Origin of the sequence: Streptomyces sp. VRA16 Mangrove soil (assembly GCF_017377775.1) — a bacterium.
Lineage (GTDB): Bacteria > Actinomycetota > Actinomycetes > Streptomycetales > Streptomycetaceae > Streptomyces.
In genome coordinates, this window is the sequence record NZ_JAFVLN010000003.1 from 226777 (window position 1) to 282771 (window position 55995).

The following is a 55995-nucleotide window of genomic DNA, read 5'->3' on the forward strand; positions in this document are numbered from 1 at the left end:
GGGCCCGCCCGCACCACCTCGTCGCGGTCCGGCAGCAGGCCCGCTCCGCGCAGTGGCGCCGGGCGCCCCGCTCCCCGTACGAACGGGACGGGGACCGGCAAGCGGCTGCGGCCCGCCAACCCCCGGCTGCTGGGGCAGCGGCTCTTCGTGTTCGTGGTGGTGACGCTGCTCGTGGCGCTCGCGATCGCGGCGATGCAGGGCTGCCAGGGGCCGTCGCGCGGGCTCGGCGACTTCGGCGTACCGCACTCGACCGCCGCGCGGCAGCAGCCCGCTCCCGACCGGGAGAGCTGAGTCAGAGCTCCGGACGGCCGGTGGCCACCGCGTAGAACGCGACCGCGGCCGCCGCTCCCACGTTCAGCGAGTCCACTCCGTGGGCCATCGGGATGCGGACCCATTCGTCCGCCGCCATCAGGGCCTTCGTGGTCAGACCGTCGCCCTCGGCGCCCAGCATCAGCGCGACGCGGTCCATGCGGTGCGGGGCCACCTCGTCGAGGGACTTGGCCTGTTCGGCGGGGGTGAGCGCCAGGAGGTTGAAGCCCGCGTCGCGGACCGTCTCCAGGCCCTTGGGCCAGGCTTCCAGGCGGGCGTACGGGACGGAGAAGACCGCGCCCATGGAGACCTTCACCGAGCGGCGGTAGAGCGGGTCCGCGCAGTCCGGGGAGAGCAGCACCGCGTCCATGCCGAGCGCGGCGGCCGACCGGAAGATCGCGCCGATGTTGGTGTGATCGTTCACGGATTCCATGATCACCACTCGGCGGGCCGTGGTGAGGAGCTCCTCGGCCGTGGGCAGCGGCTTGCGCTGCATGGAGGCGAGGGCGCCGCGGTGCACGTGGTAGCCCGTGACCTGTTCGGCCAGGTCGGGCGCGACCGCGTACACCGGGGCCGGGACCTCGTCGATGACGTCGCGCATGACGTCGACCCACTTCGCGGAGAGCAGCATCGAGCGCATCTCGTACCCGGCGAGCTTGGCCCGGCGGATCACCTTCTCGCCCTCGGCGATGAACAGGCCCTCGGCCGGTTCGCGCTTGCGGCGCAGCTCGACGTCGGTCAGGCCCGTGTAGTCACGCAGGCGCGGGTCGTCGGGGTCCTCGATGGTGATGAGACCTTTGGGTTCAGCCACGGGTCGATACTGCCTTGTTCTCGGTGTGGTGCCAACGGCTCGGGACGGGTTCCGTTACCGCTGGTTACTCGGGTGGTCCGGTTGCGTGTCGCCGGTTACTTGTCGGGGTTCTCGCGGACGACCGCGCCGACGACGATGACGGCCGGCGGCTTCACGCCCTCCGCGACGGCCTTCTCGCCGACCGTGTCGAGGGTCGCGTCGACGCGGCGCTGGGCGGCCGTGGTGCCCTCCTGGATCAGGGCGACGGGGGTGTCGCCCGGCTTCCCGTGGGCGATCAGGGCCGCGGCGATCTTCCCGATCTTGTCGACGCCCATGAGGATCACGAGGGTGCCGGTCAGCCGGGCCATCGCGGACCAGTCGACCAGGGAGCGCTCGTCGTCGGGCGCCACGTGGCCGCTGACCACGGTGAACTCGTGCGCCACACCGCGGTGCGTGACCGGGATGCCGGCCGCGCCGGGGACGCTGATCGAGCTGGAGATGCCGGGCACGACGGTGACCGGGATGCCCTCGGCGGCCAGCGCCTGGGCCTCCTCCATGCCGCGGCCGAAGACGTACGGGTCGCCGCCCTTGAGGCGGACCACGGCCTTGCCCTGCTTGGCGTGGTCGATGAGGGCCTGGTTGATCGCCTCCTGGCCCATCTGCCGACCGTACGGGATCTTCGCGGCGTCGATCACCTCGACGTGCGGCGGGAGTTCGTCGAGCAGGTCGCGGGGGCCGAGGCGGTCGGCGATGACCACGTCGGCCTCGGCGAGCAGCCGGCGGCCGCGGACCGTGATCAGGTCGGGGTCGCCGGGGCCGCCGCCGACCAGGGCGACGCCCGGGGTGCGGGTGCGCTCGGCGCTGACCGTGCCGTCGCGGAGGGCCTCGACGAGGGCGTCGCGGATGGTGGCCGTGCGGCGCGGGTCGCGGTCGGCGGCCTCGGAGGAGAGGACGGCGACGGTGACGCCCTCGGTGCGGCCGGTGGCCGGGGTCCAGGCGGTCGCGGCGTCGGCGTCGTCGGAGCGGACGCACCAGGTGCGGCCCCGCTCCGCTTCGGCGGACGCCTCGTCGTTGGCCTTGCGGTCGGCCGTCGCGATCAGCACGTACCAGGCGTCGGCGAGGTCGCCGTCCTCGTAGCGGCGCCGCACCCAGGTGATCTCGCCCGCGTCCGCCATGGCCTCGACCGAAGGGGTGGCCGACGGGGAGACGAGGGTGATGTCGGCGCCTGCCGCGATCAGCGCGGGCAGCCTGCGCTGGGCCACCTGGCCGCCGCCGATGACTATCGTCTTGCGGCCTGTGAGGCGGAGGCCTACGGGGTAGGCGGGGTGCTGTGCGGACGGCATCTCGTGTGGCTCCTGGTGCGGCTGGGCTCTTTGGGCTGCGACGCTGGAGCCCTGTGACGTGCAGGTTCTGGTGGGGGCAGCTTATGTCGAGGCCGCTGCGATGGTCACCCCGCGCCATGGCGCTGTGCCCACCCGTTCCGCCGTACGGAACGCCTGCCCACAGCGAGGGGGCGAGGTGGGTGTGAGGAGGCGTTCCGCCCTTTCTGTGCGGGCGGAACGCCTGCTGACAGCTTCGTACCGGCTACTTCTCGGTGACGCCCGCCGAGTCGAACGTCGCCACCTCGTGCATCGCCCGGGCCGCGCTCTGCACGATCGGGAGGGCGAGCAGGGCGCCCGTGCCCTCGCCGAGGCGGAGGTCGAGGTCGACCAGGGGGCGCAGGCCCAGCTTGTTCAGGGCCGCCACGTGGCCGGGCTCCGCGCTGCGGTGGCCGGCGATGCAGGCCGCCAGGACCTCGGGGGCGATGGCGCGGGCGACCAGGGCGGCCGCTCCGGCGCTGACGCCGTCCAGGATCACCGGGGTGCGCAGCGAGGCGCCGCCCAGGAGCAGGCCGACCATGGCCGCGTGCTCCAGGCCGCCGACCGCCGAGAGAACGCCGATCGGGTCCGCCGGGTCGGGCTTGTGGACGTCCAGGGCGCGGCGCACGACCTCGATCTTGCGGGCGTGCGTCTCGTCGTTGATGCCGGTGCCGCGGCCGGTGACCTCGGCCGGGTCGACCTCGGTGTAGACGGAGATGAGGGCCGCCGACGCCGTGGTGTTGGCGATGCCCATCTCGCCCGTCAGGAGCGCCTTGTTGCCTGCCGCGACCAGGTCGCGGGCCGTCTCGATGCCGACCTCGATGGCGGCCTTGACCTCTTCACGGGTCAGGGCCGGTCCGGTCGTCATGTCGGCGGTGCCCGCGCGGACCTTGCGCGGCAACAGGCCCGGCGTGGCCGGGAGTTCGGAGGCGACGCCCACGTCGATGACACAGACCTCGGCGCCGACCTGGTTCGCGAACGCGTTGCAGACCGCTCCCCCGCCGAGGAAGTTCGCGACCATCTGGCCGGTCACCTCCTGGGGCCAGGGGGTGACGCCCTGGGCGTGCACGCCGTGGTCGCCCGCGAAGATCGCGACGGCCGCGGGCTCCGGGATCGGGGGCGGGCACATCCGGGACAGGCCGGACAGCTGCGCGGAGATGATCTCCAGCATGCCGAGCGCGCCCGCGGGCTTCGTCATGCGCTTCTGGCGCTCCCACGCCTCGCCGAGCGCCTTGGCGTCCAGCGGGCGGATGTTGGAGACGGTCTCGGAGAGCAGGTCGTGCGGGTCCTCGCCGGGCAGCGCGCGGCGCCCGTACGTCTCCTCGTGGACGACCCAGGACAGCGGACGGCGCTTGGCCCACCCGGCCTGCATCAGCTCGGGCTCGTCCGGGAACTCGTCGACGTAACCGACGCAGAGGTAGGCGACGACTTCGAGGTGCTCGGGCAGGCCCAGCGTGCGGACCATCTCGCGCTCGTCGAAGAACGAGACCCAGCCGACGCCGAGGCCCTCGGCGCGGGCCGCGAGCCACAGGTTCTCGACCGCGAGCGCGGAGGAGTACGGGGCCATCTGCGGCTGCGTGTGACGGCCCAGGGTGTGGCGGCCGCCGCGGGTCGGGTCGGCGGTGACCACGATGTTCACCGGGGTGTCGAGGATGGCCTCGATCTTCAGTTCCTTGAACTGCTTCGCGCGGCCCTTGGGCAGGGACTTCGCGTACGCGTCCTTCTGCCGCATGGCCAGCTCGTGCATCGTGCGGCGGGTCTCCGCCGAGCGGATGACGACGAAGTCCCACGGCTGGGAGTGGCCGACGGACGGCGCCGTGTGGGCCGCCTCCAGGACGCGGAGCAGCACCTCGTGCGGGATCGGGTCGCTGCGGAAGCCGTTGCGGATGTCGCGGCGCTCGCGCATCACGCGCAGGACGGCCTCGCGCTCGGCGTCGTCGTAGCCGGGGGCCGCGGCCTGCTGCTCGGCCTCGGGGGCCTCCTGCACGGGCTCGGGAGCGACCTCGATGAGGTCCGGCTCGTCGTCCTCGGCGACGGGGCCCTGCGGCGCGACCGGCTCGGGGGCCGGGACCGCGGCGGGGCCGCCGTCGCGCGGGGCCGGAACGGCGGCCGCGGCCTCGACCTGCACGGCCTGCACCGACTGCACAGCAGGTACAGCCTGTTCAGCCTGTACGCCCTGCTCGGCAGCCTGTGCGGCCTGCTCGGCCTGCTCCGGCTGCGCGAACTGCTCCGCCACGGGCTGCGGCGCCACGGGGGCCTCGACCGGTTCGGCGATCTCGACGGGCTCGGTCTCCTGGACCGGGACCTCGGCGGGCGCCTGCTGCTCGGCCTCGGGCTGCTGCACCGACTCGGCCGCGACAGGCTCCGGCGCGATCGGCGCCTCGGCCTGCTGCTGCGGCTCCACCACGGGCTCGGCGACCGGCTCGACGACGGGCTGCTGCTCGGCCACCGGCTCCGCCGGGGCGGCGGGGGCCATCGGCTCGACGGGCTCCACCGGCTGCTGGATCGGCTCGGCCTCGACGACCGGCTGGACGAGCGGCTCGGCGGCCGGCTCGGGGGTCGGCTCCACCACCGGCTCGGCGGCGGGCTCCGGCAGCGGCGGTACGGACATGGCCTGCGGCGGGGTCGGCGCCAGGTGCGGGGTCGTGGGCACGGAGCCCTCGACGGGCACGAACTGGCCGAGCGGCTGCGGGGCGGCCTCCTGCTGCGCCGCGTACGGGTCGACCGGACCGGCCTGCTCGGCCTGGCCGACGTAGGCGGCGACCGGGGTGGGCTCGGCCACCGGCACGAACTGCGGAGCGGCGGCGAGGTCCTGCGGAGCGGCGTACGCGTCCGGAACGACCGTTTCTGCGGGGGCCTGCGGCATTTCGTAACCCGGCTGGGGCTGCGCCTCGGCGGGCTGCCACGGGGCGGCGCCCTGCGGCGGGATGTCGAGGTACTCGGGGCCCGTGGTGGGCGGGCCGGCCTGACGCGCGGGCATCGGGTTGTGCGGGGCCTGCTGCGCGGGGCCGCGGTCGGCGAGCGAGCGCACGGGGCTGCCGCCCGCCTCCGGCATCGGCGGGCCCATGTGCAGCGGGCGGCGGGCGGGGCCCTGGCCGGCGGCGACGGGCGCGGGCGCCTGGCCCGGCATGTGCATGCCGCCGAGGTCGTGGTGTCCGCTGTCGCGGCCGGCCATCTCGTGCGGGCCCGGCTCGTGCGCGACGGGCCCGGCGGGCGGCTGTGCGTACTGCTGCTGCGCGGGCATCCCCGCGGGAGCGGCCTGCGGCTGGCCCCAGGCCCCCTGGGAACCCGGCATGAGGAGGAGCTCGTCGTCCTCCGCGGTGGCGTCGGCGGGATCGAGGTAGGTGTACGCACCCGGGGCAGGAACGCCCGGCTGTTCCACCGTGCCTGCGTTCTCCGGCAGCCCCTCGCCCGGAACCTGACCGGTGTCGGTCATGCCTACCCCTCGCCCATCGATGAGAACTTCCTGGCCGCTCCCGGCCGTTGGCCTCGGGAGCAACCCCCTTGACCGGAGCAGCGCGTCAACCGCTCGTCATGGTGAACGAGCATGCGCGCCGCGCGGCACGAACCGCCCCGGACAACAGGCATTGTCCCGGTCGGACCGCGGCCACGGAACGTAGATCGCCCATGGCCTTCTGTGGACTGCGCCACGTTGCGCGTCCTCCGGTCGGCGTCGTACCACACGCGCCCCAATGCTGGCGCGTTTTCCGGACATTGGCCGACGAAATGCCGGACGTCTCGGTGCGGTACAACGATCGGCCAGCCTACCGCGCGTACTGGGCCGTCCGGGTCACGGGTGGCGGTCCGGCAGGCCCGCCCGTCGCCCGACCACCGCCCCTCAACGAGACGCTTCGCGCCGCCCCAGCTGCCCGGAGAGCAGGAATCCCACGGTCCGTTCCTTCTCCGTCCAGGCACGCGTGTCCAGTTCGACGGATTGCAGCAGGGCGCACTCGACGTCGTAACCGTGTTCGGTCAGAGTCCTGCCGACGAGTTCGGCCTCGTCGCGTGTCGCGGCGTGCGTGACGATCCGCGCGGGCCTGCGGTCGGCGACCGCGGAGACGACCTCCGCTCCCCCGCCCCCGACGCGTACGACATCGGGTTCCGGCAGATCCTCCAGGGCGAGCGGGGCCGTGCCGTGGACGATCTGCGCCTGGACGCCGAAGCGGCGGGCGGCGGCCAGGGTGCGGGCGCAGGCGTCCGCGTCCCGGTCGACGGCGATGACGGCGGCGCCGAACCGGGCGGCCTCGGCGGTGAACGCGCCGCTGCCGCAGCCGATGTCCCACACCAGGTCGCCGGTTCGCGGCCCGAGACGGGCGAGTTGGGTCGCGCGCAGCTGCTCGGTCTCGCCCTCGCCGAAGGGGCCGGCGTACTCGGCGGCGGGCAGCGCCCAGCCGCGGGGCGGGGAGTCGGGGTCGCCGCCCGCGAGCCAGTTGCCGTGCCCGGTCGGGCCGGAGACGGTGCCGCCGATGACGATGACGACGTTGGGGTCGCGCCAGGTGTGGTCGGCGGCCTTGTCGGAGGTGACGACGGTGACCTGTTCGCGCTCGGTGCCGAGTTCCTCGCAGATGACGAAGGTGCGGTGCACCCCTTCGAGCAGGAGGCCGAGCTCGGCGGGCCCGGCACCGGGCGAGGTGAGAACCGCGACCTTGGTGTGGGCGCGACACACATTCACCGCGCGTCGCAGGGTGCGGCGGTGTGCGACGACCACCTGTGCGTCGTCCCAGGGCATGCCCGCGCGGGCGAAGGCCTGGGCGACGGAGGAGACGGCCGGGACGACCTCGACCTCCAGGCCGTACTCGGGGGCGCGCAGGGTGCGGACGACGCCGAAGAAGCCGGGGTCGCCGTCGGCGAGGACCACGGCGGTGCCGCGGTGCCCGGTGATCCGGCGGGCGGCGAGGGACACGCTGCCGAGGCGGATCCGCTCGGCGCGCGGGGGGACTTCGGGCAGCGCCAGGTGGTGCGCCGCGCCGGCCACGAGGGTGGCCGCGCCCAGTGCGGAACGGGCTGCCGCGGTCAGGGGCGAGCCGTCCCAGCCGATCACCGTGACCCGGTCGGCCATCGTCGTCAGTCTCCAGGGAGGGGTGCGATTGGTACTCAGGGGGCCGCCGGTGGGCAGGGCCGGGCGGGGCACCGAGAGCGTACCTGCTGGGTCTGGCCGTCGCCTGTGGGCGGGTTCCGGTCCCGGCGTCCGCTGCCGGGGCCGCCTCCTCTACGGACCGCTTCCCGTCCGGGTCGGTTCCAGTCCGGGTCGGTTCCCGTCCGGGTCAGTTCCCGTCCGGGTCAGTTCCAGTCCGAGAAGGCGGTGAATCCGCCGGCCTCGGCCAGCTGCTCGGTGACGCCTTCGAGGTCCTCGGGGAGCAGGCTCCACACGATGAAGTCGGTGCGGACGTCGACCCAGCTGCCGTCCTCGGTACGCGTACGCGCTATGCAGGCGTTGCGCAGGACGCCCTCGCTGATGCAGCCGATCTTCTGGGCGACCTGCTGGGAGGCGGTGTTGTCCGCGGCGGTGCGCAGTTCGATCCGCTCGAACCGCTGGTCGCGGAAGAGCCACTGGGCCGTCGCGAGCGCGGCCTCCGAGGCGTAGCCCTCGCCGCGCGCCCAGGGGGCGACGATGTACGACAGCTCGGTGGCGCGCACGTGCCAGTTGGTCTTGGTGAGCCGGACGACGCCGACCAGGCGCTGGGTGAGGAACTCGGTGACGGCGAGGTCGAGTCCGGCACCGGCCGTGCGCTCCCGGGGCGCGTACTCGGTGATCCAGGTGCGGGCGCCGTCCTCCGTGAACGGCTGCGGCACCGAGGTCCAGGCGGCGACGAGCTCGTCGTTCATCATCTCGGCCAGGGCGGGGACGTCGTCCTCGTCGAGAGGGCGCAGCACCAAGCGCTCCGTGCTGATGGAGATCTCGGGGAAGGTGTTCGTCATGCGCCGCTCCGTAACCTTCGTGGCCGCCTGCGTCCCTCGTGTCGGCCGGGGTGAAGTGCCCAGCATGCAGCATGCAGGCACGTAACTGCACATGGGGGCCGCTCCCGTTGACGGGAGCGGCCCCGAATTCATGCGCGTACGGCGTCAGTTCTTTCTGATCCGCTCTTTGTGGTCCGCTCTTTGTGGTCCGCTCGTTCTGATCCGCGGAATCAGAAAGAGGGGAGCACCGAGCCCTTGTACTTGTCCTCGATGAACTTCTTCACCTCGGGCGAAGTGAGCAGCTTCGCGAGCTTCTTCACGCGCGGGTCGTTCTCGTTGCCCTCCTTGACGGCGAGCACGTTGTTGTACTTGTTGTTCTTCGTCGACTCCAGGACGAGGGCGTCCTTGGCGGGGCTGAGCTTGGCGCCGATCGCGTAGTTGCCGTTGATGACCGCGGCGTCGACGTCCTCGAGGGAGCGCGGGGTCTGGGCCGCCTCGACCTCCTTGAACGTCAGGTCCTTCGGGTTCTTCGCGATGTCCTGCGGGGTCGCGGTGGCCTCGGCGCCGCTCTTGAGGGTGATGATCCCGTTGGCGGCGAGGAAGCGCAGGGCGCGGCTCTCGTTGTCGGCGTCGTTCGGAAGGGCGATGGTGCCGCCCTTCTTGAGGTCGGCGACCTTCTTGACCTTCTGCGAGTAGAGGCCGAGCGGCTCCAGGTGAACGGTGGCGACCGACGTGAGGTGCGTGCCGTGCTTCTTGTTGAAGTCTTCCAGGTACGGGACGGTCTGGAAGTAGTTGGCGTCGACGGAGCCGTCCTCGGTGGCGGTGTTCGGCTGGACGTAGTCCGTGAACTCCTTGACCTCCAGGTTGAGGCCGGCCTTCTTCGCCAGGTTCTTCTGGATGTACTCGAGGACCTCGGCGTGCGGGACCGGGGTCGCCGCGACGACCAGCGGGTCGGACGCCTTGGCCTTGGTGCCGGCCTTGTCCGCGTCATCGGCGCCACACGCGGTCAGGCCCAGGGTGAGGGCGCCGGTGGCGAGGACAGCTGCGGTGATCTTGGTGGTGTTACGCACGAAAAGTGCCTTTCTCCATGGGTGGTGCAACCCGCCGGGTGGGACGGGGAGTCGGGGAATCCGCGGCAAGGCCTCAGGAGGTCTTGGCGGGTGCGGCGTCCGCGGCGGCCGGGCCGCCGGGCAGGAAGCCGCCGAGGAGGCGGAAGCGGAGCGGTTCGCCGCCCTTGCCCGCACGGCGGTGCAGGACCCGGGCGCCGCTGTCGCCGGCGAACTGGATGATCGCGATGACGACCGCGAGGATCGCGACGATGATCCACATCATGGCGGTCTCGAAGCGCTGGTAGCCGTAGCGGATGGCGAGGTCGCCGAGGCCGCCCGCGCCGACCGTGCCGGCCATCGCGGAGTAGCCGATGATGGCGACGATCGTGGTCGTGGTGGCCGAGATCAGCGACGGCAGCGACTCGGGCACGAGGACCTTGCGGACCACGGTCCAGGTGTTGCCGCCCATCGACTGCACGGCCTCGACGAGCCCGCCGTCGACCTCGCGCACCGCCGTCTCGACGAGCCGCGCGAAGAACGGGATGGCGCCGATGGCGAGCGGCACGATGGCGGCCTCGCGGCCGATGGTCGTGCCGACGACCCAGCGTGTGAAGGACAGCAGCGCGACCATCAGGACGATGAAGGGCATCGAGCGGACGATGTTCACGATCTGCCCGATCACCTTGTTCGCCACGGTGTTCTGGAGCAGTCCGCCGCGGTCGGTGAGGACCAGCAGGACGCCCAGCGGCAGGCCGACGACGACGGCGATCAGCGTGGACCAGCCGACCATGTAGAGGGTGTCCCAGCACGCCTGGGACAGCAGCGGCTGCATCTCCGACCAGGTCACTTGGACACACCTTCCTTCAGCAGTACGGACGCGCCCTGGTCGTGCCCCTGGATGTCGACCTGGAGGCCCTGCTCGCGCAGGAAGCCGATGGGGACGACGTTCTCCTCGTAGCGGCCGGGCAGTTCGATGCGCATCCGGCCGACCTGCTTGCCGCCGACGGTGTCCATCGCGGCGCCCAGGATCGAGATGTCGATGTTGTACGTGCGCGAGAGCTGCGAGATGACCGGCTGGGTCGTCGACTCCCCGTGGAAGGTGACGTCGATGACGGTGCGGTCGGCGCCGGAGGCCTCGCCGCTGACGGGGAAGAGCGCGGCGGCGAGTTCGGAGCCCGGGGTCGCGAGGAGTTCGCCGACGGTGCCGGACTCGACGATCCGCCCGCGCTCCATCAGGGCGGCGGAGTCGCAGACGGTTTTGACGACGTCCATCTCGTGCGTGATGAGCAGGACGGTCAGGCCGAGCTGCTGGTTGAGGTCGCGCAGCAGCTGGAGGATGGAGCGGGTGGTCTCCGGGTCGAGGGCGCTCGTCGCCTCGTCGGACAGGAGCACCTTGGGGTCGCCGGCGAGGGCGCGGGCGATGCCGACGCGCTGCTTCTGGCCGCCGGAGAGCTGGGCCGGGTAGGACTTGGCCTTGTCGGCGAGACCGACCAGGTCGAGGAGTTCGAGCGCCTTGGCGGAACGTTCCGCCCCCGACTTGCCGAGGATTTCCAGCGGCAGCTCGATGTTGTCCTGCACGGTGCGCGACGACAGCAGGTTGAAGTGCTGGAAGACCATGCCGATGCGGCTGCGCGCCTGGCGCAGTTCGCGGCCTGCGCGCGGGCCGCGGCCGGCGAGTGCGGTGAGGTTCTGGCCGTCCACCGTCACGGTGCCGGAGGTGGGGCGTTCCAGGAGGTTCACGCAGCGGATGAGCGAGGACTTGCCGGCGCCTGACTGGCCGATGACGCCGTACACCTCGCCTTCGCGCACGTGCAGATCGACGCCGTCGAGGGCGGTGACCTCTCGGCCGCGCGAGCGGTAGACCTTGGTGAGGCCCTGGGTGGTGATCACGTGGATGTCCGTCACAGTCGAGTGCGCGGCACGGGTGGCGCCGGGCACGGGGCATTCATGCGGGAGGATCCGGTGGCCGGGCGCGGCAGAATCTCGCTCCCCACGGGCAGGAAGCGGTGCTGAGTCGTGTCAGCGGGCTGTGCGCAGGCGAACCCGGGTCTCGCTTCGGGGCGCGAGAACTGGTGGTGCAGGGGCCCTCAGAAGGCGCACATTCGACACATACAACGAGCACCGGGCGTCATCGTCGCCTCGGTCGCAAGGGTGCGGCTGCTCGTCGTGGTCATGCGGGCAAGTAAAGCAGACGTGAGGACGCCGACCACCACCGCTGTCCGAATAGCGGACAGCCGTGAGCGGATTCGTGGGACGGCTCAGGGGGTGGCGGTGATCTCCACGCCGGCCTCCGTGACCAGCGCGGACACGGCCGAGAGGTCCTTCACCACGACATCGGCGACCAGCTCGTGCGCCTCGTGCGTTGTGGTCAAGGCCACGGTCCGCATGCCGCCGGCGTGCCCGGCGGTCAGCCCGGCGGGGGCGTCCTCGAAGACGACGCAACGGGCCGGGTCCACGCCCAGCTTGCGGGCCGCGAGCCGGAACGGCTCCGGGTCGGGCTTGCCGCGCGTGATGTCGTCGGCGGCGATCAGCAGCGGCGGCTCGATGCCGACGGCGGCGAGCCGGGCCTCGGCGAGGCGGCGGGTCGCGGAGGTGACGACGGCCCAGCGGCCCGCGGGCAGCGAGCGGAGCAGGTCGAGGGTGCCGGGCAGGACGTGGGTGCCGCCGTTGGGCACGTCCTCGACCTCCAGCTCCTCGATGCGGGCGACGGCCTCGGCGACCTTCCCGGCGGGCAGCAGGTCGGCGGCGATCTCGGCGGCGGGGCGGCCGTGCAGCTCGACCGCGGCGAAGTCCTCGGCGGTGATCCCGTACTCCTCGGCCCACCGCGTCCAGCAGCGGTACACCGACTCCATGGAGGAGAGCAGGGTTCCGTCGTTGTCGAACAGCAGGGCGTCAGCGGTGATCTTCATGGCTCCCGAGCGTACGCCCGCCCGTATCCCACCACCGCCCTGCCCGAGAGCGCTTCGCGCTCGCCTCACTTTGCCGCGACGGGGGCGCGCGCAGCAGGTCTTTTGGCCCGTAATAGGCTCTCGGCCATGCTTGATGTCCTGACCCTGGTGACGGGTCTCGCCGCGCTCGCGCTCGCCGCGTGGTGCGGCTTCGCCGCCTACCGCGACCAGCCGACCAAGGACTGGCACTTCATCGGTATGGCCGTGGTGTCGGTGCTCGCGCTGGTGCAGCTCGTGGTCGGGATCGTGCAGCTGGCGCGGGGCGAGAAGCCCGCGCAGGGCACGACGATCTTCGTCGCGTATCTGATCGGGGCCTTCGCGTGTGTGCCGGCCGCCGGGTTCATGTCGCTGGCGGAGCGGACGCGGTGGGGGTCGGTGACCGTCGCCGCGGGCGGTGTGGTCCTCGCCGTTCTCGAAGTGCGGCTCTACGACATCTGGGGAGGATGAGGTGGCTGTGACCTCTTCCGAGAACGGCACGGAGAACGGCACGGAAAACGGCGCGCAGACGGGCCCGGAGAACGGCTCCGAGCAGCGCCGGCGCCTGATCGGCGGCCCTGGGCTGCTGCTCGTCTGGCTCTACGGCGTGATGGTCGTCGGCGCCGTGTCGCGGTCCGTCTTCCAGATCTCGACCGAGTTCGACAAGGCGCCGCTGGCCTACTCGTTGTCGGCGGTGGCCGGGCTCGTCTACTGCTTCATCACGTACTCGCTGGTGCGCGGCGGGGACACGGCGCGGCGGGCCGCGTTCGTGTGCTGTGCGCTGGAGCTGGCGGGCGTGATCGTCGTCGGTACGTGGACGGTGGTGGACTCCGCCGCGTTCCCGGACCAGACCGTGTGGTCGGACTACGGGATGGAGTATCTGTTCATCCCCGTACTGCTGCCGGTCACGGCGATGTACTGGCTGCGCAAGGGCGTCGAGCGGCAGCAGGCGCCGGCCGTCTCGGGCTGAGCCCGCGGACGGCCGGGCGGGCCGCTGCCGTCAGACCGCCGAGAGGCTCGGGGTCTGCGAGTCCTTCGCCAGCGTGACGAGCGTCAGCCGCTCGTCGACCTTCTTGCTGGTCACCGGAGCGTAGCCGTGCTTGCGGTACAGGCGCAGGTTGTGCTCGCTGCGGTGGCCCGTGAAGAGCTCGAAGCGCTTGGCGGTGCCCGTCGTGCCGAGGTCCGCCTCGATGGCGGCCAGGAGGCGGCCGCCGAGGCCGTGGCGCTGCATGCGCGGGTGGACGATCAGCTTGTTGATGTGCGCCGTGCCGTCCGCGTCGGTCGTGCCGCGGACCGACGCCACCACTTCGTCACCGAGGCGGGCCACCAGGACGGTGCCGCCCGCCAGTTCCGCCCTGAGGGACTCCAGGGACTGCGTGAGCGGCTCGATCGAGTAGTCCCCGTAGAGCTGCGCCTCGCTCTGGTAACAGAGGTACTGCAGTTTGAGGATCTGCTCGGCATCCGCTTCGGTCGCCGCAGAGATGGTCACGCTCATGCCCATGTGTGCATGCCTCCCGCTCACCTGTCCGCCGGTTTTCCTTCACCCTTTTCCCCGGTGAGCCCGCGGCGCAACCTCGGAGGCCATGATTCTGCGCAGGCATCCCAGACATCTGGAACGTTCCGGCCCAAGACTGCCCTGTGAGATACCCAACTCGCCTGCGATTTCCCGGTACGTGGGGTCTTGCGGGGACAGCAGGGCACCGATGAGGCGGGGGCAGCGTCCCGGCAAACGGCGTACAGCGGCGTGCAGGTCCCTGGCCCGTTCGCGGGCGAGGGCGCGCAGTTCCGGGTCCGACTCCCCCGCGTCGGCGGCGGGCTCGGTGGCGTACGGCCGCTCGTGAACGCTCGTACGGCGCAGCCGGCGGGCCTCCGCCCGGACCGTCGCGGTGAGCCAGGCGGCCGGGTCGGGCGGTGGGTCCTGGGCGGCGAGCTGTTCGAGCAGACGCAGCCAGACGTCCTGTTCCAGGTCGTCCAGATCGGCGGCGGGGAGTTCGGCGTGCGCCTCGGCCGCGAGGAGGGGGCGCAGGGTCTCGATCACCGTGGTGTCGTAGCTGTGGGTCATGTACGACGGGACGGGCCGGCCCGGCACGTGGTTGCCGGACCGGCCCGCGCTCACTCCAACCGGCGCTCGCGGCTCAGCCGTTGACGAAGTCCTCGCGGGCGAGCAGGGCGGTGTCGCAGTTGTCGGAGAACACGCCGTCGATCCCGGTGGCGTAGTACGCCTTGAAGGCGCCGAACGCGTCGCCGTACGCGTTCGGGTCCGTGCCCTTCTTGAAGTCGGCCGGCAGGAAGGTGTTCTCGTTGCGCATCGTGTAGGGGTGCAGGATCAGGCCCGCCGCGTGCGCGTCCTCGACGAGCGTCGTGGGCTGGGTGAGCTTGCCCGAGGCGTCCTTCGGGATGATCAGGTCCAGGGTCGGGCCGATGCCCTGCGCGTACGTCGCGATCTCCGCGAGGCCCTTGGGCGTGATCAGGTCGGCGACGGTGCGCGGGTCGCCGATGTCGACGAAGTCGGCGGGGCGGGAGTTCGCCGTCGAGAGGAGCACGGCCTTCGGGTTGGCGACCAGCTTGGCGAGGCGCTGGATGCTGGTCGGCTCGAAGGACTGCAGGATCACCGGCGAGTTCTTCTTGTGCAGCCCGTGGGCGCGCAGGATCTTGGCGAGCCGCTCCTCCAGGCCGAGGCCCAGCTTGCGGAAGTAGGTGGGGTGCTTGGTCTCCGGGTAGATCCACACCTCACGGCCGCGCTTCCTGCTCTGCTCGGCGCGCCAGGCGAGCACCTCCTCGAAGGTGGGGATCTCCCAGCGGCCGTTGTAGAGGGTGTTGTGCTGGCGGGTGCCCGGGATGCGCTCCACGGCGCGCAGGGTCTTCAGTTCGGCGAGCGTGAAGTCCTCGGTGAACCAGCCGGTCGTCGAGACCCCGTCGATGACCTTGGTCGTCTTGCGGCCGGCGAACTCCGGGTGCGCCGAGACGTCCGTGGTGCCGCCGATTTCCGGCTCGTGACGGCATACGAGGTGGCCGTCCTTGGTCGGGCAGAGGTCACCGGCCTCGATGACATGGGCGCCCATGTCGAGCGCCAGCTGGTACGAGCCGAGCGTGTGCTCGGGGCGGTAGCCGCTGGCGCCGCGGTGCCCGACGACGGTCGGCACCGGCAGACCCTTGATCCCGCGGCCGTTCGCCGCGTGATGCGTGCCACTGTCGGCGTCGGCGGCTCTCGCCGTTCCGGGCACGGCCAGGGCGGCCGCGCCCGCACCGAGCACCGCCGCACCGAGCAGGGAGCGGCGGCCTACCCCCGTGGTCGTCCGGTCCCCCCGTGCCGCCTGTGACTTCTCGTTCCCCATGAAGCACTCCTCCCGAACAGTTGTGCCTTGCACCTGTCGAAGCGGTCCCGATCGTAGGTGGGTGGGAGTGACGAACGGGAGACCTCGTACGGAACGGGAGGGTGATGCCGGGTGACTCCTGGGGGTCACCGGTGTACCAACGGTGTGCGAACCCAGGTCAACTCTGCGTATCCACTCGGTGAACCCGATGTGCGGCCGGGCGGGGCGCGCGAGTATCGTCCTCACCTGCACAGACCTCACGGCCGATCCCAGGTCGTTCCCAACCGAATCCCTTGACATCGGAGGGCCCGTTGTCCCGCTTCGCGCTCATCAAGGCAGTGCTCGGACCGATCATGCGCCTGATGTTCCGCACCCGTGTGGAAGGCGCCGAGAACATCCCGGGCACTGGCCCCGTCATTCTGGCGGGCAACCACCTGACGTTCATCGACTCGATGATCCTGCCGCTCGTGTGCGACCGGCAGGTGTGCTTCATCGGCAAGGACGAGTACGTCACCGGCACGTCACTCAAGGGCCGTCTCATGGCCTGGTTCTTCACCGGCGTCGGCATGATCCCGGTCGACCGGGACGGCGCCAACGGCGGTGTGGCCGCGCTCATGACCGGCCGTCGCGTCCTCGAAGAGGGCAGGATCTTCGGCATCTATCCGGAGGGCACGCGCTCGCCCGACGGGCGGCTGTACCGCGGTCGTACGGGGATCGCGCGGCTGACGCTGATGACCGGGGCGCCCGTCGTGCCGTTCGCCATGATCGGTACGGACAAGCTGCAGCCGGGCGGGGCGGGGATGCCGCGGCCCGGGCGGGTGACCGTGCGGTTCGGCGAGGCCATGGAGTTCTCCCGGTACGACGGGATGGACCGTGACCGGTATGTGCTGCGGGCCGTGACCGACTCCGTGATGGCCGAGGTCATGCGGCTGTCGGGACAGGAGTATGTGGACATGTACGCCACCAAGGCCAAGGCCGCGTAGCGCTCCGCTGTTCATCCGGGTTCGGGCCCACCGGGATTTCTTCCGGTGGGCCCGAACCTTTTTGTGGCCGCGGGTGGGCTGTGGGCGGGCCGTGGGCGGGGGCCTGCTGGAGCGCCTGCCCGGCGCTGGGGTGCCGCCTTGCCCACCCTGCCGCCCTTGGCGGCAGATTGCCCAAGGCGGGTGGGGGCGGGCGGCGGATTGGCCGAGGCGGGTGGGGACACGGCCGGCGGCGGCCTGCCCGAGGCGGGTGGGGACACGGGCGGCGGCGGATTGGCCGAGGCGGGTGGGGGCCGGCGGCGGATTGCCTGGGGCGGTCAGTTCTCCAGGTGTTGGCCCTTGAGCATGAACCAGGCTGCCACCGCTGTTGCCAGGAGGACGATCGCGCCGACGCCGGCCGCCAGTTGGAGGCCGTCCACGAAGGCTCCCTGGGCCGAGGCGAGGAGTTCGTGGGCCTGGGCCGCGGGCAGGGACGACGACGCCTCGACCGCGCCGCCCAGGGACTCATGGGCCGCCGACGCCACGTCCGCCGGGGTGCCCGCCGGGGCCGTGAAGCCCGCGTAGACGCCCGTGACGATGGAGCCGAGCACGGCGATGCCGAGGGCCGCGCCGAGTTCGTACGCCGTCTCGGAGACCGCCGACGCCGCGCCCGCCTGTTCCTTGGGGACGCTGGAGAGGATCACGTCGGCCGTCACCGTGAAGGAGAATCCGGCGCCGATGCCGACGACCAGGAGCGCGGAGCCGAGCAGCGGGTAGCCCGTCGACTGGCTCAGGGTCGTCAGGGCGGCCAGGGCCAGGCCCACCGCCGCGAGCCCGCCCGCGACCACGGCGCGCACCGAGAAGCGGCGTGCCACCGTACCGGCGATCAGACCGGCGCCCACCGCGCCGACCGCGGCCGGGAGTTCGGCCAGGCCCGCCTCGAACGGCTCGCGCCCCTGCACCAGTTGGAGGAACTGCGAGAGGAAGAAGATCAGGCCCGCGAGCCCCAGGATCGTCAGGAGGTCGGCGAGGACCGCGCCCGAGAAGCCCCGGTTGCGGAACAGGCGCATGTCCAACAGGGGCGAGGACAGGGTGAGTTGGCGGCGCACGAAGGAGGCGAGGGCCGCCGCGCCGATCAGTGCCGTCGCCGCCACGTCCCAGTTGAAGCCGTGCGCCGCCGCCTCCTTCACCGCGTAGACGACACCGATCATGCCGACCAGGGAGAGGCCGACGCTGGGCAGGTCCCAGGGGCCCGGGACCGGGTTCTTCGACTCGGGGATGAGCTTGGCGCCGACGATCACCAGGACCGCCATCACCGGCAGGTTGATCAGGAAGACCGAGCCCCACCAGAAGTGTTCGAGCAGGAAGCCGCCGACGACCGGGCCGACCGCGGTGCCCGCCGAGGCCATGGCTCCCCAGATGCCGACGGCGAGGGAGCGCTCGCGCGGGTCGTGGAAGATGTTGCGGATCAGGGCGAGGGTCGAGGGCATCAGGGTCGCGCCCGCGACACCGAGCAGGGCGCGCGCCAGGATCATCGTCCCCGGCGACGACGCGTACGCGTTGAGCACCGAGACCGCGCCGAACGCGACCGCGCCCGTCAGCAGCAGCTTCTTGCGGCCGATGCGGTCGCCGAGGCTGCCCATGGAGACGAGCAGACCGGCGATGACGAACGAGTAGACGTCACCGATCCAGAGCAGCTGGGTGCCCGACGGCTTGAGGTCTTCACTGATGTAGGGAGTTGCGAGTCCGAGGACCGTCGCGTCCACGGCGACGAGCAGCACCGCCAGCACCAGGACGGAGAGGGCGAGCCACCGTCCGGGACGGGCCGCCACCTCCGTCTCGGGTGTGCGCTGTTGTGTGCCGGTCATGGTTCCACGCTCCGTCTGGCGCCGCCGAGCAGCAGCTCGGCGATCATGTATGAGAAGTCCTTGGCCGCGACGCGGCCGTCCTGTACGGCCCAGGCGCCGCTGCCGATGAGGCCGTAGAGCGCCTCGCAGAGCCAGGCCGGTGTCAGGTCGATGCGGAACTCGCCCGCTTCCTGACCGCGCCGGAAGAGCGCCACCATGCGGCCGTCGAGCCGCTCCCAGCCCGCGTTCTGCCCCTCGCCCTCGAAGAGCTGGTTCTCGGTGGTGAGGAAGGCGAGCAGCGGGGCCGCCGGTTCGATCTCCTGGATCAGGCGGCGCAGCGCGTCCTCGGCCCGGCCCTCGCCGAGCCGGGCCCGGTCGAGCGCCGTCTCGCACTCCTGGATGCCCAGGCTCTCCAGCGCCCGCACGAGCGCGTCACGGCCGGCGAAGTGGCGGTGCAGGGTGGCGCGGCTGATGCCGGCGGCCCGTGCGACCTCGTCCATGGTGGCCGTGGACTTGCGGGTGAGCAGGGCGGCGGCGCTGCGCAGCACCTGTTCGCGATCGACTGACATGAGACAAGAATAGAGCAGATGAGACACCAATGTCTCACCGAATTCTGCCGCTCGGGCTCCGGGTCACCCCGGTGGCCCGCCTCCTCACGCGGTGTTACGACTGTCGGGAGTGCCGGGACGTTCCGGCAGCGGGCCTTACGGGAGGTACCGGGATGGGGTGCTGCATCTTCGCGGCCATGGCGGCGATCGGGCCGCGCGTCGCGCTCGTGATCACGTGGCTGTTCACCAACCTCGTGGACCGCGCCTTCAACGGTGTGCTGCTGCCGCTGTTCGGCCTGATCCTGCTGCCGTGGACGACGCTGGGGTACGTCTTCGCGTACGCGCCGGTCGTCGGGGTGCGCGGCATCGGCTGGCTGGTCGTGCTGATCGGGCTGCTGATGGACTTGTCGAGCTACGGGGGCGGGGCGCGGGCCCGCCGCTGACGCCCGTAGGCACGCGTCGCGGGCGCCGTAGGCATGCGACGGGGCCCGGTTCGTCCACGTACGGACGAACCGGGCCCTGTTCTGTGCTTGCTCGCCGCGTCTTTCGACGCCGGCGGGCTACTTCTTCGCGTCCACCCAGGCCCGCTGGACCGCGAGGTCCTGCTTGACCTCGGTGAGCTGGACGGCGACCGCGCTGGGCGCCGTGCCCCCGCGGCCGTCGCGGGAGGCGAGCGCGCCCGGCACGTTCAGCACCGTGCGGACCTCGGGCGTGAGGTGCTCGGAGATCTTCGCGAACTGGTCGTCGGTGAGCTCGTCGAGCTCCTTGTTCTCCGACTCGGCGACCTTGACGCACTCGCCCGCGACCTCGTGCGCGACGCGGAACGGCACGCCCTGCTTGACCAGCCACTCGGCGATGTCGGTGGCCAGCGAGAAGCCGGCCGGGGCGAGCTCCTCCATGCGCTCCCGGTTGACGGTGAGCGTGGCCATCATGCCGGTGAACGCCGGGAGCAGCAGCCGCAGCTGGTCGCAGGAGTCGAAGACCGGCTCCTTGTCCTCCTGGAGGTCGCGGTTGTAGGCGAGGGGCAGCGCCTTGAGCGTCGCCATCAGGCCCGTCAGGTTGCCGATGAGGCGGCCGGACTTGCCGCGCGCCAGCTCGGCGATGTCCGGGTTCTTCTTCTGCGGCATGATCGACGAGCCGGTGGAGAAGGCGTCGTGGAGCGTGACGAAGGAGAACTCCTTCGTGTTCCAGAGGATGATCTCCTCGGCGATCCGCGAGATGTTCACGCCGATCATCGCCGTGATGAAGGTGAACTCGGCGACGAAGTCGCGCGAGGCCGTGCCGTCGATGGAGTTCCCGACGGAGCCGTGCTCGAAGCCGAGGTCCGCGGCGACCGCCTCCGGGTCGAGGCCGAGCGAGGAACCGGCGAGCGCGCCCGAGCCGTACGGCGAGACCGCCGTGCGCTCGTCCCACTGCCGCAGCCGCTCCGCGTCCCGGGACAGGGCCTGGACGTGGGCCAGGACGTGGTGGGCGAAGAGCACCGGCTGGGCGTGCTGGAGGTGGGTGCGGCCGGGCATCGCGGTGTCCGGGTGCGCCTCGGCGAGGCCGACGAGGGCCTCCTGGAGGTCGGCGATCAGACCGCCGATGACCCGGGCCTCGTCCCGCAGGTACATCCGGAAGAGCGTCGCCACCTGGTCGTTGCGCGACCGGCCCGCGCGCAGCTTGCCGCCGAGGTCGACGCCGAGCCGCTCCAGGAGACCGCGCTCCAGGGCGGTGTGCACGTCCTCGTCGGCGATGGTGCCGACGAAGGAGCCGTCCGCGACGTCCCGCTCCAGCTGGTCGAGCCCGGCGATCATGCGGGTGAGCTCGTCCTCGGTGAGCAGGCCCGCCCTGGTGAGCACGCGCGCGTGCGCGCGGGAGCCCGCGATGTCGTACGGGGCGAGGCGCCAGTCGAAGTGGACGGAGGCGGAGAGTTTCGCCAGGGCCTCGGCGGGACCGTCGGCGAACCGGCCGCCCCAGAGGCGGACATCGCCGGTGTTGCTGCTCACGTGCTCTGCTCCTCAAGCCGGTCTCAGTGTCGCGGTGTCGCGGGGTCACTGTATCGCTGTGCATGAGTATGCAGTGGACTGCATGATTCGTCAATCAGTAGGCCGCCGTGCCGGGCCACCCGCCCGTCGCCGCCGGGATGCCGCTCGGCGAGCGGCTGGTCCGCGATGCGAAACGCCGCCTCGCGCGCGGGGTGAACGGGGCATCATCCCCGCATGGGAAAGAGCCACGAACGCATAGACGGACGACTGCGCACCTTCATCGAGTCCCAGCCGGTCTTCTTCACCGCGACCGCGCCGCTCTCCGGGGACGGCACGGTGAACCTCTCCCCCAAGGGCCTCAAGGGCTCCTTCGCCGTCGTCGACGAACTCACCGTCGCCTATCTGGACTTCGCCGGGTCCAACGCCGAGACCATCGCCCATCTGCGCGAGAACGGCCGGATCACGCTCATGTGGTGCGCCTTCCAGGGCCCGCCGAACATCGTCCGGGTGCACGGCCGCGGCGAGCCCGTCTTCCGCGACGACCCGCGCTTCACCGAGCTGCTCGGCCATTTCGGCGACTTCGACCCGACGCGCAACGGGCTGCGCGCGATCATCCTCGTACGGGCCGAACACATCCGGGACACCTGCGGATACGCGGTCCCCTTCATGACGTACGACGAGGAGCGCTCCCTCCACGGGGACTTCTTCGTGCGCAAGGACGACGCCGAACTCGACGCCTACTTCCAGAAGAAGGAGTACATCGGAACCAGCCTGGACGGACTTCCGGGGCTGCCGTTGCCGCTGCCGCCCGCTACCTTCTGACCCATGCGTCCTTTACGAGCAGGTATCGCCGCAACTGTCGTCGCGTGCGCCGCGTTCGGTGCCGCCCCGCCCGCGTCCGCCGCCGTTCCGCTGCCCGCCCGGATGGCGGACACCGGCGGCGGCAGCCAGCTCATCACCGCCGAGGCGCCGCGCGCGTCGGCCACCTCCGGCACGGTCACCTGGTGGGACCGGCGCCCGGACGGCCGCTGGGTCGAGGCCGGTTCGGCGCCCGCGCGGTTCGGGGCGAAGGGGCTCGTCGCCGGGACCCACCGCAAGCAGGGCACGAACACCACCCCGGCCGGGCTCTACGGCCTGCCCTTCGCCTTCGGCAACAAGGCGGCGCCCGGCGGCACCTCGGTCGCCTACAAGCGGGTGCGCGGCACGTCCTGGTGGTGCCAGGACAACGACTCGCGCTCCTACAACCGCTGGACCCAGCCCCGCCCGGCCGACTGCCGGGCCGCCGAGTCCGAGCACCTGGCCGACTACGCCACGCAGTACGCGTACGCGCTCGTGATCGGCTTCAACTACGACAAGCCCGTGCGCGGGCGCGGCGCCGGGATCTTCCTGCACGTCAACGGGCGGGCGGCGACGGCCGGTTGCGTCTCCGTGCCGCAGGACGCCATGCGGCGGATCATGACGTGGGTGAAGCCGGGACGGGCGCCGCACATCGCGATCGGGACGACCGGCGGAGCGACGGCCCTCACCCGTTACTGAGGTCCCTGTCGGTCCCGGATGTCATCATGTCGCTCTGGGCGGGAGGGACATGAACGACGTACGCAAGGCACTCCTCTTAGGGGTGGGGCAGGTACCGGAGCAGGCCGACGGCCTCGAACAGCTGGACGCGGTGGTCCATGCCGATCTCCAGCTGATGGAGTCGGCCCTCCGGTCCGCCGGTTACACCGTCGAGACGTTGCTCGACCCTCACCTGAGCCAGCTGAAGCGGCGGGTGTACGAGTGCGCACGGGACATCCCGGCCGACGGCACGCTGCTGCTCTACTTCACCGGGCACGGCATCCGCATCGCCGGACAGGACTACCTGGTCCCGGCGGACGCCGTCTGGCCCGAGGACGGGGTCTGGCACGAGGTGTACTCGGACTCGCTGCTGCACGCCGGGATCAGCCCCCTCCTGAAGGGCTGCAAGGCCGGGACCGTGCTGTGGGTGATCGACGCGTGCCGGGCCGGTGAGACGGAGGACGGCGTCCCGTTCGGCAGCAACACCGACAGTGGGCCGCCGACCGGTGACTACGCCGTCCTCACCGGGTGTTCGCGCGGCGAGCGCAGTGGCTACGGCCCCGAGGGCAGCTTCTTCACCCAGGGCCTCGCCGAGGCACTGGGCCCGCTCAGTCCGGCCCGTACGGTCACGGAGGTCTTCACCGCCGCGCGCCGGGCCACCGAGCGGACGGCTCGCCGCGTCGGCGGCATCACCCAGACCCCCGCGATCAAGTACGTCACCCAGGACGAGGCCCGTGCCCGGGGCACGGAGATCTGCCCCGGGCGCTCCCTCAAGGAGGACTGGCTCGCGGCGGCGCTCGACACCCCGCTGTGGGACCGGGTCCCGCAGGGGCAGCACGGGGAGGCGGCACGTTTCCGGCAGTGCCTGGCGGACTTCGTCGAGCAGTGCGCCCGCACTCTGCACCACGCCCAGGAGCGGCTGCCGCACGACGACCCCTGGGCCGACGACACGTTCGTGGTCCGGCTGCTGCACCAGCGGCTGCCCGAACTGCTGCCCGCGACCGCGGAGTTGTCCGCGATCGAGGTCGCGTCCCTGGTGACCGTCGTCTTCCTGCGAGAAGTCGCGTGGGCGGAGCGGCTCAGCCAGGCCGCCGAGGTCGACCCGTACGTGTCGGCCCGCAAGCCGGGCGCGGACGCGTACCGCAGGCACTACGAGCAGATCGCCGAGCAGCACCAGTCGGTGGCCCGCCGGGCCGTCGAGTGCCGGGCCCGTGGCCGCGTCAGGGACACGGCGGCGGTGACGATGTGGCTCGTCCACCGCTGGATCGCCGACCGCTTCGAGACCGACGACGCCCCCGTCGCGCCCGCCCTCGCCCGGCGGCTGCTGGAGTCCATGGGGGTGAGCCCGGAGCGCGCGCAGGAGCCCGCCGAGGCGCTGTCCGCGATGGCGGCAGGCCTGGGGACGGAGGAGCCGCCGGCCGCGACGGCGGCGCCCGAGAAGGTCCTGCTGCCCGAGGGCCACCGGGCGCTGCGGATCCGCCCGTTGACCGGGCTGCTGCGGCTCGCGGCGGTCCTGGCGGTCGACGTGCGGACGTTCCCCGACGTGGTGGCGGAGCATCTCGGCGTCTCCGATCCGGTGATGCCGGGGCAGGTCATCGGGGCCCTCCGCGAGCTGGGCTGGGCCCGCGAGGGCGAGGTGCTGCACCTGGACGCCCTGTGCCCGCACCAGGCGGTGCACGCCGCGCTGACCGCCGTCGTGGAGCGGGCGGACGAGCTGGCCGAGGAGACCGCCGGGCTGGCCGGAGACCTGCCCGCGCCCGAGTCGGCCCTGTTGGCGTGTCTGCCCCAGCGGGTGACCGACCGCGACGTACGGCCGAGTCTCACGGCGGGCCGGCCCTCCTACGAGGTGCCGCTCCTGCGCTTCCATCTCGCGCAGACGGAGGTGCGCGAGCTGCTGATGGGCGAGCAGCTGTACGGCGGCGAGCCCAACCTGGCGCTGCGCGAGCTGTACCAGAACGCGATGGACGCCTGCCGGTACCGGGCGATGCGCTGGCGGTACCTGCGCTCGCGGGGCACGGACACGGGCCACTGGACGGGCGAGATCACGTTCAGCGAGGGCGAGGACGAGCGGGGGCGCTACGTCGAGTGCCGTGACAACGGGGTGGGGATGAGCGCCGAGCAGCTCAAGCACACCTTCACCCGGGCGGGCAGCCGCTTCGAGCGCTCCAAGACGTTCCGCCGGGAGCAGGCACGCTGGCTGCGCCACGATCCGGCCCTGCGCCTGTACCCCAACAGCCGTTTCGGCATCGGGGTGTTCAGCTACTTCATGCTCGCCGAGGAGATGACGATCGTCACCCGGCAGGTCAGCCCCGAGGGCATTCCGGCCGAGCACGCGCTGCGGGTCGACATTCCCAGCAGCGGGAGCCTGTTCCGTATCCAGCAGCACAGCGGGGCGGACGGGCTGGCCGACGGCGGCACGCGGGTCCGGCTGTATCTGCGCGAGGGTGCGCTGGCGGGCGGCGCCTCGTGCGTCTCCGTGCTGCGGGAGCTGGTCAGGATCGCCGAGTTCACGCTCACCGCGCGGGACGCGGAGGGTGGCTCCCACACCTGGCGGCCCGGCGTGCTGCAGCCGTCGCCCGCCGTCCCCGAGGAGCATCTGGAAGCCGTGCCCGGGGTGCTGTGGTGGGTGTCCGGCGAAGGGGCCGTGCTCTGCGACGGCATCGTGACCGACCGCAAGCCCTTCGGCTGCGTGCTCAATCTGACCGGCGAGCACGCGGGCGTGCTCAGCGTCAGCCGGAAGGAGTTGCAGGACTTCGACCGGGCGTGGGCGACGGAGCGGTGGCGCGAGGGCGCGGCCGCGCTGTCGGCGTGGCCGCGCCTGACGATGGAATGGGTGTGGGAACTGGACCGGTCGAACCCGGCGGTCGCCGTCGTGCTGGGCGAGGAGTGGCGCGGCCGGGGCCTGCGGGTGCGGGACGGGGACGGGACGGTCCATGAGCTGGACGCCGTGGGCTGGTTCCATCCGGACGCGCGCCTCATGCACAACAGGTACTCGCCGGAGTTCCGTGCCTGGGAGGACTGGCGAGGCGCGGTCCTGCGCCACCGTCGATCGGCGCCGAGTCCCCGGCGGCTGACCGGACACCCGGTCCCGCGGCCGGGCGACGGACATCTCGGCTCGCAGGTGCAGCAGTCGTGGCCCGACGTCGTCCAGTACGCGGCGGACAACGCGGTGCCGCTGGCCGGGGCGATGCGCCGGCGCCGCGCCCTCGGCATCGCGGCCCACTGCTGGGTTCCTCGGCAGGACCCGGCGCGGCCCGTCGACCTGGACTGGGTGCCGAGCGGTGAACAGGCCGACTTCGTCGCACAGTTGACCAGCAAATGGTCGGGCTACGAGGAGTACCGGCAGGGTCCGTGGATCCCCGGCGAACTCCACGACATACCCAGGGCCTCGGCCAAGCTCCTCATGCCCCTGGCGACTCTGGCCGCACAGATCGTGCCGTTCGAGCCTTTCGGGCTGCCGCAGGTGCCGCAGGTACCCGATCAGTACCGTCGGCACGTCTGCGACACGGCGGAACTCGACCGCCTCTTCGTCCGGAAGCTCGGGTACTCCCCCACACCCCCGGTGCACGCGTCCGACATCCGCCACATCTGCGAAGAGACCGGGGACTCGCCGGAAGCCGTCCTCGACGTCGTCGCGGCCCACGCATGGCTGGGCTGGACCGCCTTCGACCTGGCCGACGTCCTGCCCTGGATGGACATCTCCGAGGAGGACTTCGCCTTCCTCTCGCGGTACCGCTTCTCCTGGCTGGGGGAGCACACGCTCCCCTGGTCCGCGACGGTGGAGCTCGCCTCGCAGCGCAGCCTCTTTCTGGGAGAGGCCGAGGGGCACCTCACCCGGCTCAGCGCGGCACTCGGTCTCACGTACCGGCCTGCGTTCGCGTCCCCGGAGCATCCGGCGTGGTACATCCGTCCGACGGAGACCACCGTCGAGTACGCGGACCGCAGCATGGGCCGGTCCTTCGACGTGACCGCCCCACCTCTTCTGTCGAATCTGATCGGCTGCGACGACACGTCCGTGGACCAGCTGCGTACCCTCGGCGCCCCGATCCCCCGGGCCCACCGCCTGGCCCAGCGCTGGCCCCAGCTCCCGCTGCGCCTGCGGTACGCGCTCAGCGGCCGGGAGTACCCGCCCATGGAGGAGTCCGACTATCCCGCGGAGCGGTTCGGTACGGCCACGCTCTTCAATGCGGCCTGCCTTCTGCAGGAGCCCCTGCGCGGTGTGCTGGAACTCGTCCGCCCCGTGGCCGACCAGCTGGGCCTGTGCATTCCGGACGTGCCCGGGGAACTCCTGGATCACCAGCCCATCGAGGCGGAGCGCGACGCCCTGCTCGGATACGTCGACGAGTACGGGGAGTTGAACGGCAACGAGTACGGCGAGGCCGTGTGGGTCCCGCTGACACCGCCACGGCTCGCGCGCCGGGCCCGGAGCATGGGGGTGGACGCGGCCACCGCGCTGGACTCGCTCCTGCCCCTGCGGTCCATGGGCGCCCTGCTCCCCGAGCTCGGCGACGACGCCGTCGACCGGCTGGGCGAAGAGGAACCGGACGGCTACGACCTGCATGTGCTGCAGAAATTCTGGCCCACGAGTCCGGACGGCTCGCACCGCGTCAGCCCGCTCGCCCTCGTCCGCGCCGCCGCCCGCATCGGTGACACCGCGAGTGAGACGGTCGCCCGTTACGCGCCCTACCTTCCCCTGGTCGCGCACCTCCCGGACCCGCCGCCGGATCTGTCCGCCGCCCCCGACACCGTCCCGCTCTGGCAGGACCTGATCATCCTCACCCGGTATCTCAACGGCGACGGCCCGGCGCTCGACGGCCGGGTCGGGCCGGCGGACATCGCCCGGGCCGCCGATGCCGTCGGGGAGTCGCCGACCTGGGTCGCGGAGCGGCTGCGGCTGTACGCGGCGCTGTTCGATCTCCACATCACCGAGGACGTCCATGACTGACCCCACCGCCTCCGCGGTCCCACACGCCTTCGACACGGCGTACGCGGAGCAGCACCTCGGCACCGCGACCACCCGCTTCACGGGCCGGCGCACAGCGGACGGCCTGGGCGTCGTCCTGGAGGGCCGCTGCCCGGGCTGCCAGGGACGGACGCGGACCGAGTACCGGCGCGGGGTGCCCGGGTCGGGCACGAAGGGGTTGCTCTCCTGGCTCAAGGGGGAGCAGCCGGGTCCCGGGCTCGCGGGCGATCTGGCCGCGCTGGCCGATGAGTGGCACTACTGCGAGTGCGGCCACCCGCACCCGCTGATGCCCGGGGACGCCGTCTTCGTGGGGTGCGGGGCGAGCTGGCGTGTGGCGGCGGTGGATCCGGCGTGAGCGCGGGGTCCGAGCGCCGGTGGTCGCTGCTCGCGCGCGAGCAGGAGTTCCAGCAACTGCCCGAGCTCAGGCGCCAGGCCGAGGGGTGGCGCAACGGCCTGGCGGGGCTGGCCTCGCTGCTCGCCGTGCTCGTGACGCTCAAGGGCCGCGACGATCTCGGTCAACTCCCGGACGGGGCACGCGACGTGGCGTCCGCGCTCGTCGCCGCGGCGTTCGTGCTGCTCGTCGGCGGCGCCGTGCTCTCCGTGCGGGCGGCCCACGGGCGGCCGGGGGACCGGATCCTGCTGGCGGGTCAGGCGCTGCGGCGCTGGACGGAGAGCGAGATCGTGCGGGTGACGCGGTCCCTGCGCTGGGCGGCGGTGTGCTGTGCGGGCGGCCTGCTGTTCGCGGCGGCGGGGGTGGGCGTCGCCTGGTTCACCACGGAGCCGGCGCCCGACAGTCTGGTGCGGGTGACCACCACCACCGGTGAGCGGTGCGGGGAGTTCCTCGGTTCGGGCCGGGGCGGGGTCCGCCTGCGGGTCGATGTGCAGGGCGGCACGAAGGAGCGGGTCACCGTGCCCGGCGCGGCGGTGGTGGCCGTCACTCCGGTCGACCGCTGCGGTTGAGCCGCGGCGCGGGCGGGCCCTCGGTGAGCCGGGGCAGCCGGACGGTGAACTGTGTCGCGCCGGGCTCGGTGGCCAGGGCGACCGAGCCGCGGTGGGCCTCCGCGACCCCCGCGACGATGGACAGGCCGAGGCCGGTGCCGCCGCCCTCGCCGCGCCGCTGGTCGCCGTGGACGAACCGCTCGAAGACCGTGTCGCGGACGTCGTCCGGGATGCCGGGTCCGTCGTCGGCGACCGAGAGCAGCACCGCGTCGGGGGCGGTGGTGAGGGTCGTGGTGACCTGGGTGCCGGGCGGGGTGTGCAGGCGGGCGTTGGCGAGGAGGTTCGCGAGGAGCTGGTGCAGGCGGTGGGCGTCGCCGGTCACCGTGACCGGCTCCTCGGGCAGCCGGAGCGACCAGCGGTGGTCGGGGCCCGCGGCCCGTGCGTCGTCGACCGCGTCGAGCACGAGCCGGGTCAGGTCGACCGGCTCGCGCTCCAGCGGGCGGCCCGCGTCGAGGCGGGCGAGCAGCAGCAGGTCGTCGACCATGGCGCCCATCCGGCCCGACTCGGCGGCGATGCGTTCCAGGGCGCGGGTCACCTCCGGCGGCACCGGGCCCGGGTGCAGCAGCGCGAGTTCGGCGTGGCCGCGGACGGCGGCGACGGGTGTGCGCAGCTCGTGGCTGGCGTCGGCGGAGAAGCTGCGCAGCCGCTCCTCGCTGCGCTGGCGCTGGGTCAGCGCGTTCTCGACATGGCCGAGCATGCGGTTGAAGGCGAGGGTGACCCGGCCGATCTCGCTGTCGGGCGGCATGGTCTCGGGGGCGCGGGCGGGCAGCGCGACCTCGCCGCTGGCGAGCGGGAGTTCGCTGACACGGGTGGCGGTGGCGGCGACCCGGTTGAGGGGCTTGAGCGACCAGCGCACCCACAGGGCGCCGGCGATGCCGGTGACGACGAGGGCGATGCCGAAGACGACGCCCGCGACGAGTTCCAGCTCGTGGACGGTGGTCTCGACGGGTTCGAGGGGCAGTCCGGTGATCAGGACGTCGCCGTCGCGGCCCTGGGTCGCGACGACGCGGTACTCGCCGAGCGTGGACAGCTCGACGGTGTGGCCCTGGCCGTCGACGGGCACGGCGGCGAGCCGCGCCTCGTCGGCGGCGTCGAGCTCCACGGCCTGGTTGTCGTCGGCGCGGACCACGGCGGCCCGGGTGACGGTCCCGTCGACCAGCCGGACACCGAGGGTGCCGGTGATCTGGCGGCGGGTGTCGCCGTACTCGTCGCCGTCGTGGTCGTCGTGGCCGCCCTGCCCGGTGCCCTTGTGCTCCAGGCTGGCCGGGTAGGTGCTGCCCGCGTCCTGCAGCTGCTGGTCGAGGCGGGAGGTGAGGAAACCGCCGACGCCGAGGACGGCCGCGATCCCGACGGCGGCGCAGCTGACGGCGAGCAGCACGACGAGGCCCGCGGTGAGCCGGCCGCGCAGGGTCCGCGGCAGGTGCGGCCCCTTCACCGGGCCGCCGGCTTGAGCACGTAGCCGGCGCCCCGCACCGTGTGGATCATGGGCTCCCGGCCCGCGTCGATCTTCCTGCGCAGATACGAGATGTAGAGCTCGACGACATGGGCCTGGCCGCCGTAGTCGTACGACCAGACGAGGTCGAGCAGCTGGGTCTTGCTGAGCACCCGGCGCGGGTTGCGCATCAGGCAGCGCAGCAGCTGGAACTCGGTGGGCGACAGATCGACGGGTGCGCCGCCGCGGGTCACCTCGTGGGCGTCCTCGTCCATCTCCAGGTCGCCGACGGTGAGCAGGGCGGTCGCGGCGCGCTCGCGGGTCATGCCGGCCCGGCGCAGCAGTCCGCGCACCCGGGCGACCAGCTCGGCCAGGGCGAACGGCTTCGTCACGTAGTCGTCGCCGCCCGCCGTGATCCCGGCGATGCGGTCCTCGACGGTGTCCCGCGCGGTGAGGAAGAGTACGCAGACGTGCGGCTGGGCGGCGCGCAGCTCGCGCAGCACGGTCAGGCCGTCGCGGTCGGGGAGCATGATGTCGAGGACCACGGCGTCGGGCCGGAACTCGTGGGCGAGGTCGACGGCGGCGCGGCCGGTGGCGGCGGAGCGCACGTCCCAGCCCTCGTAGCGCAGGGCACCGGTGACCACCTCGGCGAGGTCGGGTTCGTCGTCGACGACGAGCACGCGCACGGGGGTGCCGTCGGGGCGGGTCATAGCTGCGGGGCGTTGGCTCATGGCCGTACCAGGATCTCTCCGTTCGCTCTGAGTTTCCTCTGAGAAATGTGCCGGATTCGCCACAGGAAGGCCCGCAGGGGTCATCCTCAGAGCCCGCTCAGAAGTTGGCCCCGCACAGTGGCACATCTGAACCACCCGTGAGGAGGCCCCATGGTCACCGCGACCCACAGTCCACCGCCCACCCGGCACCGCGCTCCGGCCGCGGAGCACCGCCGCTCCCCCGCGGTGCCTCTGCTGGCCGCGGCCTGGGCGGGGGGTCTCGCGGTGCTCGGCCTGTGGTGGCAGGACACCACGTCGGTCGTCGGCGCCGCCGGCTGGCTGAACGGTGCCGGGCGGATCACCGGCCTGCTGTGCGGCTACATGTGCGCGCTGCTGGTCGTGCTGATGGCCCGGGTGCCGTGGCTGGAGCGGGGCGTGGGCAGCGACCGCGCGGTGCGCTGGCACGCCTCGGCCGGACGGTGGACGGTCGGCCTGCTCCTCGCCCACATCGTGCTGATCACGCTCGGCTACGCGGCGCAGGCGCACGTCGATGTCGTCAGCGAGTTCTTCTCGATCGTCCTCGACCTGCCGGAGATGCTGAAGGGCACGCTGGGCGCGGCGATCCTGGTCCTCGTCGGCTTCGTGTCGGCGCGCGCCGTGCGGCGCCGGATGCGGTACGAGACCTGGTACTACCTGCATCTGCTGACGTACGCGGCGATCTTCCTTGCCTTCTGGCACCAGCTGGCGCTCGGCGCGGACTTCGTCGGCAACCAGGCCGCGCAGTTCGCCTGGTACGTGCTCTACGTCGGCGCGGCCGCGCTGGTGCTCTGGTTCCGGGTCCTGGTCCCCGTACGGTCCAATCTGCGCCACCGCCTGCGGGTGGAGGCCGTGGTGCCGGAGGGGCCCGGGGTGCACTCGGTGTGGGTGCGCGGCCGGCATCTGGACGAGCTGGGCGCGCGGCCCGGTCAGTTCTTCCGCTGGCGGTTCCTGACGCAGGGCCTGTGGAACGCCTCGCACCCGTACTCGCTGTCCGCGGTGCCGCAGCCCGATCTGCTGCGGATCACCGTGAAGTCGCTCGGTGACCACAGCGCCGCGGTGCCGACGATCACGCGCGGCACCCGGGTGTGGGCCGAGGGCCCGTACGGGGCGCTCACCGCGGACCGGCGGCGCCGCCGCAAGGTGCTGCTGCTCGCGGGCGGCACCGGGATCACCCCGCTGCGCACGCTCTTCGAGACGCTGCCCGCGGCACCCGGCGACCTCACGCTGCTCTACCGGGCCCGCACCACCGAGGAGTTGACGCTCCGTCATGAGCTGGAGGCGATAGCGGACCGGCGCGGGGCCCGGTTGCTGTACGCCCTGAACGGGCCGGACGGCGCCCGCACGCCGATCACCGCGGACCGGCTGCGGGCGACGCTGCCCGACATCGCGCAGCACGACGTGTATCTGTGCGGGCCGCATCCGCTCTCGGTCGCCGCGTACGACGCGCTGCGGGAGGCCGGGGTGCCCGCGTCCCGGATCCACTACGAGTCCTTCGAGTTCTGAGGAGCGTGAGCAGCGCCATGAAAGCCCATCCGCTCCGCCGGACCGTTCTGACCTGCGCCTCGACCGTCACGGTGACGGTGCTCGCGCTGGCGATGAAGCCGCACTCGACGTTCGCGAGGGCTGCGCCCTCCACCTCGGCGCCCTCGGCCTCGGTGCCCTCCCCCTCGGCCTCGTCGGGGTCCGGCAGCTCTTCGGGCAGCTCGTCCGGCAGTTCGTCCGGCGGCTCGACGTCCGGGACCCGCACGCTCACCGGCAGCACCGTGCAGACCCGCTACGGACCGGTGCAGGTCGAGATCACCCTGAGCGGCTCGAAGATCACGGCGGCGCGGGCGGTGCAGTCGCCGTCCGGCGATCCGCGCAGCCGGCAGATCAACGCCTCCGCGGTCCCGGTCCTCGTCCAGGAGACGCTCTCCGCACAGCACGCGCAGATCGACACCGTCTCGGGTGCCACCTTCACCAGCGAGGGCTACATCTCCTCGTTGCAGAGCGCCATCGACCAGGCTCATGGCTGAGCGCGCCGGGCCGCACCGGGTGGTGCACACGATGGGCACGGTGTTCTCCTTCACGGTGCGCGACGCCTCGACTCCCCTGCTGGAGAGGGCACTTGACGAGGCCGAGGCACTGCTCCGCCACGTGGACCGGGTGTTCTCGACGTACCGCGAGGACAGCGCGGTCAGCGCCCTGGCACGCGGCGAGCGGGTGCCCGAGGCGTGGCGGCCGGAGGTCGACGAGGTACTCGCGCTGTGTGCGCGGGCCGAGCGGGAGAGCGAGGGCTGGTTCTCGGTGCGGCACTCGGCGGGCCTCGACCCGAGCGGCCTGGTGAAGGGCTGGGCCGTGGAGCGGGCCGCCGAGCTGCTGTGGGACGCGGGCGCCGGCTCGGTGTGCGTGAACGGCGGCGGCGACGTGCAGCTGCACGGCGGACCCTGGCGGGTGGGCGTCACTCATCCGCTGGAGCCCGGCAAGGTGGCGGCCGTCGTCTCCTCGCAGGCGGGCCCGCTCGCGGTGGCGACGTCCGGGACCGCGGAGCGCGGCTGCCACATCGTCGACCCGCACACGGGCGAGCCCCCGGTCGGCGCCCCGGCCTCGCTGACCGTGGTGTGCGCCGGGCTGACCCGGGCGGACACCCTGGCGACGGCCGCGTACGCGCGCGGCGCGGGGGCCAGGGAATGGCTGGAAGAACAGCCGGGCATCGGGTCGTTCGCGGTGGCGGCGGACGGGTCGACCTGGACGACGGGCACCTTCGGCGCACCCGCCACCCCGATTCAGGTGTAGCGACCACATATCGAGACGGGGTTGCATGCCCCTGTCACGCAGGCGTTGCATCGCCCGGTGCGAAGCGATACCGAACAGACGTCCCCCACCCGTCCCGAGACGAGCGGATCCGCCGGCCGGGCGGCCCGGCTCGCGGTCACCGTGTTCCCCGTCCTCGTGCTCGCCGCGGGCGGGCTGGGCCTTGCGGCGCCGGGCGCGTTCGCCGGCTGGAAGACCGACGTGCCCTACCTGCTGGGCATCGTGATGTTCTGCATGGGCCTGACGATGACCCTGGGAGACTTCAAGGGGGTCGCGCAGCGGCCCTGGGCCGTCGGTCTCGGGCTCGTCGCACACTATGTGATCATGCCGGGGCTCGGCTGGCTGATCGCCCACGCCCTTGACCTGTCACCCCAGTTGGCGGCCGGTGTCATCCTGGTCGGCTGTGCGCCGAGCGGCACCGCGTCGAACGTCGTGACGTATCTGGCGCGCGGCGACGTCGCCCTGTCGGTCTCCGTCGCGACCGTCTCCACCGTCCTCGCGCCGCTGGTCACCCCGCCACTGACACTGCTGCTCGCCGGTGAGTATCTGCCGGTCGACGCGGGCTCGATGATGACCGACATCCTCAAGACGGTGCTGCTGCCGGTGATCGGTGGCCTCGTGGTCCGGCTGCTCTTCGGGCGTCGGCTGGACCGGGTCATGGGCGTGCTGCCGTGGCTCTCCGCGCTGACCGTCGCGGTGATCGTGGCCGTGGTCGTCGCCGGGAGCGCCGACGCGATCAAGTCGGCGGCCGGGATGGTGCTGCTCGCCGTGGTGCTGCACAACGGCCTGGGGCTCGCCCTGGGCTACGGCGCGGGCAAGGTGGCCCGGCTCGGGGCACCGGCGTCGCGCGCCATGGCGTTCGAGGTCGGGATGCAGAACTCGGGGCTCGCCGCCTCCCTGGCCACCGCTCACTTCAGCCCGCTGGCCGCGCTGCCCGCCGCCGTGTTCTCCGTGTGGCACAACGTGTCGGGTGCGCTGGTCGCGGCCTGGATGTCGTACCGGGCCAGGCGCGCCGCCGACTGACGGCGGGCGCGCCCCGGCCCGGGCTCAGTGGTCGTTCTGCGCGAGCCGCAGCAGGTGATCGGCCAGCGCCTGGCCGCCCGCCGGGTCCCGGCTGATGAGCAGTAGGGTGTCGTCGCCGGCGATCGTGCCGAGGATGACGTGCAGTTCGGCCTGGTCGATCGCGGAGGCGAGGAACTGGGCGGCGCCCGGCGGCGTGCGGAGCACCACCAGGTTCGCCGACGCCTCGGCGGAGATGAGCAGTTCACCGGCGAGGCGGCGCATCCGCTCCTCCTTCGCCGATTCGCCGAGCGGGGCCTGCGGGGTGCGGAAACCGCCCTCGCTGGGCACCGCGTAGATCAGCTCACCGTTGGTGTTGCGGATCTTGACCGCGCCCAGCTCATCCAGGTCACGGGAGAGCGTGGCCTGGGTGACGCTGAGCCCGTCGTCGGACAGCAGCTTCGCCAGCTGGCTCTGCGAGCGCACCGGCTGCCGGTTGAGGATGTCCACGATCCGGCGGTGGCGCGCCGTGCGTGTCTGCGGCACCGCGGGGCCGTGGGCCTGCACCATGTTCGCCGCGTTGGCCGCGGCCTGCAGGTCTCTCTCCGCTTTGCTGCTCATCGTCGTCGTCCCATCCTCAGGATCGTCCTTCCCCGTCCGCCGCTGCGGCGTCCAGGATCGCGGGCAGCGCCGCGAGGAACGCGTCCGCCTCCGCGTCGGTCAGGTTCAGCGGCGGCATCAGCCGGACGACGTCGGGGGCGGGCGCGTTCACCAGGAAGCCCGCGTCCTGGGCCGTCTGCTGCACCTGGGGTGCGCGCGGCCCGGTGAGCACGATACCCAGGAGCAGGCCCGCGCCCCTGACATGGCTGACGAGCGGGTGCCGCAGACCTTCGATTCCGGCCGTGATCCGCTCGCCGACGCGCTTGGTGTTCTCCAGGAGCCCCTCGGCCGCGATGGTGTCGAGGACGGCGAGGCCCGCGGCGCAGACCACCGGGTTGCCACCGAACGTGGTGCCGTGCTGCCCCGGCTTGAGCAGCTTCGCCGTCTCGCCGAAGGCCACGGTCACACCGAGCGGCAGGCCGCCGCCGATGCCCTTGGCGAGCGTGACGACGTCCGGGTCGACGCCTTCTTCCGCCTGGTACGCGAACCAGTGGCCGGTGCGGCCGATGCCGGTCTGCACCTCGTCGAGGACGAGCAGGGTGCCGGTGGCGCGGGTGATCTCGCGAGCCGCCTTGAGGTAGCCGGCGGGCGGCACCACCACACCGTTCTCCCCCTGGACGGGTTCGATGATGACGAAGGCGGTCTCCTCGGTGACGGCGGCGCGCAGCGCGTCCACGTCGCCGTACGGGACATGCGTAACGTCACCCGGGAGCGGAGTGAAGCCGTCCTGCTTGCCGGGCTGTCCGGTGAGGGCGAGGGCGCCCATGGTCCGGCCGTGGAAGCCGCCGGTGGTGGCCACCATGTGGGTGCGGCCGGTGAGCCGGCCGATCTTGAACGCCGCCTCGTTGGCCTCGGCGCCGGAGTTGCAGAAGAAGACCGCGCCGTCCCGGCCGAAGAGCTGGAGGAGGCGCTCGGCGAGGGCGACCGGCGGCTCGGCGATGAACAGGTTCGAGACGTGGCCGAGCGAACCGAGCTGCTGGCCGACCGCCTCGGCGATCGCCGGGTGGGCGTGGCCCAGCGCGTTGACCGCGATGCCGCCGACGAAGTCGGTGTACTCCTTGCCGTCGGCGTCCCACAGCTTGGCGCCGGCCCCCTTGACCAGCGGCAGCCGGGGCGTGCCGTAGTTGTTCATGAGCGCGCCCTGCCAGCGGGACGTCAGCTCTGCGTTCTTTCCGTTGCCGCCCATCAGTTCGTCTCCCCCTCCGCATCGGGCACGACCATGGTGCCGATGCCTTCGTCCGTGAAGATCTCCAGCAGGATCGAGTGCTGGACGCGGCCGTCGATGACGCGGGCGGTGTGCACGCCGTTGCGCACGGCGTACAGGCAGCCCTCCATCTTCGGGACCATGCCGCTCGCCAACTCCGGGAGCAGCTTCTCGAGTTCGGCGGCGGTGAGCCGGCTGATGACCTCGTCGGAGTGCGGCCAGTCCTCGTAGAGGCCCTCGACGTCGGTCAGCACCATCAGCGTCTCGGCGTCCAGAGCCGCAGCGAGTGCCGCAGCCGCCGTATCAGCATTGACGTTGTAGACATGGTGATCGTCCTGGGAACGGGCGATCGAGGAGACGACCGGGATCCGGCCGTCGGCGAGCAGGGCCTCGATGGCGCCGGTGTCGATCTCGGTGATCTCGCCGACGCGGCCGATGTCGACCAGCTCGCCCTCGATGCGGGGCTGGTGCTTGGTGGCGGTGATGGTGTGCGCGTCCTCGCCGGTGAGGCCGACGGCGAGCGGGCCGTGCTGGTTGAGCAGCCCGACGAGCTCGCGCTGCACCTGTCCGGCGAGCACCATCCGTACGACGTCCATGGCGTCCTCGGTGGTGACCCGCAGGCCGGCCTTGAACTCGCTGACGATGCCGTGCCGGTCGAGGGCCGCGCTGACCTGCGGGCCGCCGCCGTGCACGACGACGGGCTTGAGCCCGGCGTGGTGCAGGAAGACGACGTCCTGCGCGAAGGCCGCCTTCAACTCCTCGTCGATCATGGCGTTTCCGCCGAACTTGATGACGACGGTCTTGCCGTGGTGGCGGGTCAGCCAGGGCAGCGCCTCGATGAGCGTCTGGGCCTTGGGCAGCGCGGTGTGCTTGCGCGCGCCGGGCTGCACTGTCTTGTCGGTCTCGCTCATGAGGAGTACGCGCTGTTCTCGTGGACGTAGTCGGCGGTGAGGTCGTTGGTCCAGATCGTGGCGGTCTCGGTGCCCGCGGCGAGGTCCGCGGTGACGACGACCTCCCGGTAGCGCATGTCGACCTTGTCGCGGTCCTCGCCGACGCTGCCGTTCTTGCAGACCCATACGCCGTTGATCGCGACGTTCAGCCGGTCCGGCTCGAAGGCTGCCGACGTGGTGCCGATGGCGGAGAGCACCCGGCCCCAGTTGGGGTCCTCGCCGTGGATGGCGCACTTGAGGAGGTTGTTCCGGGCGATGGAGCGGCCCACCTCGACGGCGTCGGCCTCGCTCGCCGCGTTGACGACCTCGACCTTGATGTCCTTGCTGGCGCCCTCGGCGTCGCCGATGAGCTGGCGGCCGAGGTCGTCGCAGACGACCTTCACGGCGTGCGCGAACTCGGCGTACTCCGGGGCGACTTCGGCCGCGCCGGAAGCGAGCAGCAGCACCGTGTCGTTCGTCGACATGCAGCCGTCGGAGTCGACCCGGTCGAAGGTGACCCGGGTCGCGTCGCGCAGCGCCTTGTCGAGGACCTCACTGTCGAGGTCGGCGTCGGTGGTGAGGACGACGAGCATGGTGGCCAGGCCCGGGGCGAGCATGCCCGCGCCCTTCGCCATGCCGCCGACCGTCCAGCCCTCGCCCTCGAACACGGCGGTCTTGTGCACCGTGTCGGTGGTCTTGATGGCGATGGCGGCCTTCTCGCCGCCGTGCTCGGAGAGCTGAGCGGCGGCGGTCTCGACGCCCGGCAGGAGCTTGTCCATCGGGAGCGTGACACCGATGAGGCCGGTGGACGCGACCGCGACCTCTCCCGCGTTCAGCCCGAGCGTCTCCGCGACCTTCTCTGCCGTGGCGTGCGTGTCCTGGAAGCCCTTCGGCCCCGTACAGGCGTTGGCGCCACCGGAGTTGAGGACGACGGCGGAGACGAGACCGCCCTTGAGGACCTGCTCGGACCAGAGGACCGGGGCGGCCTTCACGCGGTTGGAGGTGAACACGCCCGCGGCCGCCAGGCGGGGGCCTCGGTTGACCACGAGGGCCAGGTCCGGGTTCCCGCTCTGCTTGATCCCGGCGGCGATGCCCGCGGCCTGGAATCCCTTGGCTGCCGTCACACTCACGGCGCGACTCCGATCGTCGAAAGGCCCGTGGTCTCATCCAGACCGAGGGCGATGTTCATGGACTGAACGGCACCGCCTGCGGTGCCCTTCGTCAGGTTGTCGATGGCGCTGATCACGATGACGCGGCCGGCCTCCTGGTCGTACGCGACCTGGATCTGCACCGCGTTCGACCCGTACACCGCGGCCGTCTGCGGCCACTGCCCCTCGGGGAGCAGATGCACGAACGGCTCGTCGGCGTACGCCTTCTCGTACGCGGCGCGCACGGTCTCGGCGGTGACGCCGTCCTTGGCCTTGGCGCTGCACGTGGCGAGGATGCCGCGCGGCATGGGCGCGAGCGTCGGCGTGAAGGAGACGCTCACCCGCTCCCCTGCGGCCGCGCTGAGGTTCTGGATCATCTCGGGCGTGTGCCGGTGCAGTCCGCCCACGCCGTACGGCGACATGTTCCCCATGACCTCGCTGCCGAGGAGGTGGGGCTTGGCCGCCTTGCCCGCGCCGGAGGTGCCGGACGCGGCCACGATCACGGCCTCGCTCTCGACGAGCCCCGCCCCGTACGCGGGGAAGAGCGCCAGCGAGACCGCCGTCGGGTAACAACCGGGCACCGCGATGCGCTTGGACCCCTCCAGCGCCGCGCGGCCACCCGGCAGCTCGGGAAGGCCGTACGGCCAGGTGCCGGCGTGCGGGCTGCCGTAGAACTTCTCCCAGTCCGCGGCGTCCTTGAGCCGGAAGTCCGCGCCCATGTCGACGACGAGGACGTCCGGGCCGAGCTGCTCGGCGACGGCGGCGGACTGCCCGTGCGGCAGCGCCAGGAACACGACATCGTGGCCGGAGAGCACCTCGGCGGTGGTCTCCTGGAGGACACGGCCGGCGAGCGGGTGCAGGTGGGGCTGCAGGGCACCCAGTCGCTGCCCCGCGTTCGAGTTGCCCGTCAGGGCGCCGATCTCCACCTCGGGGTGGGCGAGCAGCAGGCGCAGGACTTCGCCGCCCGCGTATCCGCTCGCTCCAGCCACTGCTGCGCGTACCGCCATGGAACCCTCCTCTTGGATGGCATGACTATACGTGCCGCTGCACGTTTATGCAATCAATCATCTGGGATAGCGTCCTTGTCGCCCCTCGCGCGAGGGGCGTACGGGACGAGCGGGAACGAGCGAGAGGGACGGCATGCGGTTGCGGGTACGGGGGCGGAGCTCCGGCTGGTGGGTCACGTTCGGGGCGATCGCGTTCGGCTCGCTGTTCCTGGTCATCGGGCTGATCATGGCGGGGGTGTCGGTTTCGTTCGTGGCCGGTGCCGAGCGCGCGCGGGGCAGGGTGGTGTCGCTGGAGTGGTCGTCGGGCGACACCGGCGGCGGGTACCGCACGTCCCGGTCCAGCAACGGCCCGACGGCGCACCCGGTCGTCGAGTTCACTCCCGCGGGCGGCGGGCTCACCACGTTCCACAGCTCGACCGGATCGAATCCGCCCGCGTACGACGTGGGCGAGGAGGTCGAGGTGCTGTACCGCGCGGACGACCCGCACGACGCGCAGATCAACGGGTTCGTCTCGCTGTGGCTGCTGCCGCTGATCTTCACCGGGATCGGCCTGGTCATCGGCGGGATCGGCACGGCGGTGGCGCTGGCGAGCCGACGGCGCGGCCGCAGGGCTCCGGCGGCTCCGGTCCGGCTGGACAAGGCGCCCGTCCCGGGTTGATAGGCAAGTGCTTGCTTGCCTATGGTGGAGGCGTGGCCGACGACCTGTTCAAAGCCTTGGCCGACCCCACCCGGCGCACGATCCTCGACGAGCTGACGGAGAAGTCCGGACAGACGCTGTTCGAGATCTGTTCGCGGCTGAGCATGAAGCACCAGCTCGGCCTCTCCCGGCAGGCGGTCTCGCAGCACCTCGCGGTGCTGGAGGCCGCCGGTCTCGTCAGGACCCGGCGCGAGGGCCGCTACAAGTTCCACGACCTGGACACGGCTCCGCTGCGCCGCATCACCGAAAGGTGGCCCGTGCGCGACCCCTCAGAACCCGAGGAGAACACCCCATGAAGATCCATCTGACCAGTGTCTTCGTCGACGACCAGAGCAAGGCCGAGCACTTCTACACGGAGATTCTCGGCTTCCGTAAGAAGCACGACGTGGATCTGGGCGGGGGCGCCCGCTGGCTGACCGTCGTCTCCTGCGAGGAGCCCGGCGGCACGGAGCTTCTGCTGGAGCCCTCGGGCCACCCGGCCGTGAAGCCGTACCGGGACGCCCTCGTCGAGGACGGCATCCCGCTCGCGCAGTTCGCCGTGGACGACGTGCGGGCGGAGTACGAGCGGCTGACGGCCCTCGGGGTGCACTTCACGCAGGAGCCGCTGGAGATGGGCCCGGTCACCACCGCCGTCTTCGACGACACCGTCGGCAATCTGATCCAGATCGCGACCGAGCCGAAGTAGTCGGGCCGGAGAAATGGGGGCAGCGGTGGACGTGATCGCGGATCTCGCCGACCCGGAGCTGCGGGACACGGCGAGGGAGCTGCTGGCCGCGCTCGGCACGGTGGCGGTGCCACGGCTGCTGGCCGAGCTGGTCGACGAGGAGTCGCCGGTGCCGGAGCACGAGATCGAGTTCGTCCTGACGGCGAAGATCGGCCCGCCCGCGTACGACGCCGTGGTGGCGGCCCTGGCCGCGGCGGAGGGTGAACAGGCGCGGCGGCGTCTGAGCCGCACGGTCTCGGGCATCAGGGACCTCGGCAGCCATCTCGGGGCGCTCGGCCATCCGTCCCCGGAGGTGAGGCGGTCGGCGGCCTTCGGCGTGCAGAACCTCTGCTCGACGGCGTACGGGCGCGAGCCGCGGCCCGACATCGACAGTCCGGCCGTGATCGCGGCGCTGCTCCCGCTGCTCGACGACCCCGACGCGGAGGTGGCGCGGCGCGCGGAGTGGGCGCTGAGCACCCTGGGCAGCGACGTCGAGGAACCGCTGCGCAGGATCCGCCGGGAGGGGCCGGGCCGGCTGCGGGCCACCGCGCTCTCACTGCTCGCGGAGGCCGGCGGCGAGGAGGCGCTGTCGGCCGCGGACCGGGCGGCGGTGGAGCGGCTGATCCGGATCAAGCTGCCCGACGACCGGGCACGGCCGCTGGACACCTGCTTCACGTACTGGATCGCCGTGCCCGGCGGCGACGGACGGGGCATCGCTGATCTGCTCGGCCTGTACGACGCCCGCCCGGCGACGTTCGCGCTCGGCCACAGCGTCGCCGTGGACGACAGCCACGACGGCGGCGAGTTCGGCCGGGTCTACGTCACGCCGGAGGTGGACGGCTGGACGCTGGTCGTCGGCCCGTGGTGCGACCCGTGCGACGACGAGCGCGCCGCGGACGTGCTGGACCTGGTCACGCGGCTGAGCCGGCGCTACGGCCGGGCCCAGGCGTACTACTTCGGGGACCAGGGCGACGGCTCGGCCTGGCTCGTCGCCGAGCACGGGACCGTCGTGCGGCGCTGCCTCGCCACCGGGGCGTCCGGCGACGACCGGTTCACGCTGGGCGAGCGGCTGCCCGAGGAGCTGGCGGCCTGCGCCGGGGAGGGCCTCTCGCCGGACGACCCGGAGGACTGGGCGGAGTACGCCCCGTACGCCGCGCCGGAGCTCGCCCGGAGGCTGGGCGTCAGCCCGTTCGCCCTGGGCCCGGACACCGAGGTGCGCGGGGCCGGGTTCATCGCGCTGACGCCGTACGCGCGTCGGCACGGCAGGCCGCGGACGGGCGCCTACCGCATCTGAGGCGTCGGCGTCTGAGGCGTCGACGGGGCCGGCTCGCCGCGCAGGTTCTGGACGAGGTCGCGGGGCAGCCCGTGGGTGTCGTGCAGATGGCGCAGGTCGTCCTCGGTGAGCGGGCCGCGGAAGCGGGGCCGGTCGAGCACCTTGCGGCCGACGTCGAGGAGCCTGCGGAAGCGGCGCTCCTCGTCGAGCAGCACGTCGCGCACGAGTCCGGGGTCGGTGTCCTGCCGGAAGTGGTCACGGGTGTGCTCGATCAACTCACCGGGCAGGTCGACGAGTTCGCGTGTCGGGTCGTCGCGCCACAGGGTGGTCAGGACGCGGCGGACGATGCGCCGCAGCACGTAGCCGCGCCCGGTGCTGGAGGGCCGTACGCCGTCGCCGAGGACGACGAGGGACGAGCGCAGGTGGTCGGTGACGAGCCGGGTCGACGTCTCGTCCAGGTCTCCCCACAGCAGGGGCAGATGCCGTCGCCACGGCGTGAAGACGTCGCAGTCGAAGACCGAGGTGCGGCCCTGGAGGAGGGTGGTGAGGCGTTCCAGGCCGAGTCCGGTGTCGACGTTGCGCCGGGGCAGCGGTTCGAGGGTGCCGTCGGGGCGGGTGCGGTAGCGCATCGACACGTGGTTCCACACCTCGACCCAGCGGTCGTCCCCGGTGGGGGTCGAGCGCGGCTCGGTGTCGCCGGTCCACAGGAACATCTCGGAGTCGGGGCCGCACGGCCCGGTCGGCCCGCCGGACCACCAGTTGTCGTCGACCGTGAGCTCGACCGGAACGCCGAGCCGCCGCCATGTCTCCAGGGACCCGGTGTCGGGGCCGCTGCGTTCGTCACCGCCGAAGACGGTGGTGTGCAGCCGCCCCGGATCGACCCCGAACCCCTCCGTGAGCAGCCGGTACCCCCACTCGATGCTCTGCGGCAGCTCGTAGTCCCCTAGCGACCAGGTGCCGAGCATCTCGAAGACGGTGAGGTGGGTGAGGTCGCCGACCTCGTCCAGGTCGGTGGTGCGCAGACACCGCTGTACGTTGACCAGGCGCCGGCCGAGGGGATGCGGGCGCCCCTCCAGGTACGGGGTGAGGGGATGCATCCCGGACGTCGTGAACAGGACCGGGTCGCCGGGCGGGGGCAGCAGCGTGGACCCGGTGACGGTCCGGTGGCCGCGCTCCTCGAAGTACTCGACGAAGGTGCGGCGGACGTCCTCGACGCCGATGCCGGTGCGGGTGCTGAGGCGATTCATGGTGGGGCTCCTCCAGAGGGCGTACGGGAGGCGCCGGAACGCGGTCCGCGCGAGCACCGGGAGCCGGGCGTCAGCCCGGAGAAGCCTGGAGGTCATCGGCGGTCCGTGTCCGGTCGCCGAGAGCAGGGGGAAAGACGTCAGGCGGCGGCAACCGGCGAGCTGGTCGCTCGCGCGGCTGCGGTGGTGGTTCGGCCGGTGACGTTCATGCTGTCGACGGTAACGCGGGACGCGTCGGGACCGCATCCGCTTTTGTCGCCGGTCCGGGGCGGGGCGCATCCGCTTGTGTCGTCGGTCCGGGGCGGGGGCAGCCGCCTGTATCGCCGATCCGAGGCGCGGGCACAGCCGCCTGTATCGCAGGCCCGGGGCGCGGGCGGCGCAATCCGCTTGTCCGGGTGGGCCGTCGGTAGGGAGGGTGGTGGGGTGACCGTTTTCGCGTGCGGGGGGTGTGGGGCGGTGCTGTCCGCCGCGGTGCGGCGGGTTGCGCTGCATCGGCACGGTCCCACGGGACAGCCGATGCCCCCGCTCATGGAGTCCGGGACGTACGCCGTGGACCCGGAGCCCGTGGGGCCGCCGCGGCCCGGCACGACGTGCTGCCGGTCCCCGTGACGGGCCCGCCGCCCGTGCCCGACCTCGCACTCGTGCCCCGGCATCCGGTGACCGGGGAGACCTGGCAAGCGCCCGACGTCCCGGTGCCGTACGGGCGTACCCGGCCGCCGCGGCCCGGCACGACGTGCTGCCGGTCCCCGTGACGGGCCCGCCGCCCGCGGGCGTCCTGCGCGACGGTCCGCGCCCGTCGCACCCGTACCGGCTGTTCCGGCCCGATCCCGCAGCCGCACCCGCGAGCCGGCCCGGCTGCCCGCCGTACGACAGCCTTGGCTCCGCGCCCTGCACGACCGCGTCCGGGACCACCGCGTCGCGTCGCCCTTCCGACCCGGAAAGCAACCATGCCCTTCCCCGACGAATCCGCCCGCCCCTGGCAGATCGTGCCCCATCAGCCCGCCTGGTCCGCGGAGTTCGAGAGGCTGGCGACCCTGCTGCACGCCACGCTCGGCGCCCTGGCCGTCGCCGTCGACCACGTCGGATCGACCTCCGTACCGGGGCTCGCCGCGAAGGACGTCATCGACGTACAGGTGCGGGTCGCCTCCCTGGCGGACGCCGAGGAGCAGATCACCACCCGCATGACCGGCATCGGCTTCCGGCTCAGGCCCGAACCCTGGAACCACCGGGAGGTCTCGCGCGGGCGCACCTGCCGCAAGCTGGTGTTCGCGCCGCCCGTCGGGGGCCGCCCCGCCAATGTGCACGTACGGGAACAGGGTGGGCCCAACGCCCGTTACGCGCTGCTGTTCCGGGACTATCTGCGGGCCACGCCCGAGGCGCGCGCCGCGTGGGGCGCGTTCAAGCGACGGCTCGCCGAGGACGTCCCGGACCTCTCCGCGTACGGACAGATCAAGGCACCCGCGACGGACGTCCTCATGGGCGCGGCCGAACTGTGGGCCGAAGCGAACCGCTGGAAACCGTGAAGCGGTTGCGCCGGAGTGCACTCGAACCCCTACGGTCGGGACCGTACCCACCGTCACCGGACACCTGGAGCTGCCATGACCGGCCTGCCCACGCGACGACTCGGCTCTCTCACCGTCTCCGCCCAGGGCCTGGGCTGCATGGGGATGAGCCACGCCTACGGCGCCTCGGACGACGAGCAGTCCGTCGGCACCCTTCATCGCGCCCTCGACCTCGGCGTGACCCTGCTCGACACGTCCGACTTCTACGGCGCGGGTCACAACGAGGAGCTGCTCGGCCGCGCCCTCGCCTCCCCCCACCGCCGTGAACAGGCCGTCCTGGCGACGAAGTTCGGGTTCGCCAACAAGCTGGGTGAGCCGACGCTGATCCGGGGCGACGCCGCCTATGTGCGTGAGGCGTGCGAGGCGTCACTGCGGCGGCTCGGGGTCGACCACATCGACCTGTACTACGTGCACCGCGTCGACCGGAACGTGCCGATCGAGGAGACGGTGGGCGCGCTGGCCGAGCTGGTGCGGGAGGGCAAGGTCCGGCACCTGGGGCTGTCCGAAGCGGGCGCGGAGACGATCCGGCGGGCGCACGCCGTGCATCCGATCGCCGCGCTGCAGAGCGAGTACTCGCTGTGGACGCGCGGCCTGGAGGCCGAAGTGCTTCCGGTGTGCCGGGAGTTGGGCATCGGGCTCGTGCCGTTCTCGCCGCTGGGGCGCGGATTCCTCACCGGGCAGTACAAGTCGACCGAGAGTCTGCCGGAGAGCGATCTGCGGCGCAGCCAGCCGCGGTTCGCCGACGGCAACCTGGAGCGCAACCTCGCCATCGTCGCCCGTCTGGAGCGGCTCGCGGCCCAGAAGGGCGTCACGGCCGGGCAGTTGGCGCTGGCCTGGGTGCAGCACCAGGGCGACGACGTGGTGCCGATCCCCGGCACGCGCCGCCAGAAGTACCTGGAGGAGAACGTCGCGGCCGCCACACTGATCCTGTCGGCCGACGAACTCGCCGCCGTCGAGGCCGTGGCCCCGGCCGGTGACGTGGCGGGCGCCCGCTACGACGACAACAGCATCAAGTTCGTCGATGGCTGAGCCGCGCGCCGCCGTGCTCTGGCTGGGCGGGGCGCCCGGCGCCGGCAAGTCCACCGTCGCCGAGCGGCTCGCCCGCCGGCACGGACTGCGGCGCTATCACGCCGACACCCGCACCTGGGCGCATCGCGACCTGGCCCTCGCGCAGGGGGTCCCGGCCGCGCTGCGCTGGGAGTCCGCCGACCGCTGGGCCGCGCCCGTCGAGGAGCTGCTGGCGAGCGCCCTGCACAGCGAGCGCGGGCCGATGGTCGCCGACGACGTGCGCGCCCTGCCCGCCGCGCCGCTCACCGTCGCGGAGGGCACCGTCGTCACGCCGGGTGTCGCCGCGGCGCTCCCGGGCCGCGCCGCGCTCTGGCTGCTGCCCACGCCGGAGCTGCTCGAAAAGCGGCTCACCGAGCGGGAGTTGGGGCCCGCCCCGCTCGCCCTGTACCGGCGCCTCGCCGCCGTCATCGAGCGTGAGGTGCTGGACGCGGGCGCGCCCCACCTGTGGGTCGACGGGGACACGGACGCCGTCGCGGCGGTCACCACCGCCTGGGCCGGTGTGCTGGCGGCGGGCCCGCGCGCCACCACCGCCGCCGAACGCCGCGCGCTGCTCCGCGAGGCGAACGAGGGGGTCGTCGCCCAGTACACGGCGTTCTTCGCCCGCCCCTGGACACCGGACGGGCCGCGCGACGCCGTGGCGGTGTTCTCCTGCGAATGCGGGGACCCCGACTGCACGGCGTGCGTGGAGTGGCCCGTCGCCGCGTTCCCGGCGACCGGCGCACCCCTCACCGCTCCGGGCCACGGGGCCCCGGCGCCCGACTAGCCGCGCTCCCGCACCTCCACCGTCACGTCCTGCGCCGCGTACAGCGTGATGCCGTACCCCACGCGCACGTCCCGGTCCTCGGCCGTCACCTCGTAGCGGCGCAGCAGCACCGCGAGGGCGAGCACCGACTCCAGCATCGCGAAGTGCGCGCCGATGCAGGCGCGCGGGCCGCCGCCGAACGGCAGCCACGCATAGCGCGGCCGTGCCTTCTCGGCCTCCGGCAGGAACCGGTCGGGGTCGAAGCGCTCCGGCTCGTCCCAGTACTCCGGGTGCCGGTGGATCACGTACGAGGCGATCGCGATGTCGGAGCCCGCGGGGACCGTCATCCCGTCGAGCTCCGTGTCGACGACGGCCCGCCGGCCGACCGCCGCGGCCGCCGGATACAGCCGCAGCGCCTCCTTCACGACCCGCTCCAGGTACGGGAGCCGCTCCATGTCGGCGGCCCGCGGGGCCCGTCCGTCGCCGAGCACCGCGTCGAGCTCCTCGTGGGCCCGCCGCTGCACCTGCGGGTTGCGGCCCAGCAGGTGCAGGCCGAACGTCAGCGTCGTCGCCGTCGTCTCGTGCCCCGCCAGCAGGAAGACCAGGACCTGGTCGCGGATCTCGTCGTCGGAGAGCGACTCGCCGTCCTCCGTGCGCGCCTGGATCAGCAGGCCGAGCAGGTCCTGCCCGGGGTCCCCTGCGGCCCTGCGGCGCGCGATCAACTGATCGCACACGCCGTACAGTTCGGTGCGCGCCTCCTCGTAGCGCCGGTTGCCCGGCGTCGGCCAGCCGCGCGGGATCGGGTTCAGGCCGAGGCCCCGCTTCAGGCTCGTGTCGCTGATCAGCGGAAAGCAGCGGCGCACCGCCGGTATCGCCTCGTCGATGTCCGCGCCGAACAGGATCCGGGCGACGATCCGCAGCGTGAGCTGCTCCATCGCCGACGCGGCCTCCACCGTCCGCTCGCCCTTCCAGGAGTCGGCCGTCACCCGCGCCTCGTCGACGACGGCCCGGTCGTACGTGTCGACGCCGCGCCGGGTGAACAGCGGCTGCACGAGTCGCCGTTGGCGCAGGTACGCCTCGTCCTGGCTGGTCAGCAGTCCGTTGCCGAAGCCGAGCCGCACCTCCTCGTAGAAGGCGTTGTCCTTGCGGAAGTCGGTGGCGCGGGTGGCGAGCATCAGCTGGGCGGCCTCCGCCGAGAACGCCCCGTACATCGTGCGCCGCAGGCCGGGCGGGCCGATGTGGAAGCGGACCAGGTCCCCGTGGTTCTCCCGGGCGCGCCGAAAGGCACCCAGGGTGTCGCGCAGCATCTCGGGCAGCGATCCGACCAGCGGCGATCCGTCCACCACGGGCGGCAACCGCCGGGGCGCGGACAGGGATGCGGTACCGGACATCGAACATTCCCCCAACAGCCGTACGTACGAGTAACTATGACCCGAGTATGGCCCGTCCCTCCGACGGCGAAGAGGAGCGGGGGCGACCCCCGCTCCCCCCTCACGTTCCCCACACACACAGGCGTGCTCGATCGGTTCAGCGCTGCTTGATCCTCAGGAACGTCACCGAGTTCGCCGGGAACGTGTAGGTGAAGGTGTCGGCGACTCCGTCGAACCGTGAGGTCACCGGCTTCACGGGGGTGTCCGTGGCCGTGTTCTGCGCCGTCGGGTCGGCCGTCAGCGTCGTCACGGCGGCGGACTTGGCGACCTCGGCGCCGCCGAGGTCCACGGCCGTACGGGCCTGGGCGTCCTGGGCGTTGACGACCTTGACGATCAGGTCACCGGTCTTCTTGTCCCGGGTGACGACCTGGCGGAACGGCTCGGCCGGCTTGTCGTCCTTGAACGAGCCCCACTCCTGGCCGTCCAGGTAGAGGGTGACCTGCCGCCCGCGCACCTTGATGTCGACGTCATAGGCGCGTCCGGTCTCGATCGAGCCGGGCTTGGCGACGAGCGTCGACTTGCCGCCGTTCACGGCCTGTTCGACGGCGGACTGGGTGTTGTTCCAGCCGCCGAGGTTCCACCAGTAGTAGTTCCCGGTGTCCTTGACGCCGAAGGCGACGAGGAAGCCCTCCTTGCCGGACTTCTTGGTGGCCTTCACGTGCAGGTCGTAGTTCTGCCAGCCCGGGTCGCCCGCGGTGACCATGGTGTTCTCCGCGGCGGTGTCGGACTGCACGTACTGGCCGTCCTGGACCGACCAGCTGCCGCTGCCCGAGCCGGTCCACTGCCCGGCGTCACCGCTGAAGTCGTCGCTGAGCAGGGTGTTTCCGTCGGCGTCGGTGACCTTCACGTCGTCGTACGCGGCGCTGGTCGCCCACGTGGAGAGGCCGACGGCGCCGGCGATCGGGGCGAGCGTGGACGGGGTGGCGGTGGCGGTCGACGGCACGACCTGGTCGCCGACGTTGTTCATGAACAGTTTCTGGACCTCGTAGTCGGCCGAGCCCCACGACTTCCGGTCGTTGAACCAGATCATGTCGGGCGACCACTGGACGGTGTCCTGACGGGCGAGCAGCGGCGCGTACGAGGCCAGCTTGACGACGTCCGCGTTGCGTTCGAGGCCCGTCATGTACGCGGCTTCCGACAGGGCGTTGGCCCACTTGTTGCCGCCTGAGGCGTACTCGCCGAGGAAGACCTTCGGGCCGTTCCTGTCGTAGGAGTCGTAGCGGTCGTTGTTCTGGAGGAACCACTGCGGGCTGTTGTAGTAGTGCTCGTCGACCATGTCGACGTGCGCGTCCTTGTTGAGCTTCCAGGCCGTGTCGAAGGTCGTGCCGCTGTCGTCCGGGCCCGAGTTCGAGATCACCTGCATTTTCGGGTACTCGGCGGCGATGGCGGCCCGGAACTGCGTGAACCGGGAGAAGAACGCCTCGGGCAGGTTCTCCTCGTTGCCGACCTCGATGTGCGTGAGGTGGAAGGACTTGGGGTGGCCCATCTGCGCGCGCAGCTTGCCCCACTTGCTGGTGACGGGCCCGTTGGCGAACTCGATGAGGTCGAGGGTGTCCTGGATGTGCCGCTTCAGCAGGGCGTCGTCGTCGGTGGCCCTGTTCTGGCCGCAGCCGGTGACGAGGGCGGGGACGACGGGCAGCGGCATCGCGCCGATGTCCTCGGCGAACTGGAAGTACTCGTAGTAGCCGAGCCCGTAACTCTGGTTGTAGCCCCAGAAGTTGGCGTTGGTGGCGCGCTGCTCGACCGGTCCTACGGTGTCCTTCCACTGGTACGAGCGCTTGCGCTGGTACCCGGACGTCTCGTCGTAGCCCTCCATCGAGCCGGTGTTGACGAGACAGCCGCCGGGGAAGCGCACGAAGCCGGGGTGCAGGTCGGCGATCTTCTGGGCGAGGTCCTTGCGCAGGCCGTTCTTGCGCCCCTTGAAGGTGTCGCGCGGGAAGAGGGAGACCATGTCGAGCGCGGCGTCGGCGGAGCTGGCGACGGTGAGGCGGCCGGTGGTGCTGGAGCGGCTCGCGGTGAAGTTCGCGGTGTACTTGGTCCAGCCGCCAGAGGTGGTGAGCGCGCGCGGCGCGGCGAGGGTGCCGTCGGCGTCCTGGAGCGTCACGGTGAGGTGGGTGTCGGCGTGCGCCCACACCGAGAAGTCGTACTGCTTGCCCTTCTCGACGTTGATGCCGGTGCCGTACGCGGCGTTGGTGACGCTCGAACCGGCGCTCAGGGAGAGGTAGTTGCGGTTGCGGGCGCCCAGGCGGCCGTCGTCGTTCACGACCTCGGCCGTGCCGGTCGCCGTCCACGCGGTCAGCGGCGTGTACGCCTTGTTGTCGGCGGTCGAGTACTCGAAGGACCGGTTCTGCAGCAGTTCCCCGTAGAGCCCGCCGTCGGCGGCCCGGTTGATGTCCTCGAAGAAGACGCCGTACATCGTGTCGTCGATCTTCGCGCCCGTGGCGGCCGGATCGACGGTGACGCCATAGTCCGTGATCGCCGCGTCCGTGACGTCGTCGGCCACCGCCTGCGGCGTGACCGCCGTCCCGATCAGCAGGGCACCGGTGGCCAGCCCGGTCCCGAGTCTCCAGTTGATCCAGCGCTTGCGTCGTCCACGCGTCATGCGCTTCCCTTCACCCCACATGTTCGATATATCGATCAACGTCCTAAACTGCGAACGGCAAGATAGGAAGCAGGGCAACGCGCGTCAACGGTTCGCGCAAAGGTGAGCGGGAGTGATGGGTGTGGCGGGTGAACTCTGGCCGGTTTCCGACGTGTTGGTGTACCTGACCGGAAGCTGGCGGGTCGAGCGGACCGTGCGGGATCTCGCCGCCGACGCGACCGGCACGTTCACCGGCACGACGGAGTTCACGGCGGCGGCAGGCGGCGGGCTGCGGCACTTCGAGTCGGGCTCGTTCACCTGGCACGGAACGACCCGTCCCGCCGAGCGGACCCTCTTCTTCGAGCCGGACCCCGACGCCCCGGGCGCCGCCGTGGTGCGCTTCGGCGACGGCCGCTTCTTCCACGGCCTCGATCTGCGCACGGGCCGGCACGTGGCGGACCATCCGTGCTCGGCGGACCTCTACCGGGGCGAGTTCACGGTGTACGACGCGGGCCGCTGGCGGACGGTGTGGCGGGTGAAGGGCCCGGCGAAGGACCTGCTGCTCACGACGGACTACCGGCGGCAAGCCGGAGGCTCCAGCGCCCCGGATGCCCGCTGACGGTCGCGGCCGACAGCGGCCGCACGTCGATGTTCCAGTACGTCGACGGGGGCGCCTTCAGCGCGTAGACCAGGGCGGCCCGGACCACGGACGGCTCGGCGACGGCCACGATCCGGGTGCCGTCGGCGGGCCGGGTGTCCAGCCAGGCGCCGACCCGCGCGATGAAGGCGAGCAGCGGCTCCCCGCCGTGCGGCGCCGAGCGCGGATCGGCCAGCCAGCGGTCGACGGCGGCCGGTTCGACGGCCGTCACCTCGGCGAGCGTTCGGCCCCGCCAGCGACCCATGTCGCACTCGCGCAGCGCGGGCTGGGCCAGCGGGGCGAGGCCGAGCGCGTCACCGGTCGCGCGGCTGCGCGGGGTCGGCGAGCAGTAGCGCAGCTCGGCCGCGCCGAGGGCGGCGAGGCCGGGCGCCGCGCGCCGCACCTCGTACCAGCCCGCCTCGTCGAGCGGCCGGTCGTCGTCGAAGCGCTCCGCGAGCAGGGCGGAGCTGCGCGCGGCGGCGAGAAGCGTGACGCTGAGCTGCATGCCCGATCGTGTAACCGGCCAGTAGCCAAGGTCAAGAGTTCACCCGCTGTGAGTATCGGGGCGCTGCGCCCCGTCGAAGCAGAGGGCCATCCACCGGTCGGGCCGCTCCAGCGGCTCGAAGCCGACCTCCGCGTACACCCCGTGCGCGTCGTGCGTGGCGAGCAGGACACGGCGGATGCCGAGCGGCTCCAGGTGGTCGCGGGCGGCGGCGACGAGCGCCTTGCCGAGGCCCTTGCCGCGCATCGCCGGGTCCACGTACACATCGCACAGCCAGGCGAAGGTGGCGTGGTCCGTCACGACGCGCGCGTACGCCACCTGCTCCCCCGACGTGTCGTCGTACGCACCGAAGTTGAGGGATCCGGCGATCGCCTTGTCCTGCTTCTCGCGCGTTCTGCCCTTCGCCCAGTACGCGTCGGTGGACAGCCAGCGGTGGACGCGCCCGGCGTCGATGCGGGCGGGGTCGGCGGAGAAGGCGTACCCCTCGGGAAAAGTGTCAGTCATCCGCAGACCCTCGCAGGTCAGAGCCTTCCGCGTCGAACGCATTACGGTGCCATGCCGCCTCCAGGCGCCGCACCCCCTCGGTGATCTCCGCCGCCGAGGCCACCGCCACGAAACTGAACCTGATGTGCGGCGCCGGCGGTTCGGCCGCGAAGTACGGGCGGCCGGGAGCGACCGCGACGCCCGCGTGCAGCGCGGCGGTGACCAGGTGCCGCTCGTCCGTGCCGTCGGGCAGCCGGGCCCACAGGTGGTAGCCGCCGGCCGGGACGTGCGGCACCGACAGTTCGGGCAGGCGCTGCCGCAGCCCGGCCACGAGCAGATCGCGCCGCCGCTTCAACTCCCCCGCCACCGTGCGCAGATGGCGCGGCCAGGCGGGCGAGCCGACGAGTTCGAGGGTGGCCTCCTGCAGCGGGCGCGGCACGAAGAGCTGGTCGACGACCTGGATGGCGCGCAACCGCTCCAGGACGGGCCCGCGCGCGGCGAGACAGCCGATGCGCAGACTCGGCGAGGTCGCCTTGGTCAGCGAGCAGACGTGCACGACGACACCGTCCGCGTCGTCGGTGGCCAGCGGCCTCGGCAGCGGTCCCGCGTCCTCGTGGGCGAGGCGGCGCACGAAGTCGTCCTCGATGACGAAGGCGCCGGCCGCGCGGGCGATCCTCAGCACCTCGGGGCGGCGCTCCGGGGCGAGCACGGCGCCGGTCGGGTTCTGGAAGAGCGGCTGGCAGACGAAGAGTCGCGCCCCGGTCGCCCGGAACGCCTGCTCCAGGAGATCGGGCCGTACGCCGTCGGGGTCCACCGGCACCGGTACCGGCCGCAGCCCCGCGGCCCGCGCGATCGCCAGCATCCCCGGATACGTCGGCGACTCGACCAGCACGGGCGCCCCGGGCGGGGCGAGCGCGCGCAGCGCCGTGCCGAGCGCCGACTGCCCGCCGGAGGTGATCAGCACCTCGGCGTCGGTGACCGCGCCGCCGATGCCGCGCGCGAACCACTCGCGCAGTTCGGGCAGTCCGTCGACGGGCGGCCGGGTCCAGGCACCCGGCCGGCGGCCCGCGCGGGCGAGCGCGGCGGCCATCGCGGCGCCGGGCTGCAGCACCTCGTGCAGATAGCCGCCGTTGAACTCGACGACCCCGGGCGGCGGCGCCGACAGCGTGACCAGTACACCGGACGCGTCGACGGCGCGCGGGACGAGGTCGGTGCCGCCCTCCGCGCTGAGCGCGACCTCCTGCCAGGACGTGTCGCCGGCCGGGGCGGCGGTGCGGGCGGCGGCCTTGAAGACACCGGCACCGGGCCGGGTCACCACGAGCCCTTCGGCGGCGAGCTGCGCGAGGGCCCGCGACACCGTCACCGGACTCACCCTGAACCGTTCGACAAGCGCCCGGCTCGACGGCAGCTTTTCATTGTCCGAGTAGCGGTTCAGCTCACCCTTCAGCTGCTTCGCCAATTCAGCCACGCTGCTACGCTGTTGCATGAAGACAGAGAGTAGCGCTACCGACTCGGCCACGATAGCGGTCACCGCCTCCGACGCGGTACCCGAGCCGCGTTCCGGCCGGGCGCTCGGCACCGCCCTCGCCGCGCTCGGCGTCACCACGTTCTCGCTGACGTTCCCCTCGACCGTGTGGGCTCTCGAAGGGTTCGGGCCCTGGTCCCTGGTGAGCGTGCGCAGCGTCCTGGCGGCCGCGGTCGCCGGCGTGTGCCTGCTCGCGCTGCGGGTGCCGCTGCCGCGCCGCCGCCACTGGGGCGGGCTCGCGGTCGTCGGGGCCGGCGTGGTGCTCGGGTTCCCGATGCTCACCACCCTCGCCCTGCGGACGGCGACGACCGCGCACTCGGCCGTGGTGGTCGGCCTGCTGCCGCTGACCACGGCCGTCCTCTCGGCGCTGCGCACCGGGGCGCGGCCCTCGCGCGCCTTCTGGATCGCGGCCTGCGCGGGCGCCGCCGCCGTGGTCGCGTTCACCGTGCAGCAGAGCGGCGGCGCGCTGACCCGCGCCGATCTCTACCTCTTCGGCGCGCTGCTGATCTGCGCCGCCGGATACACCGAGGGCGGCCGCCTCGCCAAGGTGATGCCGGGCTGGCAGGTCATCTCCTGGGCGCTGGTGCTGTGCCTGCCCCTCACCGCGGCCGGGGCGGGCGTCGCGCTCTCGGCCGAGCCGGTGCACCTCACCGCGCACGCGGTCGTCGGCCTGGTCTGGGTGGCCGTCGTCTCGACCTTCTGCGGCCTGGTCGTCTGGTACAAGGGGATGGGCCTGATCGGCATCCCGAAGGCCAGCCAACTCCAGCTCGCCCAGCCCCTGTTGACCCTCGTCTGGTCGGTGTTCCTGCTCGGCGAGACGCTGCCGGTGGCGGCGCCGCTGACCGCCGCGGCCGTCCTGGTGTGCATCGCGGTGACCCAGCGGACGCGCGGCTGACGCGTTGCCGGGGTTCCAACTCCCCTGCCGCGCCGTAGACTTGCCGCAACTCACGGGCACGGCAAGGGGGGAACTCCCGATGCGCGCAACCGTAGGCGACAAACTTCTCGTGCACGGCCGGATCGTCGGGCAGCACGACCGGGTCGCTCAGATCATCGAAGTGCTCGGGGCGGACGGCGGTCCGCCCTTCCGGGTCCGCTTCGAGGACGGCCACGAGGCGATCATGTCGCCGGGCCCCGACTCGGTCGTACGGCACGCGGGGGACGACAGGGCCTAGGAGTAGTGGTCGGCGACCACCCGGGCCATCGCCCCGATCCGGTCCTGGCCGACCTCCTTGGCGGAGAAGAAGATGTGCCCGCGCACCTCGTGGAAGCCCGCCGCGAACGTCAGGTGCCGGGACAGCTCGGCCGGGTCCTGCCAGGCGGCGGGCTGCGCCGGGTCGCCCGCCTTGTAGAGGGCCTCGCCGATGTACAGCCGCACCCCCGTCCCGCGCACGACGTCGGCCCACCAGGGCACGAGCTTCGCGTAGTCGGCGGCGGCGAAGCCGATGTTCCAGTACACCTGCGGCACGATGTAGTCGATCCACCGCTCACGCACCCACTGACGGGTGTCGGCGTGCAGGTTGTCGTAGGTCTGCACCCCCGCGGTGGTGTCGGAGCCCTCCGGGTCCGTCGCCTTGTTGCGCCACACCGCGAACGGGCTGATCCCGAACCGCGTCCCGGGCCGCGCCTTCTTGATGCGCTGCGCCATCTCCCGTACGAGCTGGTCGATGTTGTCGCGCCGCCAGGCCGCCCGGTCCGGGAACCCGCTCCCGTACGCCGCGTAGGCCGCGTCGTCGTCGAAGGTCTGCCCGGCGACCGGGTACGGGTAGAAGTAGTCGTCGAAGTGGACGGCGTCGATCGCGTACTTCCGCACCGCGTCGGTCATCGCGTCCTCGACGAAGCGGCGGACCTCCGGCAGGCCCGGGTTGTAGTAGAGCTTGCCGCCGTAGGGCACGACCCAGTCGGGGTGCAGCCGGGCCGGGTGCGTGGGCACGAGCCGGCTCGGGTCGGTGTGGTTGGCGACGCGGTACGGGTTGAACCAGGCGTGCAGTTCCAGACCGCGCCGGTGGGCCTCGGTCACGGCCGTGCCCAGCGGGTCCCAGCCCGGATCCTTGCCCTGGGTGCCGGTGAGCACCTCCGACCACGGTTCGTACGGGGACGGCCACAGCGCGTCGGCGGTGGGCCGCACCTGGAAGACGACCGTGTTCAGCC

At 72.3% G+C, this 55995-nt stretch carries 52 protein-coding genes and 1 pseudogene (2 of these 53 cut by a window edge); 24 read left to right on the forward strand and 29 right to left on the reverse strand.

Features of this window, described 5'->3' with window-relative positions:
- Nucleotides 1-291 carry the 3' end of a serine/threonine-protein kinase gene (locus tag J3486_RS10440; RefSeq protein WP_207819921.1) on the forward strand. 996 nt of this gene lie to the left of the window's left edge, so only the last 291 of its 1287 coding nucleotides appear in the window; its start codon lies beyond the left edge, outside the window; its stop codon occupies nt 289-291.
- 1 nt (nt 292) lies between these two features.
- Here J3486_RS10440 and J3486_RS10445 read toward each other — a convergent pair whose 3' ends face one another.
- The 9 genes from J3486_RS10445 to J3486_RS10485 form a co-directional block, all read right to left on the reverse strand.
- Complete coding sequence (locus tag J3486_RS10445) at nt 293-1120, reverse strand: RNA methyltransferase (RefSeq protein WP_207819922.1); 828 nt, start codon at nt 1118-1120, stop codon at nt 293-295.
- 95 nt (nt 1121-1215) lie between these two features.
- A complete protein-coding gene (cobA, locus tag J3486_RS10450) occupies nt 1216-2442 on the reverse strand; it encodes a uroporphyrinogen-III C-methyltransferase (RefSeq protein WP_207819923.1) in 1227 nt (408 codons plus the stop codon).
- Between the two features lie 241 nt (nt 2443-2683).
- Nucleotides 2684-5893: a nicotinate-nucleotide--dimethylbenzimidazole phosphoribosyltransferase gene (cobT, locus tag J3486_RS10455; RefSeq protein WP_207819924.1), complete on the reverse strand. Its 3210-nt coding sequence runs from the start codon at nt 5891-5893 to the stop codon at nt 2684-2686.
- Nucleotides 5894-6295: 402 nt separating this feature from the next.
- The gene (cbiE, locus tag J3486_RS10460) at nt 6296-7516 is read right to left on the reverse strand and encodes a precorrin-6y C5,15-methyltransferase (decarboxylating) subunit CbiE (protein WP_207819925.1); all 1221 of its coding nucleotides are present in this window, start codon (nt 7514-7516) and stop codon (nt 6296-6298) included.
- Between the two features lie 221 nt (nt 7517-7737).
- A complete protein-coding gene (locus J3486_RS10465) occupies nt 7738-8376 on the reverse strand; it encodes a GNAT family N-acetyltransferase (RefSeq protein ID WP_207819926.1) in 639 nt (212 codons plus the stop codon).
- A 209-nt stretch (nt 8377-8585) separates the two neighbouring features.
- A complete protein-coding gene (locus J3486_RS10470) occupies nt 8586-9425 on the reverse strand; it encodes a MetQ/NlpA family ABC transporter substrate-binding protein (RefSeq protein ID WP_207819927.1) in 840 nt (279 codons plus the stop codon).
- Between the two features lie 73 nt (nt 9426-9498).
- On the reverse strand, nt 9499-10251 hold the full coding sequence (locus J3486_RS10475; protein WP_207819928.1) for a methionine ABC transporter permease: 753 nt from the start codon (nt 10249-10251) through the stop codon (nt 9499-9501).
- Complete coding sequence (locus tag J3486_RS10480; protein WP_207819929.1) at nt 10248-11294, reverse strand: methionine ABC transporter ATP-binding protein; 1047 nt, start codon at nt 11292-11294, stop codon at nt 10248-10250. Before J3486_RS10480 ends, J3486_RS10475 begins: the two co-directional genes overlap by 4 nt.
- Nucleotides 11295-11662: 368 nt before the next feature.
- Entirely contained in the window at nt 11663-12313 is a 651-nt protein-coding gene (locus J3486_RS10485; protein ID WP_207819930.1) for an HAD family hydrolase, read from the reverse strand.
- A gap of 126 nt (nt 12314-12439) precedes the next feature.
- Between J3486_RS10485 and J3486_RS10490 the strand changes: the two genes are divergently transcribed.
- Complete coding sequence (locus J3486_RS10490) at nt 12440-12799, forward strand: hypothetical protein (RefSeq protein WP_207819931.1); 360 nt, start codon at nt 12440-12442, stop codon at nt 12797-12799.
- Nucleotides 12800-12893: 94 nt separating this feature from the next.
- Nucleotides 12894-13298 carry a hypothetical protein gene (locus J3486_RS10495; RefSeq protein WP_207820275.1) on the forward strand — a complete coding sequence of 135 codons (405 nt, stop codon included), beginning with the start codon at nt 12894-12896 and terminating at the stop codon, nt 13296-13298.
- Nucleotides 13299-13328: 30 nt separating this feature from the next.
- Here the strand turns inward: J3486_RS10495 and J3486_RS10500 are convergent, their stop codons facing one another.
- The 3 genes from J3486_RS10500 to J3486_RS10510 form a co-directional block, all read right to left on the reverse strand.
- Nucleotides 13329-13829, reverse strand: coding sequence for a GNAT family N-acetyltransferase (locus J3486_RS10500; RefSeq protein ID WP_207819932.1), 501 nt, complete (start codon nt 13827-13829; stop codon nt 13329-13331).
- A 39-nt stretch (nt 13830-13868) separates the two neighbouring features.
- Nucleotides 13869-14390 carry a sigma-70 family RNA polymerase sigma factor gene (locus J3486_RS10505; RefSeq protein WP_207819933.1) on the reverse strand — a complete coding sequence of 174 codons (522 nt, stop codon included), beginning with the start codon at nt 14388-14390 and terminating at the stop codon, nt 13869-13871.
- A 73-nt stretch (nt 14391-14463) separates the two neighbouring features.
- Nucleotides 14464-15663, reverse strand: a complete 1200-nt coding sequence (locus J3486_RS10510; RefSeq protein WP_207819934.1) for a glycerophosphodiester phosphodiesterase — start codon at nt 15661-15663, stop codon at nt 14464-14466.
- Between the two features lie 332 nt (nt 15664-15995).
- Here J3486_RS10510 and J3486_RS10515 point away from each other — a divergent pair, with 332 nt between their 5' ends.
- Complete coding sequence (locus J3486_RS10515) at nt 15996-16625, forward strand: 1-acyl-sn-glycerol-3-phosphate acyltransferase (RefSeq protein WP_229377890.1); 630 nt, start codon at nt 15996-15998, stop codon at nt 16623-16625.
- Between the two features lie 314 nt (nt 16626-16939).
- Here the strand turns inward: J3486_RS10515 and J3486_RS10520 are convergent, their stop codons facing one another.
- Complete coding sequence (locus J3486_RS10520) at nt 16940-18469, reverse strand: MFS transporter (protein ID WP_207819936.1); 1530 nt, start codon at nt 18467-18469, stop codon at nt 16940-16942.
- Nucleotides 18466-19017 carry a TetR/AcrR family transcriptional regulator gene (locus J3486_RS10525; RefSeq protein WP_229377818.1) on the reverse strand — a complete coding sequence of 184 codons (552 nt, stop codon included), beginning with the start codon at nt 19015-19017 and terminating at the stop codon, nt 18466-18468. The genes J3486_RS10520 and J3486_RS10525 overlap by 4 nt, the downstream gene beginning before the upstream one ends.
- Before the next feature lie 176 nt (nt 19018-19193).
- Between J3486_RS10525 and J3486_RS10530 the strand changes: the two genes are divergently transcribed.
- A complete protein-coding gene (locus J3486_RS10530) occupies nt 19194-19439 on the forward strand; it encodes a hypothetical protein (RefSeq protein WP_207819938.1) in 246 nt (81 codons plus the stop codon).
- A 117-nt stretch (nt 19440-19556) separates the two neighbouring features.
- Here J3486_RS10530 and argH read toward each other — a convergent pair whose 3' ends face one another.
- A complete protein-coding gene (gene argH / locus J3486_RS10535) occupies nt 19557-20984 on the reverse strand; it encodes an argininosuccinate lyase (protein WP_207819939.1) in 1428 nt (475 codons plus the stop codon).
- 213 nt (nt 20985-21197) lie between these two features.
- Here argH and J3486_RS10540 point away from each other — a divergent pair, with 213 nt between their 5' ends.
- The 5 genes from J3486_RS10540 to J3486_RS10560 are packed head-to-tail and all read left to right on the forward strand — an operon-like array spanning nt 21198 to nt 28440.
- Nucleotides 21198-21785, forward strand: a complete 588-nt coding sequence (locus tag J3486_RS10540; protein ID WP_207819940.1) for a pyridoxamine 5'-phosphate oxidase family protein — start codon at nt 21198-21200, stop codon at nt 21783-21785.
- Between the two features lie 3 nt (nt 21786-21788).
- Nucleotides 21789-22499: a L,D-transpeptidase gene (locus J3486_RS10545; protein WP_207819941.1), complete on the forward strand. Its 711-nt coding sequence runs from the start codon at nt 21789-21791 to the stop codon at nt 22497-22499.
- 49 nt (nt 22500-22548) lie between these two features.
- Entirely contained in the window at nt 22549-27462 is a 4914-nt protein-coding gene (locus tag J3486_RS10550) for a caspase family protein (protein WP_207819942.1), read from the forward strand.
- Entirely contained in the window at nt 27455-27835 is a 381-nt protein-coding gene (locus J3486_RS10555; RefSeq protein ID WP_207819943.1) for a hypothetical protein, read from the forward strand. Before J3486_RS10550 ends, J3486_RS10555 begins: the two co-directional genes overlap by 8 nt.
- Nucleotides 27832-28440: a hypothetical protein gene (locus tag J3486_RS10560; protein WP_207819944.1), complete on the forward strand. Its 609-nt coding sequence runs from the start codon at nt 27832-27834 to the stop codon at nt 28438-28440. The genes J3486_RS10555 and J3486_RS10560 overlap by 4 nt, the downstream gene beginning before the upstream one ends.
- Here J3486_RS10560 and J3486_RS10565 read toward each other — a convergent pair.
- Entirely contained in the window at nt 28415-29914 is a 1500-nt protein-coding gene (locus J3486_RS10565; RefSeq protein WP_207819945.1) for a HAMP domain-containing sensor histidine kinase, read from the reverse strand. The two genes, J3486_RS10560 and J3486_RS10565, sit on opposite strands and share 26 nt — an antisense overlap.
- The gene (locus J3486_RS10570) at nt 29911-30642 is read right to left on the reverse strand and encodes a response regulator transcription factor (RefSeq protein WP_307804768.1); all 732 of its coding nucleotides are present in this window, start codon (nt 30640-30642) and stop codon (nt 29911-29913) included. Before J3486_RS10570 ends, J3486_RS10565 begins: the two co-directional genes overlap by 4 nt.
- Nucleotides 30643-30792: 150 nt before the next feature.
- Between J3486_RS10570 and J3486_RS10575 the strand changes: the two genes are divergently transcribed.
- From J3486_RS10575 to J3486_RS10590, 4 genes are read left to right on the forward strand one after another with little or no spacing between them, the layout of a single operon-like run.
- The gene (locus tag J3486_RS10575) at nt 30793-32163 is read left to right on the forward strand and encodes a ferric reductase-like transmembrane domain-containing protein (protein WP_207819947.1); all 1371 of its coding nucleotides are present in this window, start codon (nt 30793-30795) and stop codon (nt 32161-32163) included.
- 17 nt (nt 32164-32180) lie between these two features.
- Nucleotides 32181-32675 carry an FMN-binding protein gene (locus J3486_RS10580; RefSeq protein ID WP_207819948.1) on the forward strand — a complete coding sequence of 165 codons (495 nt, stop codon included), beginning with the start codon at nt 32181-32183 and terminating at the stop codon, nt 32673-32675.
- Nucleotides 32668-33435, forward strand: a complete 768-nt coding sequence (locus tag J3486_RS10585; RefSeq protein ID WP_207819949.1) for an FAD:protein FMN transferase — start codon at nt 32668-32670, stop codon at nt 33433-33435. The genes J3486_RS10580 and J3486_RS10585 overlap by 8 nt, the downstream gene beginning before the upstream one ends.
- 57 nt (nt 33436-33492) lie before the next feature.
- On the forward strand, nt 33493-34476 hold the full coding sequence (locus J3486_RS10590; protein WP_207819950.1) for a bile acid:sodium symporter family protein: 984 nt from the start codon (nt 33493-33495) through the stop codon (nt 34474-34476).
- A gap of 24 nt (nt 34477-34500) precedes the next feature.
- Here the strand turns inward: J3486_RS10590 and J3486_RS10595 are convergent, their stop codons facing one another.
- The 5 genes from J3486_RS10595 to argC all read right to left on the reverse strand — a co-directional run bounded on the left by J3486_RS10595 (nt 34501) and on the right by argC (nt 39400).
- On the reverse strand, nt 34501-35022 hold the full coding sequence (locus J3486_RS10595; protein WP_207820276.1) for an arginine repressor: 522 nt from the start codon (nt 35020-35022) through the stop codon (nt 34501-34503).
- 67 nt (nt 35023-35089) lie between these two features.
- Nucleotides 35090-36298, reverse strand: coding sequence for an acetylornithine transaminase (locus tag J3486_RS10600; protein WP_207819951.1), 1209 nt, complete (start codon nt 36296-36298; stop codon nt 35090-35092).
- Nucleotides 36298-37227: an acetylglutamate kinase gene (gene argB / locus J3486_RS10605; RefSeq protein WP_207819952.1), complete on the reverse strand. Its 930-nt coding sequence runs from the start codon at nt 37225-37227 to the stop codon at nt 36298-36300. Before argB ends, J3486_RS10600 begins: the two co-directional genes overlap by 1 nt.
- Entirely contained in the window at nt 37224-38375 is a 1152-nt protein-coding gene (gene argJ / locus J3486_RS10610) for a bifunctional glutamate N-acetyltransferase/amino-acid acetyltransferase ArgJ (protein ID WP_207819953.1), read from the reverse strand. The genes argB and argJ overlap by 4 nt, the downstream gene beginning before the upstream one ends.
- Entirely contained in the window at nt 38372-39400 is a 1029-nt protein-coding gene (argC, locus tag J3486_RS10615; protein ID WP_207819954.1) for an N-acetyl-gamma-glutamyl-phosphate reductase, read from the reverse strand. Before argC ends, argJ begins: the two co-directional genes overlap by 4 nt.
- Before the next feature lie 133 nt (nt 39401-39533).
- Here argC and J3486_RS10620 point away from each other — a divergent pair, with 133 nt between their 5' ends.
- Genes J3486_RS10620 through J3486_RS10635 form a run of 4 tightly spaced genes read left to right on the forward strand, consistent with a single transcriptional unit; the run spans nt 39534 to nt 42094 of the window.
- Entirely contained in the window at nt 39534-40058 is a 525-nt protein-coding gene (locus J3486_RS10620) for a DUF3592 domain-containing protein (RefSeq protein WP_207819955.1), read from the forward strand.
- Nucleotides 40059-40090: 32 nt separating this feature from the next.
- A complete protein-coding gene (locus tag J3486_RS10625) occupies nt 40091-40393 on the forward strand; it encodes a helix-turn-helix transcriptional regulator (RefSeq protein ID WP_207819956.1) in 303 nt (100 codons plus the stop codon).
- Nucleotides 40390-40782, forward strand: coding sequence for a VOC family protein (locus tag J3486_RS10630; RefSeq protein ID WP_207819957.1), 393 nt, complete (start codon nt 40390-40392; stop codon nt 40780-40782). Before J3486_RS10625 ends, J3486_RS10630 begins: the two co-directional genes overlap by 4 nt.
- A 25-nt stretch (nt 40783-40807) precedes the next feature.
- Nucleotides 40808-42094: a HEAT repeat domain-containing protein gene (locus J3486_RS10635; RefSeq protein WP_207819958.1), complete on the forward strand. Its 1287-nt coding sequence runs from the start codon at nt 40808-40810 to the stop codon at nt 42092-42094.
- Here J3486_RS10635 and J3486_RS10640 read toward each other — a convergent pair.
- On the reverse strand, nt 42082-43320 hold the full coding sequence (locus J3486_RS10640) for an alanine--tRNA ligase-related protein (RefSeq protein ID WP_207819959.1): 1239 nt from the start codon (nt 43318-43320) through the stop codon (nt 42082-42084). The genes J3486_RS10635 and J3486_RS10640 overlap by 13 nt on opposite strands.
- Before the next feature lie 944 nt (nt 43321-44264).
- On the opposite strand from J3486_RS10640, the gene J3486_RS10645 reads away from it, so the two are divergent.
- From J3486_RS10645 to J3486_RS10655, 3 genes are all read left to right on the forward strand, one after another.
- A complete protein-coding gene (locus J3486_RS10645; protein WP_207819960.1) occupies nt 44265-44840 on the forward strand; it encodes a GrpB family protein in 576 nt (191 codons plus the stop codon).
- A 75-nt stretch (nt 44841-44915) separates the two neighbouring features.
- The gene (locus J3486_RS10650; RefSeq protein ID WP_207819961.1) at nt 44916-45908 is read left to right on the forward strand and encodes an aldo/keto reductase; all 993 of its coding nucleotides are present in this window, start codon (nt 44916-44918) and stop codon (nt 45906-45908) included.
- Entirely contained in the window at nt 45901-46710 is an 810-nt protein-coding gene (locus J3486_RS10655; RefSeq protein WP_207819962.1) for an AAA family ATPase, read from the forward strand. The genes J3486_RS10650 and J3486_RS10655 overlap by 8 nt, the downstream gene beginning before the upstream one ends.
- Here J3486_RS10655 and J3486_RS10660 read toward each other — a convergent pair.
- Entirely contained in the window at nt 46707-48080 is a 1374-nt protein-coding gene (locus J3486_RS10660) for a cytochrome P450 (protein ID WP_207819963.1), read from the reverse strand. The genes J3486_RS10655 and J3486_RS10660 overlap by 4 nt on opposite strands.
- A gap of 136 nt (nt 48081-48216) precedes the next feature.
- Nucleotides 48217-50721 (reverse strand): alpha-L-arabinofuranosidase C-terminal domain-containing protein, encoded by a 2505-nt coding sequence (locus tag J3486_RS10665; protein ID WP_207819964.1) that lies wholly within the window; start codon nt 50719-50721, stop codon nt 48217-48219.
- Between the two features lie 115 nt (nt 50722-50836).
- On the opposite strand from J3486_RS10665, the gene J3486_RS10670 reads away from it, so the two are divergent.
- The gene (locus J3486_RS10670) at nt 50837-51319 is read left to right on the forward strand and encodes a DUF6314 family protein (protein WP_207819965.1); all 483 of its coding nucleotides are present in this window, start codon (nt 50837-50839) and stop codon (nt 51317-51319) included.
- Here J3486_RS10670 and J3486_RS10675 read toward each other — a convergent pair.
- From J3486_RS10675 to J3486_RS10685, 3 genes are read right to left on the reverse strand one after another with little or no spacing between them, the layout of a single operon-like run.
- Nucleotides 51264-51842 (reverse strand): histidine phosphatase family protein, encoded by a 579-nt coding sequence (locus J3486_RS10675; RefSeq protein ID WP_207819966.1) that lies wholly within the window; start codon nt 51840-51842, stop codon nt 51264-51266. The genes J3486_RS10670 and J3486_RS10675 overlap by 56 nt on opposite strands.
- A 39-nt stretch (nt 51843-51881) precedes the next feature.
- Nucleotides 51882-52343 (reverse strand): GNAT family N-acetyltransferase, encoded by a 462-nt coding sequence (locus tag J3486_RS10680; protein WP_207819967.1) that lies wholly within the window; start codon nt 52341-52343, stop codon nt 51882-51884.
- Complete coding sequence (locus tag J3486_RS10685) at nt 52336-53808, reverse strand: PLP-dependent aminotransferase family protein (RefSeq protein ID WP_207819968.1); 1473 nt, start codon at nt 53806-53808, stop codon at nt 52336-52338. The genes J3486_RS10680 and J3486_RS10685 overlap by 8 nt, the downstream gene beginning before the upstream one ends.
- Here J3486_RS10685 and J3486_RS10690 point away from each other — a divergent pair.
- Both J3486_RS10690 and J3486_RS10695 read left to right on the forward strand, forming a co-directional pair.
- Nucleotides 53807-54742 (forward strand): DMT family transporter, encoded by a 936-nt coding sequence (locus tag J3486_RS10690; RefSeq protein WP_207819969.1) that lies wholly within the window; start codon nt 53807-53809, stop codon nt 54740-54742. The genes J3486_RS10685 and J3486_RS10690 overlap by 2 nt on opposite strands.
- Nucleotides 54743-54821: 79 nt before the next feature.
- Nucleotides 54822-55019: a DUF1918 domain-containing protein gene (locus tag J3486_RS10695; RefSeq protein ID WP_207819970.1), complete on the forward strand. Its 198-nt coding sequence runs from the start codon at nt 54822-54824 to the stop codon at nt 55017-55019.
- Here J3486_RS10695 and J3486_RS10700 read toward each other — a convergent pair.
- Nucleotides 54964-55995 (reverse strand): annotated as a pseudogene (locus J3486_RS10700) (glycoside hydrolase family 10 protein); it runs 229 nt beyond the window's last position. The gene J3486_RS10695 and the pseudogene J3486_RS10700 sit on opposite strands and share 56 nt — an antisense overlap.

Coding starts and splice junctions, on each gene's coding strand:
- cobA (WP_207819923.1), bottom strand. CDS start 2,442: ATGCCGTCCGCACAGCACCCCGCCTACCCCGTAGGCCTCCGCCTCACA.
- cobT (WP_207819924.1), bottom strand. CDS start 5,893: ATGACCGACACCGGTCAGGTTCCGGGCGAGGGGCTGCCGGAGAACGCA.
- cbiE (WP_207819925.1), bottom strand. CDS start 7,516: ATGGCCGACCGGGTCACGGTGATCGGCTGGGACGGCTCGCCCCTGACC.
- J3486_RS10465 (WP_207819926.1), bottom strand. CDS start 8,376: ATGACGAACACCTTCCCCGAGATCTCCATCAGCACGGAGCGCTTGGTG.
- J3486_RS10485 (WP_207819930.1), bottom strand. CDS start 12,313: ATGAAGATCACCGCTGACGCCCTGCTGTTCGACAACGACGGAACCCTG.
- J3486_RS10490 (WP_207819931.1), top strand. CDS start 12,440: ATGCTTGATGTCCTGACCCTGGTGACGGGTCTCGCCGCGCTCGCGCTC.
- J3486_RS10500 (WP_207819932.1), bottom strand. CDS start 13,829: ATGGGCATGAGCGTGACCATCTCTGCGGCGACCGAAGCGGATGCCGAG.
- J3486_RS10505 (WP_207819933.1), bottom strand. CDS start 14,390: ATGACCCACAGCTACGACACCACGGTGATCGAGACCCTGCGCCCCCTC.
- J3486_RS10510 (WP_207819934.1), bottom strand. CDS start 15,663: ATGGGGAACGAGAAGTCACAGGCGGCACGGGGGGACCGGACGACCACG.
- J3486_RS10515 (WP_229377890.1), top strand. CDS start 15,996: ATGCGCCTGATGTTCCGCACCCGTGTGGAAGGCGCCGAGAACATCCCG.
- J3486_RS10520 (WP_207819936.1), bottom strand. CDS start 18,469: ATGACCGGCACACAACAGCGCACACCCGAGACGGAGGTGGCGGCCCGT.
- J3486_RS10525 (WP_229377818.1), bottom strand. CDS start 19,017: ATGTCAGTCGATCGCGAACAGGTGCTGCGCAGCGCCGCCGCCCTGCTC.
- J3486_RS10530 (WP_207819938.1), top strand. CDS start 19,194: ATGGCGGCGATCGGGCCGCGCGTCGCGCTCGTGATCACGTGGCTGTTC.
- J3486_RS10540 (WP_207819940.1), top strand. CDS start 21,198: ATGGGAAAGAGCCACGAACGCATAGACGGACGACTGCGCACCTTCATC.
- J3486_RS10545 (WP_207819941.1), top strand. CDS start 21,789: ATGCGTCCTTTACGAGCAGGTATCGCCGCAACTGTCGTCGCGTGCGCC.
- J3486_RS10550 (WP_207819942.1), top strand. CDS start 22,549: ATGAACGACGTACGCAAGGCACTCCTCTTAGGGGTGGGGCAGGTACCG.
- J3486_RS10555 (WP_207819943.1), top strand. CDS start 27,455: ATGACTGACCCCACCGCCTCCGCGGTCCCACACGCCTTCGACACGGCG.
- J3486_RS10570 (WP_307804768.1), bottom strand. CDS start 30,642: ATGAGCCAACGCCCCGCAGCTATGACCCGCCCCGACGGCACCCCCGTG.
- J3486_RS10575 (WP_207819947.1), top strand. CDS start 30,793: ATGGTCACCGCGACCCACAGTCCACCGCCCACCCGGCACCGCGCTCCG.
- J3486_RS10580 (WP_207819948.1), top strand. CDS start 32,181: ATGAAAGCCCATCCGCTCCGCCGGACCGTTCTGACCTGCGCCTCGACC.
- J3486_RS10585 (WP_207819949.1), top strand. CDS start 32,668: ATGGCTGAGCGCGCCGGGCCGCACCGGGTGGTGCACACGATGGGCACG.
- J3486_RS10595 (WP_207820276.1), bottom strand. CDS start 35,022: ATGGTGCAGGCCCACGGCCCCGCGGTGCCGCAGACACGCACGGCGCGC.
- J3486_RS10600 (WP_207819951.1), bottom strand. CDS start 36,298: ATGGGCGGCAACGGAAAGAACGCAGAGCTGACGTCCCGCTGGCAGGGC.
- argB (WP_207819952.1), bottom strand. CDS start 37,227: ATGAGCGAGACCGACAAGACAGTGCAGCCCGGCGCGCGCAAGCACACC.
- argC (WP_207819954.1), bottom strand. CDS start 39,400: ATGGCGGTACGCGCAGCAGTGGCTGGAGCGAGCGGATACGCGGGCGGC.
- J3486_RS10620 (WP_207819955.1), top strand. CDS start 39,534: ATGCGGTTGCGGGTACGGGGGCGGAGCTCCGGCTGGTGGGTCACGTTC.
- J3486_RS10630 (WP_207819957.1), top strand. CDS start 40,390: ATGAAGATCCATCTGACCAGTGTCTTCGTCGACGACCAGAGCAAGGCC.
- J3486_RS10640 (WP_207819959.1), bottom strand. CDS start 43,320: ATGAATCGCCTCAGCACCCGCACCGGCATCGGCGTCGAGGACGTCCGC.
- J3486_RS10645 (WP_207819960.1), top strand. CDS start 44,265: ATGCCCTTCCCCGACGAATCCGCCCGCCCCTGGCAGATCGTGCCCCAT.
- J3486_RS10650 (WP_207819961.1), top strand. CDS start 44,916: ATGACCGGCCTGCCCACGCGACGACTCGGCTCTCTCACCGTCTCCGCC.
- J3486_RS10655 (WP_207819962.1), top strand. CDS start 45,901: ATGGCTGAGCCGCGCGCCGCCGTGCTCTGGCTGGGCGGGGCGCCCGGC.
- J3486_RS10660 (WP_207819963.1), bottom strand. CDS start 48,080: ATGTCCGGTACCGCATCCCTGTCCGCGCCCCGGCGGTTGCCGCCCGTG.
- J3486_RS10665 (WP_207819964.1), bottom strand. CDS start 50,721: ATGACGCGTGGACGACGCAAGCGCTGGATCAACTGGAGACTCGGGACC.
- J3486_RS10670 (WP_207819965.1), top strand. CDS start 50,837: ATGGGTGTGGCGGGTGAACTCTGGCCGGTTTCCGACGTGTTGGTGTAC.
- J3486_RS10675 (WP_207819966.1), bottom strand. CDS start 51,842: ATGCAGCTCAGCGTCACGCTTCTCGCCGCCGCGCGCAGCTCCGCCCTG.
- J3486_RS10680 (WP_207819967.1), bottom strand. CDS start 52,343: ATGACTGACACTTTTCCCGAGGGGTACGCCTTCTCCGCCGACCCCGCC.
- J3486_RS10690 (WP_207819969.1), top strand. CDS start 53,807: ATGAAGACAGAGAGTAGCGCTACCGACTCGGCCACGATAGCGGTCACC.
- J3486_RS10685 (WP_207819968.1), bottom strand. CDS start 53,808: ATGCAACAGCGTAGCAGCGTGGCTGAATTGGCGAAGCAGCTGAAGGGT.
- J3486_RS10695 (WP_207819970.1), top strand. CDS start 54,822: ATGCGCGCAACCGTAGGCGACAAACTTCTCGTGCACGGCCGGATCGTC.